The organism is Arcicella aurantiaca (assembly GCF_003148625.1).
In the GTDB taxonomy this organism is placed as follows: domain Bacteria; phylum Bacteroidota; class Bacteroidia; order Cytophagales; family Spirosomataceae; genus Arcicella; species Arcicella aurantiaca.
This window is the reverse complement of sequence record NZ_QGGO01000003.1, coordinates 1-57671: the sequence shown is the minus strand read 5'-3', so window position 1 is coordinate 57671 and position 57671 is coordinate 1. Positions and strand designations below refer to the sequence as shown.

The 57671-nt window shown below is 34.5% G+C and carries 58 protein-coding genes and 1 pseudogene (1 of these 59 running past the window's edge); 37 read left to right on the top strand and 22 right to left on the bottom strand.

The window, feature by feature from the left end; translation table 11 throughout:
• The 4 genes from LV89_RS03500 to LV89_RS03485 all read right to left on the bottom strand — a co-directional run.
• Window positions 1–741, bottom strand: the beginning of a protein-coding gene (locus tag LV89_RS03500; RefSeq protein WP_158279501.1) for an OmpA family protein. The gene continues 1167 nt to the left of window position 1, outside the view; the window shows 741 of its 1908 coding nt (coding positions 1–741); the start codon lies at window positions 739–741; its stop codon lies beyond the left edge, outside the window.
• Window positions 742–837: 96 nt separating this feature from the next.
• Window positions 838–1641, bottom strand: coding sequence for a hypothetical protein (locus LV89_RS03495; protein ID WP_109741483.1), 804 nt, complete (start codon window positions 1639–1641; stop codon window positions 838–840).
• Between the two features lie 38 nt (window positions 1642–1679).
• A complete protein-coding gene (locus tag LV89_RS03490) occupies window positions 1680–4085 on the bottom strand; it encodes a tetratricopeptide repeat protein (RefSeq protein WP_109741482.1) in 2406 nt (801 codons plus the stop codon).
• Between the two features lie 31 nt (window positions 4086–4116).
• Window positions 4117–4746, bottom strand: a complete 630-nt coding sequence (locus LV89_RS03485; RefSeq protein ID WP_229201465.1) for a 7-carboxy-7-deazaguanine synthase QueE — start codon at window positions 4744–4746, stop codon at window positions 4117–4119.
• A 407-nt stretch (window positions 4747–5153) separates the two neighbouring features.
• Here LV89_RS03485 and LV89_RS03480 point away from each other — a divergent pair, with 407 nt between their 5' ends.
• The 6 genes from LV89_RS03480 to LV89_RS03455 all read left to right on the top strand — a co-directional run bounded on the left by LV89_RS03480 (window position 5154) and on the right by LV89_RS03455 (window position 11044).
• Window positions 5154–5519: a PadR family transcriptional regulator gene (locus LV89_RS03480; RefSeq protein ID WP_109741481.1), complete on the top strand. Its 366-nt coding sequence runs from the start codon at window positions 5154–5156 to the stop codon at window positions 5517–5519.
• Window positions 5520–5600: 81 nt separating this feature from the next.
• A complete protein-coding gene (locus LV89_RS03475) occupies window positions 5601–8033 on the top strand; it encodes a PspC domain-containing protein (protein WP_109741480.1) in 2433 nt (810 codons plus the stop codon).
• 165 nt (window positions 8034–8198) lie between these two features.
• Entirely contained in the window at window positions 8199–8903 is a 705-nt protein-coding gene (locus LV89_RS03470) for a head GIN domain-containing protein (RefSeq protein WP_158279500.1), read from the top strand.
• A 250-nt stretch (window positions 8904–9153) separates the two neighbouring features.
• Window positions 9154–10116, top strand: a complete 963-nt coding sequence (locus LV89_RS03465) for a YpdA family putative bacillithiol disulfide reductase (protein WP_109741478.1) — start codon at window positions 9154–9156, stop codon at window positions 10114–10116.
• Between the two features lie 17 nt (window positions 10117–10133).
• The gene (locus tag LV89_RS03460; RefSeq protein WP_109741477.1) at window positions 10134–10736 is read left to right on the top strand and encodes a PDDEXK family nuclease; all 603 of its coding nucleotides are present in this window, start codon (window positions 10134–10136) and stop codon (window positions 10734–10736) included.
• Between the two features lie 11 nt (window positions 10737–10747).
• Complete coding sequence (locus LV89_RS03455) at window positions 10748–11044, top strand: YtxH domain-containing protein (RefSeq protein WP_109741476.1); 297 nt, start codon at window positions 10748–10750, stop codon at window positions 11042–11044.
• A 51-nt stretch (window positions 11045–11095) separates the two neighbouring features.
• Here LV89_RS03455 and LV89_RS25475 read toward each other — a convergent pair whose 3' ends face one another.
• The gene (locus tag LV89_RS25475; RefSeq protein WP_170117749.1) at window positions 11096–11248 is read right to left on the bottom strand and encodes a hypothetical protein; all 153 of its coding nucleotides are present in this window, start codon (window positions 11246–11248) and stop codon (window positions 11096–11098) included.
• A 197-nt stretch (window positions 11249–11445) separates the two neighbouring features.
• On the opposite strand from LV89_RS25475, the gene LV89_RS03450 reads away from it, so the two are divergent.
• Window positions 11446–12015 (top strand): hypothetical protein, encoded by a 570-nt coding sequence (locus LV89_RS03450; protein ID WP_109741475.1) that lies wholly within the window; start codon window positions 11446–11448, stop codon window positions 12013–12015.
• A 78-nt stretch (window positions 12016–12093) separates the two neighbouring features.
• On the top strand, window positions 12094–13044 hold the full coding sequence (locus LV89_RS03445; RefSeq protein WP_146199067.1) for a GNAT family N-acetyltransferase: 951 nt from the start codon (window positions 12094–12096) through the stop codon (window positions 13042–13044).
• A gap of 151 nt (window positions 13045–13195) precedes the next feature.
• Here the strand turns inward: LV89_RS03445 and LV89_RS03440 are convergent, their stop codons facing one another.
• Window positions 13196–13888 (bottom strand): hypothetical protein, encoded by a 693-nt coding sequence (locus LV89_RS03440; protein WP_109741473.1) that lies wholly within the window; start codon window positions 13886–13888, stop codon window positions 13196–13198.
• Between the two features lie 289 nt (window positions 13889–14177).
• On the opposite strand from LV89_RS03440, the gene LV89_RS03435 reads away from it, so the two are divergent.
• Window positions 14178–15152: an N-acetylornithine carbamoyltransferase gene (locus LV89_RS03435; protein WP_109741472.1), complete on the top strand. Its 975-nt coding sequence runs from the start codon at window positions 14178–14180 to the stop codon at window positions 15150–15152.
• 86 nt (window positions 15153–15238) lie between these two features.
• The gene (argB, locus tag LV89_RS03430; protein ID WP_109741471.1) at window positions 15239–16018 is read left to right on the top strand and encodes an acetylglutamate kinase; all 780 of its coding nucleotides are present in this window, start codon (window positions 15239–15241) and stop codon (window positions 16016–16018) included.
• 98 nt (window positions 16019–16116) lie between these two features.
• On the opposite strand, the gene LV89_RS03425 is transcribed toward argB, so the two are convergent.
• Both LV89_RS03425 and LV89_RS03420 read right to left on the bottom strand, forming a co-directional pair.
• On the bottom strand, window positions 16117–16440 hold the full coding sequence (locus tag LV89_RS03425) for a type II toxin-antitoxin system RelE/ParE family toxin (RefSeq protein WP_109741470.1): 324 nt from the start codon (window positions 16438–16440) through the stop codon (window positions 16117–16119).
• Window positions 16441–16443: 3 nt separating this feature from the next.
• Window positions 16444–16647, bottom strand: coding sequence for a hypothetical protein (locus LV89_RS03420; RefSeq protein WP_146199066.1), 204 nt, complete (start codon window positions 16645–16647; stop codon window positions 16444–16446).
• An 80-nt stretch (window positions 16648–16727) separates the two neighbouring features.
• On the opposite strand from LV89_RS03420, the gene LV89_RS03415 reads away from it, so the two are divergent.
• The 6 genes from LV89_RS03415 (at window position 16728) to LV89_RS03390 (ending at window position 23381) form a co-directional block, all read left to right on the top strand.
• Window positions 16728–17660 (top strand): ADP-ribosylglycohydrolase family protein, encoded by a 933-nt coding sequence (locus LV89_RS03415; protein ID WP_109741468.1) that lies wholly within the window; start codon window positions 16728–16730, stop codon window positions 17658–17660.
• Window positions 17661–17710: 50 nt separating this feature from the next.
• The gene (locus tag LV89_RS03410) at window positions 17711–18790 is read left to right on the top strand and encodes a M20 family metallo-hydrolase (protein ID WP_109741467.1); all 1080 of its coding nucleotides are present in this window, start codon (window positions 17711–17713) and stop codon (window positions 18788–18790) included.
• A gap of 99 nt (window positions 18791–18889) precedes the next feature.
• On the top strand, window positions 18890–19609 hold the full coding sequence (locus LV89_RS03405; RefSeq protein WP_109741466.1) for a DUF3800 domain-containing protein: 720 nt from the start codon (window positions 18890–18892) through the stop codon (window positions 19607–19609).
• A 182-nt stretch (window positions 19610–19791) separates the two neighbouring features.
• Window positions 19792–21129 carry an argininosuccinate lyase gene (gene argH / locus LV89_RS03400; RefSeq protein ID WP_109741465.1) on the top strand — a complete coding sequence of 446 codons (1338 nt, stop codon included), beginning with the start codon at window positions 19792–19794 and terminating at the stop codon, window positions 21127–21129.
• A gap of 20 nt (window positions 21130–21149) precedes the next feature.
• A complete protein-coding gene (locus LV89_RS03395; RefSeq protein WP_109741464.1) occupies window positions 21150–22268 on the top strand; it encodes a glycosyltransferase family 4 protein in 1119 nt (372 codons plus the stop codon).
• 102 nt (window positions 22269–22370) lie between these two features.
• Window positions 22371–23381, top strand: a complete 1011-nt coding sequence (locus tag LV89_RS03390) for a glycosyltransferase family 2 protein (protein ID WP_109741463.1) — start codon at window positions 22371–22373, stop codon at window positions 23379–23381.
• 75 nt (window positions 23382–23456) lie between these two features.
• On the opposite strand, the gene LV89_RS03385 is transcribed toward LV89_RS03390, so the two are convergent.
• The 4 genes from LV89_RS03385 to LV89_RS03370 form a co-directional block, all read right to left on the bottom strand.
• Window positions 23457–25730, bottom strand: a complete 2274-nt coding sequence (locus tag LV89_RS03385; protein WP_109741462.1) for an NADP-dependent malic enzyme — start codon at window positions 25728–25730, stop codon at window positions 23457–23459.
• Window positions 25731–25969: 239 nt separating this feature from the next.
• Entirely contained in the window at window positions 25970–27055 is a 1086-nt protein-coding gene (locus LV89_RS03380; RefSeq protein ID WP_109741461.1) for an alpha/beta hydrolase family protein, read from the bottom strand.
• Between the two features lie 72 nt (window positions 27056–27127).
• Window positions 27128–27994: an aldose 1-epimerase family protein gene (locus LV89_RS03375; RefSeq protein ID WP_109741460.1), complete on the bottom strand. Its 867-nt coding sequence runs from the start codon at window positions 27992–27994 to the stop codon at window positions 27128–27130.
• A gap of 216 nt (window positions 27995–28210) precedes the next feature.
• The gene (locus LV89_RS03370; RefSeq protein WP_109741459.1) at window positions 28211–30412 is read right to left on the bottom strand and encodes a TonB-dependent receptor; all 2202 of its coding nucleotides are present in this window, start codon (window positions 30410–30412) and stop codon (window positions 28211–28213) included.
• Window positions 30413–30686: 274 nt separating this feature from the next.
• On the opposite strand from LV89_RS03370, the gene LV89_RS03365 reads away from it, so the two are divergent.
• On the top strand, window positions 30687–31238 hold the full coding sequence (locus LV89_RS03365) for a hypothetical protein (RefSeq protein ID WP_146199065.1): 552 nt from the start codon (window positions 30687–30689) through the stop codon (window positions 31236–31238).
• A gap of 136 nt (window positions 31239–31374) precedes the next feature.
• Here the strand turns inward: LV89_RS03365 and xerD are convergent, their stop codons facing one another.
• The gene (xerD, locus tag LV89_RS03360) at window positions 31375–32286 is read right to left on the bottom strand and encodes a site-specific tyrosine recombinase XerD (RefSeq protein WP_109741457.1); all 912 of its coding nucleotides are present in this window, start codon (window positions 32284–32286) and stop codon (window positions 31375–31377) included.
• A gap of 190 nt (window positions 32287–32476) precedes the next feature.
• On the opposite strand from xerD, the gene aroQ reads away from it, so the two are divergent.
• The 8 genes from aroQ (at window position 32477) to frr (ending at window position 37931) form a co-directional block, all read left to right on the top strand.
• Window positions 32477–32902: a type II 3-dehydroquinate dehydratase gene (aroQ, locus tag LV89_RS03355; RefSeq protein ID WP_109741456.1), complete on the top strand. Its 426-nt coding sequence runs from the start codon at window positions 32477–32479 to the stop codon at window positions 32900–32902.
• A 117-nt stretch (window positions 32903–33019) separates the two neighbouring features.
• Window positions 33020–34081 (top strand): aminotransferase class V-fold PLP-dependent enzyme, encoded by a 1062-nt coding sequence (locus tag LV89_RS03350; RefSeq protein ID WP_109741455.1) that lies wholly within the window; start codon window positions 33020–33022, stop codon window positions 34079–34081.
• A 42-nt stretch (window positions 34082–34123) separates the two neighbouring features.
• Window positions 34124–34702: a MarC family protein gene (locus LV89_RS03345; RefSeq protein WP_109741454.1), complete on the top strand. Its 579-nt coding sequence runs from the start codon at window positions 34124–34126 to the stop codon at window positions 34700–34702.
• Window positions 34703–34779: 77 nt separating this feature from the next.
• Window positions 34780–35085 carry a hypothetical protein gene (locus tag LV89_RS03340; RefSeq protein WP_109741453.1) on the top strand — a complete coding sequence of 102 codons (306 nt, stop codon included), beginning with the start codon at window positions 34780–34782 and terminating at the stop codon, window positions 35083–35085.
• 220 nt (window positions 35086–35305) lie between these two features.
• Complete coding sequence (locus LV89_RS03335; protein WP_146199064.1) at window positions 35306–35683, top strand: hypothetical protein; 378 nt, start codon at window positions 35306–35308, stop codon at window positions 35681–35683.
• 45 nt (window positions 35684–35728) lie between these two features.
• Window positions 35729–36367 (top strand): ribonuclease H1 domain-containing protein, encoded by a 639-nt coding sequence (locus LV89_RS03330; RefSeq protein ID WP_109741451.1) that lies wholly within the window; start codon window positions 35729–35731, stop codon window positions 36365–36367.
• Window positions 36368–36505: 138 nt separating this feature from the next.
• Window positions 36506–37216 carry a UMP kinase gene (pyrH, locus tag LV89_RS03325; RefSeq protein ID WP_109741450.1) on the top strand — a complete coding sequence of 237 codons (711 nt, stop codon included), beginning with the start codon at window positions 36506–36508 and terminating at the stop codon, window positions 37214–37216.
• 154 nt (window positions 37217–37370) lie between these two features.
• Entirely contained in the window at window positions 37371–37931 is a 561-nt protein-coding gene (frr, locus tag LV89_RS03320) for a ribosome recycling factor (RefSeq protein ID WP_109741449.1), read from the top strand.
• A 95-nt stretch (window positions 37932–38026) separates the two neighbouring features.
• Here frr and LV89_RS03315 read toward each other — a convergent pair whose 3' ends face one another.
• From LV89_RS03315 to LV89_RS03305, 3 genes are all read right to left on the bottom strand, one after another.
• Entirely contained in the window at window positions 38027–38926 is a 900-nt protein-coding gene (locus LV89_RS03315; protein ID WP_158279499.1) for an IS3 family transposase, read from the bottom strand.
• A gap of 26 nt (window positions 38927–38952) precedes the next feature.
• Window positions 38953–39324: a transposase gene (locus tag LV89_RS03310; RefSeq protein ID WP_109741447.1), complete on the bottom strand. Its 372-nt coding sequence runs from the start codon at window positions 39322–39324 to the stop codon at window positions 38953–38955.
• A gap of 216 nt (window positions 39325–39540) precedes the next feature.
• Window positions 39541–40473, bottom strand: a complete 933-nt coding sequence (locus tag LV89_RS03305) for a patatin-like phospholipase family protein (RefSeq protein WP_109741446.1) — start codon at window positions 40471–40473, stop codon at window positions 39541–39543.
• Window positions 40474–40831: 358 nt separating this feature from the next.
• Here LV89_RS03305 and LV89_RS03300 point away from each other — a divergent pair, with 358 nt between their 5' ends.
• The gene (locus LV89_RS03300; protein WP_109741445.1) at window positions 40832–41806 is read left to right on the top strand and encodes a polyprenyl synthetase family protein; all 975 of its coding nucleotides are present in this window, start codon (window positions 40832–40834) and stop codon (window positions 41804–41806) included.
• A gap of 340 nt (window positions 41807–42146) precedes the next feature.
• On the opposite strand, the gene LV89_RS03295 is transcribed toward LV89_RS03300, so the two are convergent.
• Complete coding sequence (locus tag LV89_RS03295) at window positions 42147–42641, bottom strand: GNAT family N-acetyltransferase (RefSeq protein ID WP_109741444.1); 495 nt, start codon at window positions 42639–42641, stop codon at window positions 42147–42149.
• Window positions 42601–42801 (bottom strand): type II toxin-antitoxin system TacA family antitoxin, encoded by a 201-nt coding sequence (locus LV89_RS03290; RefSeq protein WP_229201464.1) that lies wholly within the window; start codon window positions 42799–42801, stop codon window positions 42601–42603. The genes LV89_RS03295 and LV89_RS03290 overlap by 41 nt, the downstream gene beginning before the upstream one ends.
• Before the next feature lie 58 nt (window positions 42802–42859).
• Here LV89_RS03290 and LV89_RS25995 point away from each other — a divergent pair, with 58 nt between their 5' ends.
• The 10 genes from LV89_RS25995 to LV89_RS03235 all read left to right on the top strand — a co-directional run bounded on the left by LV89_RS25995 (window position 42860) and on the right by LV89_RS03235 (window position 49629).
• Complete coding sequence (locus tag LV89_RS25995; RefSeq protein ID WP_310588758.1) at window positions 42860–44008, top strand: DNA polymerase III subunit gamma/tau; 1149 nt, start codon at window positions 42860–42862, stop codon at window positions 44006–44008.
• Window positions 43924–44751: a DUF8439 domain-containing protein gene (locus tag LV89_RS25990; protein ID WP_158279498.1), complete on the top strand. Its 828-nt coding sequence runs from the start codon at window positions 43924–43926 to the stop codon at window positions 44749–44751. The genes LV89_RS25995 and LV89_RS25990 overlap by 85 nt, the downstream gene beginning before the upstream one ends.
• Before the next feature lie 328 nt (window positions 44752–45079).
• On the top strand, window positions 45080–46000 hold the full coding sequence (locus LV89_RS03270; protein ID WP_109741441.1) for a sugar phosphate isomerase/epimerase family protein: 921 nt from the start codon (window positions 45080–45082) through the stop codon (window positions 45998–46000).
• A gap of 57 nt (window positions 46001–46057) precedes the next feature.
• Window positions 46058–46285 carry a DUF8507 family protein gene (locus tag LV89_RS03265; protein ID WP_109741440.1) on the top strand — a complete coding sequence of 76 codons (228 nt, stop codon included), beginning with the start codon at window positions 46058–46060 and terminating at the stop codon, window positions 46283–46285.
• Window positions 46285–46698: a putative toxin-antitoxin system toxin component, PIN family gene (locus LV89_RS03260; protein WP_109741439.1), complete on the top strand. Its 414-nt coding sequence runs from the start codon at window positions 46285–46287 to the stop codon at window positions 46696–46698. Before LV89_RS03265 ends, LV89_RS03260 begins: the two co-directional genes overlap by 1 nt.
• A 9-nt stretch (window positions 46699–46707) precedes the next feature.
• Window positions 46708–47142 carry a tRNA (adenosine(37)-N6)-threonylcarbamoyltransferase complex ATPase subunit type 1 TsaE gene (tsaE, locus tag LV89_RS03255; protein ID WP_109741438.1) on the top strand — a complete coding sequence of 145 codons (435 nt, stop codon included), beginning with the start codon at window positions 46708–46710 and terminating at the stop codon, window positions 47140–47142.
• 33 nt (window positions 47143–47175) lie between these two features.
• Window positions 47176–47418, top strand: coding sequence for a hypothetical protein (locus tag LV89_RS03250; protein WP_109741437.1), 243 nt, complete (start codon window positions 47176–47178; stop codon window positions 47416–47418).
• Window positions 47409–47741, top strand: coding sequence for a type II toxin-antitoxin system RelE/ParE family toxin (locus tag LV89_RS25935; protein WP_109741436.1), 333 nt, complete (start codon window positions 47409–47411; stop codon window positions 47739–47741). The genes LV89_RS03250 and LV89_RS25935 overlap by 10 nt, the downstream gene beginning before the upstream one ends.
• A 35-nt stretch (window positions 47742–47776) precedes the next feature.
• Window positions 47777–48997 carry an alanine dehydrogenase gene (locus tag LV89_RS03240; RefSeq protein WP_109741435.1) on the top strand — a complete coding sequence of 407 codons (1221 nt, stop codon included), beginning with the start codon at window positions 47777–47779 and terminating at the stop codon, window positions 48995–48997.
• 230 nt (window positions 48998–49227) lie between these two features.
• The gene (locus LV89_RS03235) at window positions 49228–49629 is read left to right on the top strand and encodes a hypothetical protein (protein ID WP_109741434.1); all 402 of its coding nucleotides are present in this window, start codon (window positions 49228–49230) and stop codon (window positions 49627–49629) included.
• Between the two features lie 78 nt (window positions 49630–49707).
• Here LV89_RS03235 and LV89_RS03230 read toward each other — a convergent pair whose 3' ends face one another.
• The 4 genes from LV89_RS03230 to porU2 form a co-directional block, all read right to left on the bottom strand.
• Window positions 49708–51210 carry a glycosyltransferase family protein gene (locus LV89_RS03230; protein ID WP_109741433.1) on the bottom strand — a complete coding sequence of 501 codons (1503 nt, stop codon included), beginning with the start codon at window positions 51208–51210 and terminating at the stop codon, window positions 49708–49710.
• 36 nt (window positions 51211–51246) lie between these two features.
• A complete protein-coding gene (locus tag LV89_RS03225) occupies window positions 51247–52443 on the bottom strand; it encodes a sensor histidine kinase (protein WP_109741432.1) in 1197 nt (398 codons plus the stop codon).
• A gap of 140 nt (window positions 52444–52583) precedes the next feature.
• Complete coding sequence (locus tag LV89_RS03220; RefSeq protein ID WP_109741431.1) at window positions 52584–53435, bottom strand: type IX secretion system membrane protein PorP/SprF; 852 nt, start codon at window positions 53433–53435, stop codon at window positions 52584–52586.
• 84 nt (window positions 53436–53519) lie between these two features.
• A complete protein-coding gene (gene porU2 / locus LV89_RS03215; protein ID WP_211321139.1) occupies window positions 53520–57389 on the bottom strand; it encodes a putative type IX secretion system sortase PorU2 in 3870 nt (1289 codons plus the stop codon).
• 27 nt (window positions 57390–57416) lie between these two features.
• Between porU2 and LV89_RS25520 the strand changes: the two are divergent.
• A pseudogene (locus LV89_RS25520) lies at window positions 57417–57671 on the top strand (hypothetical protein); the annotation flags it as partial.

Here is a 57671-nt window from a genome sequence, read left to right as displayed (position 1 = left end):
ACGACCTCCGCAAGAAGTAAAAACCAATGTGCGACCATCCGCAGAAATTGTAGCAGTTCCTTCGTTTTGTGGCGTATTAATTTTATCAGAAATTGAGATTGGAGCTGACCAAACAGAATCTTTTCTAGTAGAAACATACAGATTCTCCTCACTATCTTGATTTCCCGTAAAAATGAGCGTTTCACGGTCGGCAGTAAGGGCAGGAAAATATTGAGATTGAAATCTATTGACCGTTTTGGGTAATTCTAAAGGATTGATAACTAAAGGTTTATTTTTCATTTCTAAAGCAAAGAGACAATTTTCCAATTGCTTTGTAACTCGCTTGGTAGGATACCCAGAACTCGTTTTCATTCTTTCCATGTACCTTCTCAAATAAGGTAATGCTCTTTCATAATCGCCTTTTTTTACATACAAATTAGCTACGTTTTGAATAGCGTTCATCGTAATGCTTGAACCATCATTAGAATTAATTGATTTCTCATAATTCAAAATCGCATTCCCAAATTGACGATTTTGTTCATATAATTTCCCTAATTGAAAATACGGTTCAGCAAATAATTTATCTCGTTCAATGGCTTCCTCAAATTCTGAAAAAGCCATTTCAATATTGCGGTTTTGAAGTGCATTCATACCTTTTTCATAGGCATCAATGGCTTTTTTATTATTGGACGAAAGAGGAACTTGAGAATAAATTTTGGGCAATAAAAAGGCTAAAAAGAATAGGCTAAAAATGATTTTCATAGTTCTTTTGGAATTGTCTTTGAACTTTGAATTAACGAGATTTTTTGGTTTGTATTGTTTTAAATCTACATACAAACTATTCATTCTTAATTCTCTTTAATTATTTGTTAATTCCAGTCTTATGTCATTGATTGATGCAGTATTTCCATAAATACTTCCTTTATACTTGCCAATAAATGCTTCAATTTTAATATTATTTTCCAATCTTAATTTTTCGGGTAACAATAAAATGAATTTGCCATTTACGTCTGTCTTTACATTAGACTCTCCTGCTTCGATAGTAATACCTTCAAGAATATGATTTCTTCTATCTGCAAACCAAATCTTTCCTTTCAGACAGCAACGAGAACTTTCAGGTTCAATAATTAATGTAGCTTTCTCCTCCCTAAGCTTTATAGTATCTTTTTTAGTACCATTATCAAACTGCCAATCCCCATCAGAAGGTAATTGAATATATGCTTCTCCATCTTTATACTTTGCAGCAATACTTGGAATTGATATTCCTCCTTTCGAATCAATATCGTATGGATTATTAGCAGTTCCATACCTAAAATTAATTTTACTATTTTTTAAAGGTGAATCTCCATCTTTATTTTCTAAGAAGATGCTATAATTGAAAGATGAGGAATCATTTTTATTATAGAACCAAAACCACAGTCCACTTGAAAAAATGACCATAAAAGCCGCTAATCCATGCGTTGCATATATTTTGCCATCATTGTAAATTATTTTACCTGAAATTGTTGTTGCTAATATCCCTGATGATAATGAAAGAATAGCAATTGTAATAAAATATTGGAGAGAATTGGATATATTTTCTCTTAAAAAATATGTCAACCAGATAAGTAATCCTATTCCTATTATTGCACTAATTATGAATTTAGATGAAATTTTTGGCATACTGTTTAACAAGATTAGGGTATTTGAAAATGGGTTTATTATTTCTCTAACATTTTACGGATTTTACTAACCTCCTTATGAGTAATACCCTTTCTTTCAAATATTAGCAAATCCCTTAAAATTAATCTTTTTTCAGTTTGAATATCAATTTTAGAAAAAATTGCTTTAGATTCTTCAAACTTACCTTGAAATAATAAAGCAAATGCTAAGTTTGAATTTATTGACGTATCTTGATTATTAGCAAAAGAACTTTCTCTTGCAGATTGTTCAGCACTTTTAAAATCCTTTGCTAATAATTGATACCAAGACAAATTATTAAGATTTAAAGATAATATTTTTGGTTCTTTAAAAGGCTTAATTTTAAAGAAATGAACAATTTCTTTCTGTAATAAAACTCTACGAGTAGCGGTAGAGTCATCTTTTATAATCTCAGGAAATGTTTTTATAATTTCATAAGAACGTTGCCAATAATCATTTTGAGTAGTTGAATTCGGATTAGTTAATGCTATTTTTTCATAAGTATTAACCATCATAATTAATAAATCTATCAACTTACTATATTCTGTAGAATCCCTGAAACAAAAAACTTGGTATAGGTGTATAAATTGAGTTTTTATTTCTAAATATTTAATAGAATCTTTTTTTTCTAAAAAATCAAAATCGTTTAAACTTTGTTCAAATACATTGTGCAATTGTTCTTTATTTTGAATATTTAGGTAAAATTGACTCAAATTATCGAGTAATATATGATGTTTTTTAGCATAAGGTATAGGATTAGATAAGAACAATTTTCTACTAATATTTAATGCTTGATTATAGTTGATTTCAGCTTTATTATTTTGCTTAATTTTTTCGTTACAAATTCCTAAATTCAAATAGATTTCAATAAGGTCTTTTTCATAACCGCTTGGATTCTTTTTCGCTAACTCAGTTTTTATTTTCAAAGATTTTTCAAGATAGATTATTGATGAATCACATTTTTCAAGATTTGCATATAATGAACCCAAATTATTTAAAACTAAAGCCTTAATATCTGTATTAAACGTAGAAGGCTTTTCTTTTTCTAAATAGTCGCATATTTCTAAGGCATATTGAAGTTTTTCTCTTGCAACCTTATTCCCTCGACCAATCATAATGCTACCTAAATGGTTTGAACTTCTCGCAACATCCAGCAAATACCTGTATCTATTCTTTCGGTCAACAATTAAAAGACTTTCATATAAAGCAAATGCTTCTTGAAAATATTTTTGTGCTTTTTCATCTTCTTCTTCATTGAGATATACAATTCCAATGCTACTCAGTGTATTAGCAACACTTGGAAGATATTCTGGATTATAAAAAGCAAAACATTTTCTAATTGCTAATGAAGCCTCGAAGCAAATTAGTGCACTATCTTTGTCATCAGCATGGATATAATAATTACCCAAATTATGTAATAGCGTAGCCTTAAAGGAACTGTCAGGATTTACAGCTAATCCTCTAATATATAAAGGTTTCGACTTCTCAAATTCATTTTGATTATTCCAAAAATTACCAAAATTAATTAGAACATCAATATTATTAGAATCAGCTTCGTATGCTTTTTTATACCAGAATTCTGTACCTTTGAAATCATATATAAGTTCCGATAAGTCTGCTTTAAATAAACATTTTTGGATGTAAATACTCTTCTTTTTAAAAGCATCTCTTTTTAGTAATTCAGCTAATTTTTCTTCTTGCAAATATTCAAGTCTATCTTTTTCAAGATTTTCATTACTAAGAACTTTCAGAGATTGTTCAAATTCACCCTTTATAAAAAGACTATAAGCATTTTTAAGGACGTCGTCATCTACATTTGGTGGAATACTTGATAATAAACTTGCTATTTTTTGAGCTGTTTCAAGTTGATTTTCACGTTGAATATGAATTTTAGTAATTATATCGTTTAATGAATCAATTTTGAAAATAAGAGCATCTTTTTCTTTTTTATGACTATCATTTAACGTTTGTATTTTCTTTAAATAATCATTAACAACATTGGTTATATTTTCTATTTGTCCAGATTGTTTAGCATCAATTGTAAAGGATGCTTGTCGCTGATAATATTTAGATGCAAATAGATCTCTCACTTTATCCTTTGAAAGAATTATTTCCAAAAATGCGGTTCTATCTTTTTTTAATGTGTAAGAAGTAGTTTCAAGGCTATTAACAACGGAGTATCCATTAATAATGGTAGTAATTTTTATAACATCACCAGTAACCTTATTATGAGACTTTCTAAGATTTGGAAACACTACAAATCCATCATTATCTGAGGATACACTTCCAATTCCATCTATACGAATACTTACATCTTTTAAACCTTTTCCATCTTTATAGTTTTCACATACACGTATTCTAAACTCTTCCTGTCCCCAAGAAAAATGAGTAGTAAACACGATAAAAAATAGCAAAAATTGCTTCATAAAATTTGATTAATATTCAAAAATAGATGTTCTATGGAATATCCATAAACTTATGCACCTGTAACGAAATTCTCCACTTCGGATTGTTCTTGATGTACTCAATTATTTCGGGTAACATCGTTTCCATCCTACTCCATTCAGGTTGTAGATACAGCATACAATTTGAAGAAATTACGTCCGCAAAACTTTCTGCCCATTCAAAATCTGATTGATTGTAGATAATTACTTTCAATTCGTTGGCTCTTGGGTATATTTCTGGATTGGGCTTTTTGAATTTCTTCGGTGAAAAACAAATCCAATCCCAATCACCTGTCACTTGCTCGCATACGCCAGAGGTTTCAATATTGGTTTCAAAACCTGCTTGATGTAAAGCAGTTGTCAATTCTTCTAAATTGTGCATGAGTGGTTCGCCGCCCGTCACCACTGCCAAACGTCCTTGGTGTTGAGAAGCCTCCTCCACAATTTGTTCGAGACTTAATTTTGGATGGGCGTTTATATCCCATGATTCCTTTACGTCGCACCAATGGCAACCAACATCACAACCGCCCAAACGGATAAAATAGGCGGCACGTCCTTGATGAAAACCTTCTCCTTGAAGTGTATAAAAAGCCTCCATGACTGGCAAGGCTTGCGTTGTTGATTGTATATTTTCAGTTACCATTTTCTCCTTTTTGAAATTATATTGACTTATACAACATAATTTTTATTCTCAGAATATTATTAGACCACCGCAAAATTAACATATTCAAGTTTGAAATCTTGTTTTGGAAGAAAAACAAAATATTCATCAACCTTTAATCCTGCAATTTCTACCATTTATCCATAAAAGATAATTTATTCTTATAGTACCTTGCTTTACATAGTACCTTATTATATCTTTGTAATAATAATTTAAGAAAAAAAGGTTAGTTAAATAATAAGCGAAGAGCGATTTGCGAAAAGCGAGTAAAGCAATCTAATTAATTATCAGTGTTTTAAATGAAAAAATTGAATCTTTTAAATACATTTTTGAGGTTTTAAGTTAATGCTTATTCACCGTCAACCGTTCACCATTTACCGTTAATTAATATGGATTTAGAAAACGCCAAAGTGCAAATGCGAAAAGGAATTCTTGAATTCTGCATTCTGCACATTATTTCAAGAGGTGAAGTGTATGCCTCTGATATGCTTGAAGAACTCACTTCGGCAAAAATTATGGTTGTGGAAGGCACATTATATCCGCTACTTACCCGCCTAAAAAACTCAGGACTTTTAGATTATAAATGGGTTGAGTCGGCATCTGGACCTCCTCGAAAATACTATGTTTTGACAGACACTGGTAGAGTCTTTCTGACACAATTTGAGGAAACATGGACAGACCTCCAAGCCTCTGTTGCTCAAATAATCCAAGATTCATTTCATCATCATCATCAACAAGACCAAGGTCAAGCGTAAAATTTTCAATCCACAATGTTCAATGCTCAGTGTTCAAATAATTCAATGAACATTTGAAATTGAGAATTTAAAAATACTCCAATGAAAAAGACAATATCAATCAATATCGCAGGCATCGTTTTTTATATCGAAGATGACGGATTCGATAAATTGAATGCCTATCTGAAAGCCATTCAGAAATATTTTTCCTCTTACGAAGGCTCAAAAGAAATCGTTGAGGACATTGAAGCACGCATTGCCGAAAAGTTTTGGGACAAACAAAAATCTGAGGACAAACAAGCTATTTCTTTGGAAGATGTAGAAGGTTTAATTGCCTCAATGGGTTCAGTTTCTGACTTTGCCGCCATCGAAGAAGATGAAGATTTGGCAATGGCAGGCGAAACGAAACAAGAAAATCCGAGCAACGCTTCAGAATCAACAACTACTGAAGAACCTCATAATCAACAACATAAACAGACTTTTGATTATAAACATTACTCCGCTCCTAAAAAATTATACCGTGATACTCGACGTAAAATTTTAGGTGGTGTTTGTGCAGGTTTAGCTTATAATTTGGGCTTCGACCCACTTTGGGTTCGTTTGGCATTTTTATTCTTGTTTTTAGGAATTGGACCAATCACAGCGGGGGTTTTATCAGGAATTTCGTTCGTTTTATACATTGCTTGCTGGATTGCGTTTCCTGCCAATGCGATGTTGGAAGAAGACGACCGTATTCGTAAATTTTACCGTAATCCCGACGGAAAAGTATTGGGCGGTGTTGTCAGCGGAATTGCCTCATACACAGGTTGGGATTTGGGAATGCTACGTTTTGTATCAGTTTTAAGTATCTTTATTTTCGGCTCTGGAATTGTTATCTATTTGATTTTGTGGGCAATAGCTCCAGAAGCAAAAACATTGACGGACAAAATGCAAATGTCTGGCGAACCGATTACACTTGAAAATATCGAGTCGAACATCAAGAAAACATTTAATGTTGAAAACAAACCAGAAGATTCTGTAACGAAACTTTTATTATTGCCTTTCAGAATTATCTCGCAGGTTTTCAAAGCTTTAGGACCTTTTGCAGAGTTTTTGATTTCGGCAGGAAAAGTTTTCATTGGTGGTATGATGACCTTTGTGGGGGTAGTTTTCATTGTAGCTTTATTCTTCGCTCTTTTTGTGGGAATGACGGCTTTAGAAAATGCCAATATCTATTTTGGCGACCACGTTCCAGTAGGTTTAATTGGTCGTGATGCTTCTCCATTAATGCTAATTGGTGCATTTTTAGCCTCAGCAGTTCCTGCATTTGTGGTTGCTTGGGCGGGTTTATCACTGTTGATTCGCAAAAATCTATTTACGCCAACTGTTTGGCAAAGTGCTTTAGGTGTTTTCATCGTCGGACTTCTCACAACTATGTACACAGGCGTACGTTACGCTCGTAATTTTGCTAAAACCGCATCAATTGAAAGAATTACCAACTATACAATTGACCCTAAAACCCCATTATTTGAGCTTAACTATACAGGATTGGGACAAGATTGGGAGCCTTCAACGGAAATAATTGGCTACGATGGCACAAATATCAGAGTTGAGCAGGTCTTTAGAGCTGATGGCCCAGACAAACAAGAAGCTGAAAAAAATGCTTTGGCGGTTAGCTATAATATTGTTCAAAAAGATTCCATCTTGAAATTTGATGACCGCTTAGAATTTAAAGACAATGCTCGTTTCCGTGACCAACACATCAGAATGAAGGTTTATATTCCTTACGAAAAACCATTTTCTATGACTCGTGGATTTGCAGAATTTATCGACAATTCCATTGAAAGAGAATATTGGGAAGATGCCGAAGGTGATAAATTTAAAGGTTCACTTTGGAAATTCACTAAAGAGGGTGATTTGGTTTGTATCAATAGAATTATTAAGGTTGAAGACGAAAACAATGATAATACTTACCGTGAGGACGATTTTACAACAGGAACGCCTATCAGAACACTTGATGTAAAAGGTTTTGAATACGTAAAAACGAACGGACAAAATGGTTCATGCAATATCATTATTCGTCAGGGCGGAGAATTTAAAGTGGAAGTTGGCGGTGTTGAAAACCTCGACCAACTTAAATATTCTGTTGCCAATAATACCTTAAATATTGAACAAAAAGACAATAGAGTTTTGGAAGTTCATATCACAATGCCAACTTTAAAAGGCATCACCATGAAAGGCGGAAATGGAGAAAGTTCAATTCATAATTTCTCAACTGACAATTTCACGGTTGATTTATCTGATAATAATTCGTTAAATATTAGCGGAAATGCACAATCATTAACGGCAAAATTAGCCTCAAATGCAAAATTACAAGCCTTTGATTTTGAAGCACTTTCGGTAAAAGTAGAAGCAAAAGACAATACCTCCGCAGAAATAAACGTGAAAGAAAAAATGGAAGCAAAAACATTTTCTCACGCACAAATTCGCTATCGTGGCGAACCTTCTGTAAGTCGTTCGGTACAACAAGAAGGCGGCTCGGTTGAGAAGGAATAAGGTCTGAACTATGATTTATTTGATTAAAAGATGGTGGGATTTTCATTCAGTAAGATAATCCTAAAATCGCTAAATCAAATAAATCATAGTTCAAACAATTTTCCAACCTAATGCAACCTTAATCTCTAAACTTGCATCTGATAAATAAACTAAAACAATATGAAAATGAAACTCAACCTCCGAAATTTATTTGCTCTTGTAACTTTATTATTCGTTACAAATTTATTAGTTGCTCAAAACAGAAAAGATTATTCGTTAAAAGGGTTCGACAAATTAGATATGTCAAACGCATTTCAGATTGATGTAACACAGGGTTCAAGTTATAAAGTAGCAGTAGATGCTGAGCGTGCAGAAGACCTTGAAGACTTAGAAGTTAAAATTAGTGGTGGAACACTCATCGCAAAATACCGCAGTAGCACAGGCTGGGGTTGGAACAAAAATCGTAAAAGAGTTACTTTCACCATTGTTATGCCAACGCTTAAAATGGTAGATTTTTCGGGTGCTACAAAATCTAAAATCTCAGGATTTAATGATTTAGAAGAAGTTTCTTTAAAATTCTCAGGAGCTTCTAACTCAGAAATTAACATTAAAGCTGATAAAGTAAATTTAGATTGCTCGGGAGCGTCGTCAATCAAAATGAACGGCAATACTTCAAAAATGAATTATGATGTGTCAGGAGCAAGTAATGTAAACTGTTACAATTTTGTTGCTCGTGACATTGATGCTGACCTTTCGGGAGCAAGTTCTGTAAAAGTAAATGCGTCAAAAACATTGACCGTTGAAGCCAGCGGTGCATCTTCTCTTCGTTATCGTGGGCAACCCTCTGTAAAATCAGATGTTTCTGGAGCGAGTTCGGTAAAAAGTGAGTAATTGTCTGAACTTAGATTTATTTGATTAGAGGATTTTAGGGTTATTCAGATATCATAAGTTTCTACAATCCAGGTTTAAACAAAGTAAAATCTTAAAATCTCTTAATCAAGCAAATCCAAGTTCAAATAGAAAAATCCCATCAGAAATGAACCTGATGGGATTTTTTTTGCGTTTCTTTGTTAGTAGAACAGCTTCCCAAGCTGTTGATAAATCCTAAAAGACAGTTTAGAAAACTGTCCTACCTCAAAAAATGTACGACTTAATTATCATCGGTGGTGGTCCAATTGGCTTGGCGTGTGGACTTGAAGCTCAAACAGCAGGACTTAATTATTTGATTTTAGAAAAAGGATGCTTGGTCAATTCGCTGTATAATTATCCAGCAAACATGACTTTTTTCAGTACGTCAGACCGTCTTGAAATTGGCGACGTTCCCTTTGTATCGAATAACGCAAAACCCACTCGTTCAGAAGCTTTAGAATATTATCGTCGAGTGGCTTTGCACCGTAAATTAAACATGAAGTTGTTTGAAGAAGTAGATAATATTTCGCCCAAATCAGACGGCATTTACACCATTCATACCAAAAAAGCATCCTACGAAACCAAAAATATCGTAATTGCCACAGGTTTTTATGACATTCCGTACTTAATGAATGTTGAAGGCGAAAACCTTCCAAAAGTAACCCATTATTATGAAGAACCGCATTTTTATGCTTTGCAAAAAGTGGTAGTTGTGGGAGCGAATAATTCAGCCGTAGATGCCGCTCTTGAAACGTGGAGAAAAGGTGCTGAAGTTACGATGATTATTCGTGATGCGGGGATTGGAAACAGAGTAAAATATTGGGCAAAACCAGATATTGAAAATCGTATTTTAGAAGGTTCAATTAAAGCATATTATCATTCAGAAGTAGCAGAAATCCGTGAAAATGAAATAGATATAAAAACACCAGAAGGAATTGTTACGATAGAAAATGATTACGTAATTGCCATGACAGGTTATCAGCCAAACCTCAATTTTTTACGTAAAATAGGCATCACTCTATCAGCCGATGAAATTATGAAACCGACTTACGATGATGAAACGCAAGAGACTAATTTACCTAACATTTTCCTTGCGGGTGTAATATGTGGAGGGATGAATACGCACTCATTATTTATTGAAAATTCAAGAATCCATGCCGTGAAAATCATTGAAAAAATCGTAAATTCACAATAAAATTTACACGCAATATTATGACAAGTACCGCACAAAGAAAAGTTCCTCGGAAAGTACCTGCCTATCTCATCAAAGAGATATTGAACGGTATTCCTATCTATTATAAAGGCTATAAAGCAGTTTTACGGAAAGAAAAAACATTAGAAAGTATTATGGGTGCAAGTGGATTACAGGTTTTTATTTTACGCTATTTTTCATACTTATTAATTCGCCAATTAGATGAAAATCAGTATTTTGTATTTACTGGAGAGGGTGGAATGCACCTTGATGTAAACAATAACCTTTCGGGAGATGTGATGATTTATGAGCAAAACAAATTGCCTATTTCTAAGATTGACACTCATTATTTAGATGTTCCTCCCAAAATAGACATTGAAATTGATGTCAGTATTGATACCACTGATTTTACGGAACAAACCTATATTTATCAAAAAACTGACCGTTTATTATCTTGGGGAGTTGAGAAAGTTATTTGGGTTTTATCGGCTTCAAAAAAGGTTATTGTGGCAGAACAAGGCAAAGATTGGCTATTAATAGATTGGTCGAAAGACATTGAAATTATAGATGGAATTAAGTTTAATATTTCACAATATTTAGAAAAATCAGGAGTTAATTTTTAAACCATAAAACCATGTCAGTAAACGCAAAACACATTGCAACATTTCTTTTGGGTGCAGCCGCAGGCGTTGCCCTCAACAAATATTTACAAACAGAAGAAGGCGAAAAAACGCTTGCTGATTTGAAAGATAAAGCGTCTCAATTGAAAACTGAAGCAGAAGGTGCTATTGATAAAGCACCAGAATATTTTGAGAAATTAAAAACGGAAGGTGCCGCAGCTTTAAAAGAGCAATTCCCTGATATTGAGAAGTTTTTACAGGATTTAATGGGAGGAATAAAACCTACAACGGGTGCTGAAGAAGTGAAGTAGTGGTAAGGTTTTAGGTTTAAGATAGCTTTTCCACTTCTTAAACCTAAAACCTTATTTATCACAACTAATTACACCTTTTGCAATTAGATATGGCAAAACAATATAAAGTGTTACGCCTTTTATCAAGAAAAAGAAAAAACCAGCCCAACCAAGTCGCTTGAGCCATGCTATAATTTTATTTTGAGGAGGTTGTTGAGTTTCCAAATCTTTGCTTTTATTTTTTCTAACACAAATTATTAGAATAAGGTTTACCTTTTGATAAATCTATTTTAGCATTTTATACTACAAAAGTACAACTGCTAAGTAAGAAATTATATCTTGCCTTCTGAAAACTTTACCTATTGTCCCTACTCTATAAATATCCTCAATTAAAGTTTTCTTACATCTTAAACTCTCATACCATGTTTAAAAAACAAATCTTCGTGGCTTTATGCCTTTTCGTCACTCCTATTATTTCTAATGGTCAAGCTAAAGAATCCCCTCAAAAAGATGAAAACACATATCTTGAGAAAGGGACTTGGTTATTAGGTGGCAATCTTTCTTATATCAATGTTTCAACCAAATACGCAAGTCAATCGTATTCAAATGGACTCTTTTTAGGTTCAATTTCGGCTGCAAATATGGTTACTCCCAATATTGCGATTGGTGGTAAAATAACTTATGTAAACTCATCAAATACAGGAGCTGCAATTCTTGGACCAATGGCTCGCTATTATTTCAATAATAACAAACCTGCTATGCCTTTTTTATTGGGAGAAGTTACAGTTAATACCAATGGAGGAAGTGCTGGTTATAATTTAGGTGCTGGATTAGCTAATTTTCTAAGCAAAAATGTTAGTATTGACATGATAGCAACCTATGGAAATAGCTATTCATTAGGAGGTATTCCGTATGGAGCAACCTCCAATTTAATGGGTCCTTCAATTGGAGTATTTGCACTACAAGCAGGACTCCAAATATACATTCCTTAGAAAATAAAACATTTAGAAAGGGACAATAAAAGGATTTCAAACTAATTTTGGAATCCTTTTATTTTTATGAATCAACTCATGAAATATCAATTAATTATCTCCGAAAATGCTCATCCTGTTCCTGATAATTCTTTTAATTTTCAGGAATATTTCTTTAATGAGATTCAACATTTAGAACATCAAGGCGGAGATACTTTATTTACTTTTTATTGGCAAAATATTAATTCTCAAACGATTGAGGCACGGTTTAGCGTAATTATCAACAATAAAATTGCCTACTCTCCTCTCAGAGCAACTTTTGGAGGAATAGAATTTAGTGAATCTCTTTCTGAAATTTCTTTACATCAATTCTTAGAACAAGTTGTATCTTTTCTTATTTCAAAAAATATTTCTGAAATCCATATCAATTCATATCCTGAAAAATATTTATCGGTACAACAAAAATATATTCTTGAAAACTGCCTTCAGAAATTACATTTCCAAATAAAATATACAGAACATAATTACGAAATTGATATTGCCGAAAAATCTTTTTTAGATACTATTGTTTCTCCAAGAGCCAAGCAATTACTTAAAAAATCAATAAGAAATGGTTTAATCTTCAACAAAGAACTAAATCCTGATTTCTTAACAATTCATGCTTTCATTGCTAATTCTCGATTACGAAAAAACCGTCCGATGACGATGACTTTGGAACAATTGACAGAACACTTCCATAAATTCCCTGATAATTTCCAAATATTCTCAGTTTATGATATTGATGTATTAATAGCCATTGGCGTTACCATTAAAATTAATTCAGACATTATATATACTTTTTACTTAGCTGACCATGAAGACTATTTAAAAATAAGTCCAACAATATCCTTATTGTCAAGTATTTACAAATACGCACAAAAGGAAAGTTATAAAATTTTAGATTTAGGGATTGCCACAGATAAGGGAATTTTAAATGAAGGTTTAGCAAGATTTAAAAGAAGTTTAGGCGGACAATTATCTGAAAAGAAAACATATTTCAGAAAAATTTAAGTTTTTTTTCTATTTGGTGTGACTTTTTGCAAAAGTTATCGTTCTATAACTAAGAAATACATTTTGTGTTCTTATCAGAATACTTAATTATATTTTGGTGTGTTAGTGATATTTTTAGGCGAGCCTTTGTGAGGTTCGCCTAATTTTTTGTTTAGAATTTGAACCCTATACCAACATTACCAGTATATTGCCCAACTTCCAAGTTGAGAGAAACCTTCTTCGTAACATAATATTTTGTTCCAACGTATGGACTAAAAATCATCTGTCCCACATTGTACCCTTGTTGAGTAACAGTCCCCTTATTAATTAGCTTTGCATCGGTAGGTAAAATTCCGTAAAATGGTGGAATGGTAGAAGGAGAACCTTTATACTGTTCAACTGTATTTGAATACTCGTCAACAAATGTTTTTTGATAACCAATCATCGCACCTGCGTACAAATCCCATTTACGAGTAGCATAATGTAAACCAAAGCGAAGTCCCGCAGTAATTGTTTGTTTCCTTTGGTCGCCTACATTTTTATAAATTGTATAGAGACTATCCGTATTATTATAACTTGGATAACTGCTTCCGTAAGGATTTTTTACTTGTGAATAGCTAAAAAAACCACCCAAACTTACAATTCCACGTGTACCGGGAAGTCCATAATCAAATGATATAGAAGGGGTAACTTGAGAATAACCCAAAGAACCCATTCCTCCTCCAACTCCCACCGAAAGAGTTTTATCCCCTTCTTTAAAAGCTTTTTGCTCGTCCTGAGCCAAAATTGAAACATAATTGGTGCAAACAATTGCCATAGTTAAATACGCCAAGCGTATGATAAAAGGTTTACGTAGATTTTGCATGATTTTATTAAAAGAGTTTAGTGAAAAAATATTCTTCCACTCTATTACGCAATCATGTACTTTATTATTCTAACACCATTTTCAATTTTAACACCTCTTAACAGTTTTAACAAAATAATGCAATATTTTAACATTTGGATTAACTTTGTGGGAAATAAGTCATAAGACGTTAAGACATAAGGCGTAAGTATAGAACAATGGGTTTTGAATAGTCCATTTTTAACTTATCTACAAAATACTTATGACTTACAAACTTACGACCCACGACTAACAGACTTAATAAATTTCCATGCAACACTTTCTATCTGTCAAAGATGCTATTGATGTTCAGGCTTTAGTAAAAGAGGCCTTATTATATAAAAAAACTCCTTATGCTGATAAGCACATCGGGAAAAACCGAACCATGGGGTTATTATTTTTCAACTCCAGTCTTCGTACACGTTTGAGTACACAAAGAGCTGCTCAAAATTTAGGACTTGAACTTATTGTCATGAACGTTGGGCAAGACGGTTGGGGCTTGGAATTTGAAGATGGTGCTATTATGGACGGCAACAAAGCTGAACATATCAGAGAAGCGGCTCCAGTTGTTGGACAATATTGTGACATCGTGGGTATTCGTAGTTTTCCCGGACTTCTTGACCGTGAAGAAGACTATTCTGAAAATGTATTAAATCAATTTGTAAAACATACAGGTCGCCCGATTGTCAGTTTAGAATCGGCAACTCGTCACCCATTACAATCTTTAACGGATTTAATCACCATTGAAGAATTGAAAACCAAACCACGTCCGAAAGTAGTTCTTTCGTGGGCTCCACACGTAAAAGCACTTCCACAAGCCGTTCCAAATTCATTTGCTGAATGGATGAACGCTGCCGACGTTGACTTTGTCATTACACACCCAGAAGGTTATGAACTCGCACCAGAATTTGCAGGGAACGCCAAAGTAACGCATAATCAAGAGGAAGCATTTAAAGATGCAGATTTTATTTATGCCAAAAACTGGTCGTCATACAATGAATATGGTAAAATTTTGAGTCAAGACCCATCTTGGAAGATTACGACAGAAAAAATGGCATTGACCGATAATGCCAAATTTATGCACTGTTTGCCAGTTCGTAGAAACGTAGTGGTTGATGATGCCGTTTTAGACTCGCCAAATTCGGTTGTAATTCAACAAGCAGGAAACCGTGTTTGGGCAGCCCAAGTGGTTTTGAAGCAGATTTTATTAAAAATAATCAGAGAAGAAAGCCCTTATTTATTTTAGGTTTTAGGGATTAGGTTTTAGGGGTTAGCAAAGTGAGTATTTAGCTTTTGTCCCTAATCCCCAACCCCTAAACCCTAACCCCTAATATGAAATTAACTATTATAAAAATTGGCGGAAACGTTGTTGATAATCCAACTCTTAGAGAGAATTTCCTTAACGATTTTGCACAAATACCTTCTCCGAAAATTTTGGTTCATGGTGGAGGAAAAATTGCCACGCAAGTTGCCGTAAAATTAGACGTTGAAACCGTCATGGTGGAAGGCAGAAGAATCACCGATAAAGCCATGTTGGACGTGGTTACGATGGTTTATGGCGGTTTGGTAAATAAAACCTTAGTGGCTCAATTACAAAGTAGAGGCGTAAATACCATCGGTTTAACGGGTGCGGATGCAGGCGTAATTTTATCTAAAAAACGTCCTGTCAAAGAAATTGACTACGGTTTTGTAGGCGATATTGAAAAAGTAAATAACGCTTTCATTGACAGTCTTTTAAAGCAAAATCTTGTACCTATTTTTGCTCCTTTGACCTTCGATAAAGAAGGAAATATGCTCAATACCAATGCCGACACCCAAGCCCAAGCCATAGCCGTAGCGATGGCAAAAGATTATGAGGTAAATTTGGTTTATTGTTTCGAGAAAAAAGGTGTTTTGACTGATGTGGACGATGATAATTCGGTAATCCCAGAACTACAAAAACCTTATTACGAGCAATTAAAAACAGACGGAGCTATTCATACAGGCATGATTCCGAAATTGGATAATGCTTTTAAAGCCATTTCAGAAGGGGTTTCGCAAGTAACCATTTGCCATGCGGCGGAGGTGAGATTAGCAGTAAATGAGGGGACGGCTGGGACTAAGATTGTTTAGTTATATCCCCTTGCCGTTGTCTGTGTCTTCACAGACAACTACTTTGGTCGTCTGTGAAGACACAGACGACGGCATCAAGGGTACGGCTGGGACGAAGATTATCTGATTATCTTTTTAACAAGTTTCACCAAAGACTCTTTTTTGAAGGAACTATCCTCCGATTTGTCGTACATCGTAAGTAGGTAAACATCACTTGATTCAGGTTCTTGATAAACAATGTAAGTAATGACTCTGAATCCGCCACTTTTACCGCTGCCTTTGCTTTCAACTGATAAACGAATTTTGTAAAGTCCTGAACCAAGAGAAGTACCTAAATGAGCATCTTCTTCCAATTGTTCTGCTAATTCCTCTATTTCATCTAAAATTGAAGGAAATTTCTTAGCAAAACGTTTTAATTTTGATTCAAAAGCATCTGAGTAGATACATTATTCATTACGAAGACTGGCAATTAAATCTTTAACGTTTCTTTTAGGTTTCAATCCTTTCTTCATTTGCTGAACATCGATAAGACTATTTTCTATTTCAGATAACAAAGGACTTTCTTCTTTAATAATCATAGAAAAGACCTTACTCTTTACTGAAACGGGCAAAGATTTATAGATTTCAAAATATGCTCTCGCTGTTGTCATAATCGTGTTGTTTAATTCCACAAATCTAAGCATTTTATTTATTTTTGTAGAAATATTACCCAAAAATAACCAACCCACAAATGCACACCAAAGGACTCCTTTTTGGCATAGCAATCGGCGACGCATTGGGCGTACCCGTTGAGTTTATGAGTCGTAAACACTTACAGGCAAATCCCGTAACGTGTATGCGTGCGTATGGTACGCATCATCAGCCCGCAGGTACGTGGTCAGACGATACGGCGATGTCGATGCTTTTGGTTGAACAATTGATTGAAGGTTACGATGTACAAAAATTAGCCAATCGTTTTTGCCATTGGTATCAATATAATCAGTGGACTCCACACGGAGAAATTTTTGATATGGGCGTTGCTACTCGTAATGCTATGGACAAACTTGCCAAAGGTGTACCTGCCTCATCATCAGGCGAATGCGACGATTATTCCAACGGAAATGGCTCTTTAATGCGTATTTTACCCTTAGCTGTTTACCTTCAAAATAAACCAATCGACGAACGTTTTAGAATTGTGAAAGAAGTTTCTTCGGTTACACACTCACATATTCGTTCAATTATTGGGTGTTTTTTTGCCGTAGAATTTGTCATTAACCTCTTGAAAAACAAGGACAAATGTGATGCTTACGCCGAAACACAGAACATCGTTCGTGATTATTTACATTTAATTAATATTAAAACTTCTGAAATAGAATTATATAACCGAATTTTGTTCGACGATATTTCAAGAATTCCACAAGAAGACATTTATTCTTCGGGTTACATTCTCCACACGCTTGAAGCCAGTTTATGGGCTTTCTTGACAACGGATAATTTTAAAGATGCCGTTTTGAAAGCAGTAAATTTAGGCGATGATGCCGATACAATTGGGTCTGTAACAGGAGGTTTGGCTGGACTATTTTACGGTTTCGAGCAAATTCCTGAAGAATGGGTAAATACTTTGGTAAAAAAAGAAGATATAGATGAATTAGGTGATAGGTTTCAGGAATTAGGTTTTAGGTAAAATCTCAGTAAACTAACCCCTAAAACCTAACACCCAACCCCTACGAAAAAATGACATTACAACAACAACTCACGCAGGACGCAATTGTTCTTTTAAAGCAACTCATTGCTACACAGTCTTTTAGTCGTGAAGAAAATCTTACAGGCGATATTCTCGAAGAGTTTTTTAGAGAGAGAAATATGCCTTTCCGTAGAAAAATCAATAATATTTGGGCAAAGAATAAACACTTCAATCACGAACTCCCAACTGTTTTATTAAACTCACATCACGATACTGTAAAACCCAATCCTTCTTGGACATTAAATCCGTTTGAACCATTGGTAAAAGATGGAATACTTTATGGTTTGGGCAGCAACGATGCAGGCGGTTGTTTGGTGAGTTTATTGGCAACTTTCTGTTATTTCTATCATCGTTCAGACCTGACTTTCAATGTTCTTTTCGTGGCATCAGCAGAAGAGGAGATTTCGGGAAAAAATGGATTAGAATTGCTTTTGAAAGAAAATGATTTGCCCGAAATCTCGTTTGCCATCGTGGGCGAACCAACTGAAATGCACTTAGCCATTGCCGAAAAAGGTTTGATGGTGGTTGATTGTACTGCTCATGGCGTAGCTGGACACGCCGCACGTGAAGAAGGAGATAATGCCATTTATAAAGCTATCAGAGATATTAATTGGATTCAGAATTATGAATTCCCGAAGGTTTCGCCAGTTTTAGGCAAAATGAAAATGTCGGTGACCATTATCAATGCGGGAAAACAACATAACGTTGTACCCGATACGTGTACTTTCACGATTGACTGCCGAGTGACAGAGCAATATACTTTGGAAGAAACTTTGGCAACTATTCAACAAAATATTGAATCAGACGCTCATGCCCGTTCTATACGTTTAAAACCTTCATCAATTCCGTTGGAGCATCCCATTGTTCAAGCAGGTTTGGCGATGGGTAGAAAAACGTATGGCTCACCAACCACGTCAGACCAAGCCGTTTTAGATTGTCAATCACTTAAAATGGGACCTGGGCATTCAGAACGTTCTCATACTGCCGATGAATTTATTTATCTTTCTGAAATTGAAGAAGGAATTGATTTGTACATCAAAATGTTGGGTAAAGTAATAATTGCTTCATAAACTCATGGTATTCGATAAAACATTTTAAACCACTTTTTAGTGGTTTTTTTTATATGTCTTCCTATATGGGTATCTTTGTAAAAATAACCATAAGACTACATGACAAATACACCTACAAAGTATATTTTTATAGATGAAAGTGGAGACCCCACTTTCTATGGTTCTGGGAAAAGATTATTGGTTGGTACGGTAGGCTTTCAACCATATCTGATTATTGGAATGATTGAGACACCCAATAGAAAAAAACTACGCAAAAAAGTTGTAGAGTTTATGGATTCTATCAAATCTGATGTTCTTTATAACACTATTCCGTCAATAAATACAAAAAAGGCTTGGTATGTTCATGCACGTGTAGATCATCCCGAAATCAGAATTAAATTCATTGAATTATTAAGACAATTACCTGATTATAAAGCACATATAGTCATTGCTCGAAAAGATTTATCTATATTCAATCGCAAACATAATAACAATCCTTCCGAATTTTATTTTGATGTGTTACATCATTTGTTAGAAAATAAATTAATTGATTGCAATACACATTATAGACTCTTTTTATCACAAAGAGGTAATAATTCGATGAATAGATTTAGTGAAGCAGTAGCAAAAGCCTTAAAAGCTGATGCAATTAAATCTGGTGAAAATCAAGAAATCAACTATTCATTAGAGATTGTTCCAAGTGAAGATATGCCTGAATTAAGTGTTATTGATTATTTGATGTGGGCTATACAGAGAAAACTTTTGAAAGGCGAAGAGAGATATTTTGAGGCACTTAAAGAAAAATATGGGACAATTTTAGAGTTATACGGAGAGCAATAAAAAAAGCTAAAAAATCCCGTCGCCCTCGTACCAATACTGGTATCACCCATCACGTGATGAGATATAGAAGCGATAAACTCTTTAGCTGATACAAAAATAATACATTATAATGTAAAAACAACACATTATAATGTAAAAAACAAAACATTTTAATATAAAAACAAAACATTTTAATATCAATCGTGAGCAAACTCTGGCAAAAAGATAACGTTTCGGTAAACGAAAAAATTGAAAAATTCACCGTCGGGCGTGACCCCGAATTTGACCTTTTACTTGCACAATTTGACGTATTGGGTTCTTTGGCTCATACCCAAATGTTAGAAAGCATTGGTCTTTTAGAGTCTTCTGAGTTGGTTGAAATTCAACAAGAACTCAAAAATATTTATGCCACAATTCAAGCAGGAGAATTTGAAATTGAAGCAGGAATTGAAGACGTTCACTCACAAGTAGAACTACTTTTGACTCGAAAATTAGGCGAAGCAGGCAAAAAAATCCACTCAGGGCGTTCACGTAATGACCAAGTTTTGGTGGACTTAAAACTTTTCACACGCTCTCGTTTACAAGAAGTGGCAGAAGCAACCAATCGTCTATTTGAATTATTGATTTCTTTAAGTGATAAGTTCAAAGACGTGCTTTTGCCGGGTTATACACACCTGCAAATTGCAATGCCATCAAGTTTTGGTTTGTGGTTTGGAGCGTATGCCGAAGGACTTGTGGACGATATGGAGATGCTTCAAACGGCTTATAAAATTGCCAATAAAAATCCATTGGGTTCGGGTGCGGGTTATGGTTCTTCTTTTCCATTGAACCGTACAATGACTACGCAATTGCTTGGTTTTCAAGAACTTCATTATAATGTTGTTTATGCACAAATGTCTCGTGGAAAAACTGAATTGTTTGCAACAACTGCCATTGCACAGGTTGCTTCGACGCTTTCACGTTTGGCAATGGACATTTGTTTGTACAATTCTCAAAACTTTGGTTTCATCAAATTACCCGATGAAATGACGACAGGAAGTTCTATTATGCCTCACAAAAAAAATCCAGATGTGGCAGAATTATTGAGAGGTAAAACGAATAGAATGAAAGGCTTACCCAATGAAATTCAATTAGTTATGGGAAATCTTCCGTCGGGTTATCATCGTGAAATGCAGATTTTGAAGGAAGTGCTTATGCCCGCTTTCGATGAAATTTTAAACTGCTTAGACATGACTTATTTCATGCTTTCAAATATTCAAGTGAAAGATGGAATTTTGGACGACCCAAAATATGATTTATTATTTTCAGTAGAAAGAGTCAATGAATTGGTTTTACAAGGTGTTCCATTCCGTGAAGCCTATAAAATAATTGGACATGAAATCAACGGAGGTACATATTCGCCAAACAGAAATCTAAATCATAATCACGAAGGAAGTATTGGTAATTTATGCAATGACCAAATTACTGTTATGATGAAAGAAGTGGTTGGTAGATTTGGTTTTGACAAAGTAGAAACAGCCATTTCAGACTTGTTAAAGTAATTTAACTGTTCTAAAATTTAATGAAAAAAATACTATTTTTCACTCCTTTTGGGGGTAGAACAGGCTCTGAAATGTTGATATGGAACATTTTTAAGCATCTAAATACTGATAAATTTCAAGTAGCAGTTTATAGTGATAAGGTTGGTAGTCTGAAAAATGACTTACCTTCTCACATTCCCTATTACACTTCGCCATTTAATTGTTCAGGCATTTCGCTATTAACAAAGAAATTATTAACGAAATTTGGGTATTCGGTTTATGAAAAAAACCTTATCAAGATTCACGAAGAACTAAAACCCGATTATTGGTACTTAAATACCAATCTTTCGGGACATTTTGTAGAACTTGCAGAAAAATTAGGGGTAAAAATTATTTCTCATATTTCTGAAATGCCCTATTTACTCTATGAATCTTTAGCTGAAAAGGATATAAAACCTATGCTTAAAGCTGAAATGACTTTGTGTTCATCAGAAGCAGGCAGACATTCTCTTGAAATATTAGAGGCAAACAACATCAAAATTCTATACCCACTCGTTGACTTACAAAGTATCCGCCCTTCCGAGTCGAACAAAAAAATCATTAAATCGAAACTAAATATTCCGTCAGATGCTTATATATGGGCAATGTCGGGAAGTTTAATATATCGAAAAGGTATCGACTATCTTCCACAAATTGTTCGTTTAATGCGTGAAAAAGACAAAAAATGCTATTTTATCTGGATGGGTGGTAAAACGGGTAGTGCCTCAGAATATTATTTCAGGAAAGAATTAGCATATTATCAATGTGATAATGTGCTTCTAACAGGAGCGTTGAGTGAGGAGTATTATGATTACTTCGATTTGGCAAATGCTTTTTTATTACCATCTCACGAAGAAACCTTTGGCATGGTAAATGTAGAAGCTGCTTATTTGGGAAAACCAATCATTACTTTCAACTCTGGAGGTGTAATTGATATTATGCGTGAAGGAATGGGTAAGATTGTTGAAAGTTGGAATGTAGAAGATTTAGTAAATTCGATGATTGATTTAATGGAAGGACGAATTGAAATTAATAAAGAAACGATGAGACAAAGAGCATTAGACTTTGACTCTTCAAAAATGTATCTTGAATGGGAAAAATTGATGGATACTTTGCCATAAATATGGACGAGTATCAAATTCATGTTAACCTAAAATTTTCATTCTCAAATAAATTTCACTCGTGCTTAGAATCATTCGATAACCACTAAAAATGATAACATCATGATACCAATTTCAACCATTTCGATTGCCTTGTGTACTCACAATGGTGGTAAATTTATTAGAGAACAATTACGAAGTATTCAAGACCAAACGCTAAAACCCAACGAAATAATTATTTGTGACGACGACTCTTCAGATGATACAGTTGCAATAATTAAACAATTTGCAGAGATATTACCCATTACATTTTATCAGAATAGTCCTGCTCTTGGTACAGTCAAAAACTTTGAATATGCCATTAGTAAATGTAATTCTGATTTCATTTTCCTTTCTGACCAAGACGATTTTTGGCTTCCAAACAAAATTGAGAAGTTAGCAAATTACTTAGAGACACACGCAAACCATGACGTTGTTTTTTCAAATGCCGCTCTTGTTGATGAAAATTTACAACCACTGAATTTAACGATGTGGGAAAAAATTCATTTTAAGGAAGAAGAAATTGAACTCTGGCAAAAAGGAAAAGCTTTAGATGTTCTTTTAATTAGTAACAGAGTAACAGGCTGTACGGTTGCTATGAGAAAATCGTTCGCAAAAAAAGCGATTCCTTTTCCGACACATATTCACCCAAATTTCATTCATGATGGTTGGATTGCTTTATTGGCATCTTTGACCAATCAAATTGGTTTTATCAACGAATCTTTGGTTTTGTATCGCCAACATGATAATCAACAGGTAGGAATTGTTGAAAGAGAACGGGAAAAAATTCATGTTTCATCAAGAATATCTCGTCCACGACAAGAAAAATTAAAGCCATTTCTCGAAAAGGAGTCTTTATACACAAATCTTCTTAATCACATCCACAACAATTATCCAGAGCTAAAAAGTAGGACTAAAGCTTTGCAAATCATTGTAGAGCATTATCAAGTTAGAGGAAATTTAGAAGAAAATAGATGGAAGCGAATATTTCCTATTTTAAGAAATTTTTATAGAGGAAATTATCATCGTTACCAACATTTAGGTTCAGATTGGTACGGGGTTTATTTAGCTTTATTAGGAGATTTGTTTGAATAGTTAAATAGGTATGAGGTCGTAGGTATGAGGTATAAAATTATACTCCCATATCTACGACCTCATACCTACGACCTCTTATTTTCCTTGTGCTTCTACAACGGCAATTGCCACCATGTTCACAATTTCACGAACTGACGAACCCAACTGTAAAACGTGTACAGGTTTGCGTAATCCTAATAAGATTGGTCCAATATATTCAATATCAGAAGTTTCTTTCAATAAGTTGTAAGCAATATTTGCTGCCGAAAGATTTGGAAAAATAAGGGTATTTGCTCCTTCTTCTGCCAATTTCGAGAATGGATAATTTTCTTTAATCAACTCATTATCAAAGGCTAAGTGAGCTTGCATTTCACCTTCCACAATCATTTCTGGGTGTTTTTTCTGTAAAATTGCGGTTGCTTCACGCATTTTTACGGCATCGTCACCATTGGCAGTTCCAAAGTTAGAATAAGTCAATAGAGCAATTCTTGGTTTTAAGTTGAATTGTTCCACTGCTTTAGCCGTCAATTCTGTAATTTCTACAATATCTTCAACAGTTGGGTCGAAATTGATAGTTGTATCTGAGAAGAAAATCGGTCCTTTCTTTGTGAGAAGAATGTACATCCCTGACACTTTTTTCACGCCATCTTCACGACCAATAATTTGTAAAGCAGGACGAATAGCATCTGGATAATTACGAGTCAAACCAGAAATCACACAGTCAGCATCGCCCGTTTCTACCATCATTGCGGCAAAATAGCTACGTACCTGCATCTGTTTGTGGGCTTCGTAATGGTTATAGCCTTTACGTTTTCTTTTTTCAAAAAATAAATCTCCGTAATGTTTTAAACGTTCTGCGGTTTCTGGAGAACGAGTATCAATAATTTCAACATCACATAAATCAAGGTTATTAGTTTCAATGATTCCCTTAATTTTTTGAACATCTCCTAATAAAATCGGAATACAAATTCTTTCGTCTTTTGACTGCTGAACGGCTTTTAATACCTTTAAATTTTCAGCATCTGCAAAAACAACACGTTTTGGAGAACGTTTTGCACGATTGACGATATATTTCATCAATTGATTGTCAAGTCCTAAACGCTTGCTTAATTCTAATTCGTAAGCGTCCCAATCGGCAATTGGGCTTTGAGCTAAACCTGACTCCATTGCAGCACGTGCTACCGCAGGAGCAACCGTTGTAATAAGACGTGGGTCAACAGGCTTTGGAATAATATAATTTCTTCCGAAAGTGAGGTTTTTCTCATTATAAGCCAAATTCACAATATCAGGAACAGGCTTTTTGGCTAATTCAGCTAAGGCTTTAGCGGCAGCCATTTTCATATTTTCGTCAATTTCTGTGGCACGAACATCTAACGCACCTCTGAAAATATATGGAAAACCTAAAACGTTATTCACTTGGTTTGGATAATCAGAACGTCCTGTTGCCATGATAATATCTTCACGAGCGGCTACGGCATCTTCATAAGCAATCTCAGGCGTTGGGTTTGCCATGGCAAAAACTACGGCATCTTTTGCCATAGTTTTAATCATATCTTGCGAAACAATATTTCCAACGGATAAACCTAAAAATACATCTGCACCCACCATTGCATCGGCAAGTGAATGAATATCGGTACGGTCGGAAGCAAAAGGTTGAACATATTTGTTTAAATCGGTACGACTTTTTGAGACCAAACCGTCTTTATCAAACATCAAAAGGTTTTCAACTTTAGCACCAAGTCCCAAATACAATTTCATACAAGACAACGCCGCTGCTCCCGCACCCGATACCACAAAACGGCATTCTTCGATTTTCTTATCAACAATTTCCAAAGCGTTCAACAAAGCCGCTCCCGAAATGATAGCAGTACCGTGTTGGTCGTCGTGCATAATGGGAATATTGAGGTCTTTGCGAAGTCTTTCTTCAATTTCAAAACACTCAGGCGATTTGATGTCTTCTAAGTTTACACCGCCAAAAGTTGGCTCTAAAATCTTAACAGTACGAATAACCTCCTCTGGGTCTTCAGTGTTTAATTCAATATCGAAAACGTCAATATCAGCAAAAATTTTGAATAAGACGCCCTTCCCTTCCATTACGGGTTTTGAGGCTTCTGGACCAATATTTCCTAAACCTAAAACGGCTGTTCCGTTAGAAATAACAGCTACTAAATTTCCTTTGGCAGTGTATTTATAAACATTTTCTTTATTAGCGGCAATTTCCAAACATGGCTCTGCCACCCCCGGAGAATACGCTAAAGAAAGGTCACGTTGGGTTTCAGTTTCTTTGGTGGAAATGACGGCAATTTTTCCAGGGCGACCTTTAGAATGATAGTCTAAAGCGTCCTGTTTTCGGATTGGTTTTTGGCTCATGGGGTATTTATTTGCGAGAAGTTTACTAAAGTTGTACCCTGCAAATGTACAACACGATACCGATTAAAATCATATTTTATATCTGTTTTATCTTAATTCTTCGTAATTATTTACGATTTATAGGTCAAAAGCCCTTTTATAGCATATTTGCTCATATTGGCATTTTTACAAGAAAAAATCGCTAAGAATGTACTGAATTAGTTTAAATTATCAAGTAATAGAGCTTTGATAAGTATGCCTTATTTAATCACCTCTAAAATCCATTTCTCGATAATTTCTAAAGTCTCTTTTGTGGGTGTATCAGTTTGATTTCCATACTCAGCAACTCGTCCAGTTTCAGTATATTGAAATAGATGATTAAGGTTTGGCAAACGAACTATTTTGTATTGCTGATTCTTAGCAATTTTCAAACTTTGTTCAATACCTGTTAAGTTTAAATCAGCATCTACTTGTAAATCTTTTGTGCCATTTAATGCCAAAACAGGACATTTTACTTGTTTCCAATTATCAGCAGGATTAGAAATTAGAAAATCTCGAAACCAAACATTATTAATTTGTCCAACCACTTGTTTGGCAAAAACAGAATCATACGGACTCACAGGCAACAGGTTTTTATAATCTTTCTCTCCTACTTCATTTTTAAAACGCCTCATGTGCGAAACCGTTTTGGCAATCATTGCTTTTTTATCTTTTTCCTCTAAAATATCATGAACGGATGGCTCAAAAAATGTATCTAAATATTTACGTATTACATTGGTATCGACTTTGGCAGCTTTATAAATTTCAAAATTTTGCTTCTTCAATAAACTTAATCCATCAACGCCTCCACCAGCTAACGAAACGATAAATGCGACATTCCCAGATTTGACGGCTACTTCGGGAGCAAGACAGCCACCTTCACTATGCCCAATCAATCCGATTTTTTTTGCATCAAATTCGTTTCGATTTTTCAGATATTCAACTCCCGACAAAATATCTTTCACAAAATCCTTTCCTGTGGATTTCGCCATATTGCCTGTTGTTTTTCCGATGCCTCTATCATCTACTCTCAACGACGCAATTCCTTTCTCAGCAAGATATTCAGCAATGACTTTAAAAGGTTTGTGGATTAAAATGCTTTCGTCTCTGTCTTGTTGCCCCGACCCCGTGATAAATAGCACCACAGGGAATTTAGAGCCACTTTTGGGAATAGACAATGTTCCGCCAATTTTCACAGAATCAACGGTATTCCAATAACTGACTTCCTCTTCTGTATAATTTTTATCCTGTGCTTTTGCTTGAAATATCAAACAAAAAGTAGTGAGTGTAAACAATATTTTTTTCATGATTGAATAGGGATTTATGTTGAATATTTCTATTAAAAATGGTAGTTGTAAGCCTACTAATTTTCAAGAATTTCAAACTGTAACACTCCAAGTTCTACCAAATAATTCGTCGGGAATTAAGCAAATAATTCCTTCTTTCTCGGTTAATTCTTGGTTATGATTGGCAGAATCTGCAATGCCACACCAAGGCTCAATGCAAACAAAATTGGCATTTTTAGCAGCCCAAATTCCTAAAAACGGGAATCCTGCAAAATCAAATCTTAGTTGTTGATTTACTTTATCCGATTTTAAAGTAACGGCATCAGAATCTATATTTTTAAAGACGATTGCATCATCATAAAAAAGTTCTTTTGTTAATGGCAACGTGTTGGTATTTACCATAAAATCAAATGGTTTTGTCTGAATCAAACCATCATTGGTAAGTCCCCAACGCTTGAACGTTTCCGTTTTATTAAATGCTAAATAATAGTTTTCATAGTTGGTATTTTCTGCCATTGGAACAGCAAAAGCAGGATGTCCACCCACAGAAAAAAACATTTCACCTTCTCCAATATTTTTGACGGAATAAGTCACAGAAAGTGTATTATTGGTTAAAGTATAAATGAGCCGAAACTCAAATTTGAAAGGAAAAACTTGTAGAGAATTTTCATCGTGAGTAAGTAAAAAAGTTATGCTATCTTCAAAAAATGACTCCACGATAAACTCCTTATCACGAGCAAAACCATGACGGGGCAAAGTATATTCTTTCCCTTCAAAACGATAAACATTATTTTTCAACGAGCCAACAATTGGAAACAAAACAGGCGACGACTTGCCCCAAAAAATAGGGTCGGCATTCCACATATATTCTGTTTGATTTTCATGATTGAAAAGGCTAATTAATTCTGCTCCTTTCGGATTAATTTTTACAGTGAGGATTTGATTTTTGATTGTTTGCATAGGAATTCAATTTACATTTCCTCAAAAGTACAACATTTTAAATACTAAGTAGGGGTTGGGATTTAGGCGTTAGAATTTAGCATCACAATAGGCTTGATTATTAGTAACTTATAAAATTTAAAACAGTGTTATATTTCGACATAATACTTAAACCCTTTCAAGTTTTTGACACTTGAAAGGGTTTTACAATTTGGTAAATTTATTTCTTAAAACCTCCTAATTCTTTCTCATATCTTCTGGCAAAACTTTCTTTTTTGAAATGGTAATGTATGTACCAATCATGATGGTGCGGTAAGCGGCTGGTGTTATTTCAGTGCGAGTTTTTCCGTCGGTTGAGTAACGGTAATTATAGACATTTTTAGTACCGAGTATGTTATCTACGGACAAATAAATGACCATAAAATTTCCTTTAATATTGGTTAAATAATTGAGCCAAACACTGGTATTATGCACGTCTGGAGTACGTTCTGACAAGAATTCCTTTACATTTGGATTGTAATACGGACGTCCACTTGTGTATGAATATGTACCCGAAATAGTCATCATTGGTTTAGCGATAAAATGTTTATAAACCACATTCAAATTATGATTAGAAACAAAGGTTGGCTGAGCTTCTGTCAAGTAATTAGCAAACAATCGTTTAGAGTCACAATAGCTATAATTCACCCATAAATCGCCGTTTTTCACAGTTTTACTATCTCTAAAAAACACATCTACGCCTTGGGCAAAACCATAACCCGCATTGTCTGTTTTGCCATTCGGAAAGCGTTGTGGATTTGCATCAAAATAACCTGCCGTACTTGGGTATTCTCTTACCAAATTTTCGTATTTTTTATAATATCCTTCTACTCTAAATGTACGTTTGTTTTTGATGATTTGGTAGTTCAAAACGGCATGAGCGGCTTGTTCATATTGCAAGTTTTTGTTGTAGAAATAATATCTATAATCGGGGGTTTGATAGAATTTTCCACCTGCCATTGATACCTGCGAATATTGTCCAGTTTTATAAGCTAATGAAAATCTTGGAGCTAAGTTGAAACCCGATGCTAAAGAAGAATATTCACCTCTCACGCCAATTCTACCTGCTAATTTTCGAGTAATATAAAACTCTGATTCTGAAAACAATGCCCCAAAATTATCAGTCAAACGGTTATTATTTTTTTCTTCATTTTGTTGAACAGACAATTCATATTGAGCAGAATGTCCTTCCGTTCCGAACAAAATATTGTTATTTTCACCAAAAGAATGTGTTAAAGTTGCTCGCAATTGAGAACGTTGTTCCGTTTTCCCAAAAGTTGATGTCCCTGCGTTTAAATTATCAAAATTATAAGAATACGACGCCCCTGATTTTAAAACCCAATTGGCATCTTTATCCAATGCCTTTTGATAACTACTTGTCAATAACAGGTTATCATTTTTTATTCCAAATTCGGTCAAAGCATTATTGTTATCGGGGTTTTTAAACAACATTCCCGAAGCACTTTTTCCATAAATAGCATCAAATTTAAGGTTTTCTCCAGATGACGGTTTCAAGCGGTAAGAGGTCGAAATATTCAATTGTTCTGGTATTTTCTTCCACTCAATATTTTGTGGATAAACCGAAAACAAAGGCGTAAGATTACTGTATGCAACTGTTCCGTTAATAGAATGATTATCAGTCAATTGAGTATATCCAGCCGATAATTGAGCTAAATTTGCGTTGATTACATACCCTGATTCTGTCGCTAAATCGGTAGTATTCATTTGTAAAACTGCCGATAACGCTTGTCCGTATTGAGCAGAATATCCACCCGTTGAAAAGGCAGAACCCTTAAATTGAAAGGGAGAAAACCGTGAACGAGCAGCAACATCTGGCGAAGCAGTATTATACGCATTTTGAACCGTAATTCCATCAATCAAAATTTTAGATTCTTGAGCAGAACCACCACGTACAAACATTCCTGTTGATTCTCCATTTCGTTGAGAACCCGGTGTTAAAAGCGTCATAGTTTGCGTAATATCGGCTCCTCCGCCTGCGGTTGTTACAATATCAATCGGTTTTATCAAGGTTGTTTTCTTTTCGTCTGAAGCCTCAAAAGTTCCTGCCGTAACCGTAACTGTATTCAATTCATTGGCAGTTTCTCGCATTTTTAAAGTCAATTCCATTAAACCATTTTTCAAGATAATAGTCTGATTGTAAGCCTCATAACCTATAAAAGAAGATTGAATAATTTGTTCCCCTTTTTCGGTAGTTTTAAATTGAAAATTACCTTCTACATCGGCTGTTGCTCCATCATAAGAGCCTTTTAAAGAGACATTTGCCCCTGGCAAGCCAATTCCTTTTTCATCGACAACCTTTCCTTTTAGGGTTGTTTGTCCGAAAGAGTATGCGGTAATTAAAATAAAAAATAGGACGAGTAAATTTGTAAGCGTTTTCATCTGCGTATGTTGTTTAATTTCTGATTCAAAATAAGGGTAGGAATAAATTTTATGGAATGATTTTCAGATGAACTTCATGATTTGAGGAGTGAATTGATGTTTTTAGTGAGGGAAATTTTCTTTTATCCGTAATTATGATGTTATTTTGTAAACAAGTCTGCCAAACTATCATTCAAATCTGTTACGCCATTATTGTCTAAATAATACAGTTTTGATTTTTCGCTTTTCTTCCTTACTTCATTACCTTGAAGCAGTATTTTTAAAAACTCTATCCGTGAAAAGAGGCTTTTTACTTTCTTTACTATTTTCCATGTATTCTTTGGTACTAAAAGCCCAGAACGAAAAACCTATGTACCTCAGTTTGTCTTATGGAGCTGACCAAAATCTTGAAAAACCAGATAAAATTCTTTCCCAAACACCTACTTTTTTAAGCGTAACTTTTGAGAAACGATTACCCAAAAGTGATTTCTATGGTTTGGGTTTACACGCTTATCGCTTTATAAAGGTTTTTGATAATTATAATCATTTATCGGTTAGAGGATACCAACATTTTGGTTATGCAGACGATGCTTCTGGCGGAAATTTTGACCCATATATTGGTGCTTTTGTGGGTGGCGAAGTATATCAAGGCAGTTTTAATCCAGCCGTTGGTATTTTTATTGGTTTACGCACTATGATTACAAAAACCGCAGGTTTTCACGTTGAATTTCTCTCAACCTCATCTGGATTCAATAGTACAAGTCTCTTACAATTTGGCTTAACAACTTGTTTTATGAAAAGTGAATTTCCGAAATTTAAAAAATGGGGAAGCCGTTGTCCGAAGTGATATTTTTCTATGAGGTAAGTACAGTGACAATTAAAATACGATTCTCCGTTGCGATTACGACTTAAATTTACGAAAAACCTGATTACCAATCAGTTATAAAACATCAAAATGGCAATTGACTCTACTTAACGACAAACTATCTTTTTCTGCTTCTCGGATGAAAATCTACGATGGTTTGTTGCAAATATTCTCTATCCAAGTGCGTATAAATTTCGGTCGTTGTGATAGATTCATGACCTAACATTTCTTGGACGGCTCTTAAATCTGCTCCACCTTCAATCAAATGCGTAGCAAAAGAATGTCTAAATGTATGCGGACTAATATTTTTTTGCACGCCTGCTTTAGCTGCTAAATCCTTGATAATCAAGAAAATCATCACTCGGGTTAATTTATTTCCCCTTCTATTCAAAAAAACATGATTTTCTGCTTCTGGTTTTATGCTTTGTTGATTACGGATATTTTCTAAATAGATTTTGGTATAATGCAACGCATCTCGCCCGATAGGAACGAGCCGAACTTTATCGCCTTTTCCGATGATTCTAAGAAAGCCAATATCAAAAAAACACTCCGTCAATTTCATTTCTACTAATTCAGAAACCCGCAAACCCGAACTATAAAGCACCTCCAAAATTGCCCGATTACGTGTGCCTTCATTAGTGGATAGGTCTATTAAATCTAACATTCTTTCAATTTCTGGGAAACTCAAAGTAGCGGGTAATTTCCTTCCAATTTTGGGAGAAACAATCAACGCCATTGGGTCATTTTTGATAATATCTTCCAACAATAAATACTTGAAAAATGCTTTCAAGCCCGACAACATTCTGGCTTGGGAGGTAGCTTCCAGACCCAATTCTCCGATATAATAAAAGAAATTAAAAATGTGTTTATCCGTCACTGTTTCGGGTTGAATATCCAATTCTCCTGCAATTTCAAGGTATTCCCAAAGTTTCTGAACGTCACGTAAATATGCCTCTATCGAATTTTCTGAAAGAGAACGTTCTAAAGTGAGATAGCTTTTGAAATTTTTTAAATAGCTTTGCCAATTCATTGGGGATTCGGTTTAGGATTTAGGAATTTAGGATTAAAGAATTTAGGATTGGATTAGATATAAGCAAAGATAATTTATAAATGCTTTTTTAGACAGGAAAAAATCGTTTTGCATTTATCTACCCAATCAAAGGTTATTTAATTCATAATAACCTAATACCTACAATCTAATACCTACTACCTAAACAACAATGTCAAAGAAAAAAATAATCATCATTAATGGGCCTAATTTGAATTTATTAGGCAAACGTGAACCCGAAATTTACGGACACCAAACATTTGACCAATATTTTGAAGTATTGAAAGACAAGTATTCAGATTTAGTAGATTTAGAATACTTCCAGTCGAACCACGAAGGATTTTTGATTGATAAAATCCACGAAATTGGTTTCTCTTACGATGGAATTGTGATGAATGCAGGAGCATTTACGCATACTTCTATTGCCATTGCCGATGCTATTTCGGGTGTAAAAACCCCTGTGATTGAAGTGCATATTTCTAATGTATATGCTCGTGAAGAATTCCGTCATAAGAGTTACATTAGCAAAAAAGCAATGGGCATTATCATCGGTTTTGGTCTTCGTGGCTACGATTTTGCCATTCAAGCGTTTTTATAATAGGTGGTTGGGGAATTAATTATCATAATTACGAATGATTTGATTTACGATTAAAGTCGCAATCGTAAATCAAGTCATTCGTAAATCGTCAATTCTCCAACCCCTAACCCCTAAAATATGACAACTTTCTATCCCGGTCCATCCAAAGTTTATCCACAAGTAGCTCAATATCTGCAAGATGCCTTTGCAGAGGGAATTCTGAGTGTCAATCATCGAAGCCCCGAATGTATGGAAATTACTCGTGGAGCAATTGAAGGATTGCATCAAAAACTCCATATTCCAGATGACTATTTTATCTACTTTGTTTCATCGGCAACGGAGTCATGGGAGATTATTGCACAATCTTTGACAATGCAAGAAAGTTTGCATATTTACAATGGAGCATTCGGTGAAAAATGGGCAGATTATGCCGAAAAGCTCGTACCAAAAGTTGAAAGAGTAACTTTTAATATTGAAGAACTACCTGATTTAAAGCAGATTAAATCGGGGGGAGATGTTGTTTGTATCACGCAGAATGAAACCTCAAACGGAACACAAATTAAAGATTTAATACCATTTAGAGATGTTTTTCCAGAAGCTATCATTGCAGTCGATGCGACGTCATCTTTAGGCGGAATTGCATTAGATTGGCAACAAGGCGATGTTTGGTTTGCCTCAATTCAGAAGTGTTTGGGCTTGCCAGCAGGTATGGCAATTATGGTATGCTCTCCCAAAGCAATTCAGCGAGCCGAGCAAATCAACGACCGAAAATATTATAATAGTTTGTTATTTATTCATGATAATTTTCAGAAATTTCAAACACACTACACCCCAAATGTTCTGAATATTTATCTTTTAAATAAGATAATGGCAGACATTAATGATATTACAATACTTTCTGAAAAAATAAAATTGCAAGCTCATCATTGGTATAATTTCTTTGATAAAAATGCAGCAGTACAGACTAAAGTCTGTGCTACCAAACCTCTAATCCAAAACCCAGAAGTACGTTCAGATACAGTCATTACGATTGAAGGAAATGAAAGTCAAATCAAAGATATAAAAAACATCACCAAAGCAAATGGAATTACTATCGGAAATGGATATGGTTCTTGGAAAAACACAACTTTCAGAATTGCCAATTTTCCTGCTATTGAAGAGAATGAAATCGTAGCTTTGGAAGAATTACTTACAAAATAGTACCACGAGAATCTTTCCCGTAGTACAATAAACTAAAACACTATGGATTTCAACTTCAACTTCAAAGAAATCATTTCGGTTTCGCTTATCCTGTTTTCAGTAATTGACATTTTAGGGTCGATTCCCGTAGTGATTGATTTACGTAAAAAAACAGGAGACATTCACGCCGAGCAAGCCACTTTGGTTTCAGGCGGAATTATGATTGCTTTTTTATATGTAGGAAAATCTATTTTGAGCCTCTTCGGCGTTGATATAAATTCTTTTGCTATTGCGGGGGCATTAATCATTTTCTTGATTGGTTTGGAAATGACTTTAGGCAGAAATATCTTCAAGTCAGAGGATGCCGCAGCCAGCAAAGCCGCTTCAATTGTGCCATTGGCTTTTCCTGTTATTGCAGGAGCAGGCACAATGACGACCATTTTATCATTGAAATCTCAATTTGAAGAAGTCAATATTTTAGTCGGAATTTTATTGAATTTGGTATTTATTTATCTTGTGTTGAAGGCTTCACAATGGATTGAAGACCGACTTGGACAGGTTGGTGCGAACGTACTTCGTAAAGTTTTTGGCGTAATTCTGTTAGCCATTTCAATTAAGATATTGAAAACAAGATTAGGGTAATTTAATTGTATAATGAGTTTTACAAAAAAGCACTCATTCTATGAACAAATAAATTTAAACTAAAACTACAATCAATTATGAACGAAGAATTATTAGACCAAGAAGAACATTTAAACCCATTAGATGGATTAAAAAATACATTCAAAAACTTTGAATGGGGTATTTCTCTAAGTGTTGGGGGGTATCTATTCCTTATTTTTTTGGGGATAAGTTATAATTTTTTCTACTTTTCAATTTTCAGAATTAACATTTTCCTCTTTTCTGAGATTAATGACTTCTTGATGGCACCTTTGGCGAATCCTTTGGTTATTCTATTAGCAATACTTAGCATAGGTATGTTAATTACGCTATATTATCTTAACGTGAACTTTTCAAGAAAATGACATTAAATAACCCTGAAAATAGCCTTAAATCGCTTAAATCAGAGTTTTCAGAACATTCGTTTACCAAAGGAATATGACTTTTGATAAATTTAGTACTCTAATTCGCCTTTTAGTGTTTCATGAAAAAAAATGAATGAGATTAACTGTCTAATTATCAGCAGATTAAATGTTTTTAATTTCTCTGATTTTGAAAAGTTCACGTTATCTTAGTTTTCTTTGGATGAAAAAGCATTTTAAAAGCTATCAAATTGCTTATAGAATTATGATGTTGGGTAGAAAAGCTGATAGAAAGAAAATAAGTAAATACATGAAATCACCTTTGTATATATCGTTTTCCATTTTAATTTATTTACTTCTGGCAGCTGAATTATATGGATTTTATCGGGCAAATAAAACGCTACATGATAAGAATATATACCATTATAAATTATCTATCGACAAGGATTTAGTTGAAAATTTGGATAGTTTAGTGTATGTAGGCGATAATTCTGCTCATTATTTTCTATTCGATACCATTCGTAAAGAGGCTACAATTATTCCCAAAGACCAAGTTAAATTTGTGAGAATCGTAAAAAATAAAAAAGGAAGATTACTTTAAAATAATTAGAGACGACCTCACTAAAATATCTAAAATCAAATAACATTGGCAAAAAAATCAAAATTTTATACCGTCTGGAAAGGACGAACAACGGGTGTTTTTGATACTTGGGCAGAAGCCGAAGAACAAATAAAAGGCTTCGAGAAAGCTCAGTACAAATCATTTGATACTTTAAAAGAAGCCGAAGATGCTTTTAAAGGAAATTATTGGCAGTCGGTACAAAAAGGACAAACAGGCGGAACAGGGACGCAAACAAAATCTGCAACTTTAGTTGGGAAACCCAATCCCGAAAGTATTTCGGTAGATGCTGCCTGTGCGGGAAATCCCGGAAAATTAGAGTATCAAGGCGTAGAAACGGGGACAAAAAGAGTGCTTTTTTCAATGGGCCCTTTTCCGCAAGGAACAGTAAATATTGGCGAATTTTTAGCCATCGTTCACGGCTTAGCATTCTTGAAAAAACACAATTCTGACTTGCCTATTTATTCCGATTCAAAAACGGCAATTTCTTGGGTAAAAAACAAAAAAGTCAAGACCAATTTAGAGAGAAATAAAAAGAACGAAGAGCTTTTTCAGCTTTTAGACCGTGGCGAGCAATGGCTAAAAGACAATACATATTCCAATAAAATATTGAAATGGGAAACAGAATTTTGGGGAGAAAACCCTGCTGATTATGGACGAAAGTAGTGGAGAGTCTTCATTAAACTGTGTTAAGTTAAATTTTCAGTTTTGGGGAGAGTTTTTACATTTCCCCATTTCCACTCCCTCCTCTTTTCTCCTTTCAATCCTTTTTCCTATCTTTGCCTCCGCAAAAAACCTTACATCATGGACAAACCCAAATACAAACGTATTCTTCTTAAATTATCAGGTGAAGCCCTTAGTTCTGACGGCGAAGTTATTGACCCTTCTATCTTGGAGCAATACGCTCAAGAAATCAGGAAAGTAAAAGATTTAGGCGTAGAAATCGCAATTGTGATTGGTGGAGGCAATATTTTTCGTGGTGCTGCCGCTGCTAAAGTTGGTATCGACCGTGTGCAAGGCGACTATATGGGAATGCTTGCCACTGTTATCAATGGCATGGCGATTCAAGCTGCTCTTGAAAAAAACGGGATGTTCACTCGCTTATTGACCGCAATTAAAATGGATGCCGTTTGCGAACCGTTTATTCGTCGCAGAGCAATGAGACATTTAGAAAAAGGTCGTATCGTAATTTTCGGAGCGGGAACAGGAAATCCCTACTTCACAACTGATTCAACGGCTGCTCTTCGTGCCGTTGAAATTGAAGCAGAAGTTGTTTTGAAAGGAACAAGAGTTGACGGTGTTTATACTGCCGACCCTGAAAAAGACCCAACTGCTACCAAATATGACACACTTTCTTTTGCAGAGGCAATTGCTAAAGGTCTGAAAATTATGGACACAACAGCATTTACTTTATGCCAAGAAAATGAAGTTCCTATCATCGTATTTGATATGAACAAACCAAGCAACCTTCTAAATTTAGCACAAGGCGAATCAGTAGGAACGCTTATCAGTTAATAAATAGGTATTAGGATTTAGGTGTTTGGCATTGAGATAGACCTTTATTGCTACTATTCAAGCAATTATAATATCAAGTTTCAATATTAAATCTTAACGCCTAAAGCCCTACTTATTTTAATTAATCACTCATTCATAAATCACTCATTGAAAAATGGAGGAAATAGAATTTTATATTGACGCTGCCAAAGAAACAATGGACGGAGCGTTGAAACACTTAGCCATCGAATTATCAAAAATTCGTGCAGGAAAAGCAACACCTTCAATGCTTGATGGTATTCAGGTTGATTATTATGGAATGATGACTCCATTAACTGGAGCTGCTTCTATTAACACTCCTGATGCTCGTACAATTGTTGTAAAGCCATTCGAGAAAAAAATGATTGCAGAATGTGAAAAAGCAATTCGTAATTCAAATATTGGACTTACGCCAATGAATGATGGCGAAAATATTCGTTTGAATATTCCTCCACTGACAGAAGAACGCCGTAGAGAGTTGGTAAAGCGTGTAAAAGGAGAAATCGAAACTGCCAAAATTAATGTTAGAAACGTTCGTCAGGACGCTAATAATAACATCAAGAAATTAAAAAATGATGGCGTTTCTGAAGATGCCATTAAAGGTGGTGAAGAACGTGTACAAAAGTTAACAGATAGCTACATTGTGAAAGTTGAAGCTACTTTTGCTGATAAAGAAAAAGATATTATGTCGGTTTAGTTATCAGTTATCAGTTATCAGTTATCAGTTATCAGTTATCAGTTATCAGTTTGTCCCGTCCTGAAATAGGTTGACTTTTTTGTTTACTTGTAAACTTAGAAAAGTACAAGTTGTTGTCCAAATTTCTGTTTATTAATTGTCCTTTCATCAACGTAAATATTCATTTTTACTCTTTGCTTTTTTGGTACATTTTGTAAATAATTTTCAAACTCATGGGGACTCATTTTGTTGAGATTATCATGTGGTCTATCTTGATTATAAAGTTCAATATCTTTGGCAAGATGCCTTTTCAAATCTGCCAAACTATTGATAGAACGATGCCTGAGATACTCATTTTTGATAATGCCATTTAAACGTTCACTGTGCGTATTTTCATAGACCACATTACACATACTGATTCTTATTTTTCGACTTTCCAGTAACTCTACATAGTCTTTGTAAACGTATTGAGTACCTTTGTCTGAATGATGAATCAGGTTTTCAAATGTTTTCTTTTTACGCATTTTTAGTGCCATTGTAAGGGCTTCCATATTAGCGGATGCTTCCAAAGTAGAAGCCCCACAATAGCCTACAATTTTACGAGAATATACATCCATAATCAAAGTAATATAATAGAAACGATTATTGACCCAAAAGTAAGTAATGTCACTAACCCAAAGTTGGTCAATATCATCTAATTCTATCCCTACTAAAAGATTCTGATAACGGTTACTTTTCGTTGAAAACGTTGTTCTTTGATAGTTTTTAGGTCTGGGAATACTCAATCCAGTTTCTACTCCTATGGCAATAAATTTATCCCTACCAAAGGGTTTGTATTTGAGCTTATGATAGAGTTTTTTGAGTCCCATCACGGGATGATTTATTCTCAAAATAACTACTTCCTGTAAAATCTTTTCAATATCACAGGATTGTTTAATGTGTTGTATTTGATGTTGATGATGAGCTTGCTTACTCAGACCAAGTATCTGATAAAGTTCTCTTAATCGGATTGACAACACATTGCGATTAATCCTAAAATAGTCTAAGGTGGGATAGAAAAACTTTTTTTTATATCCATCTTTAATTCCTTGGAAGCAATTTCAAGGAGTTTTTCTAAAAAATCAATGGACATTTGTTTTTGCCCTACGATACGCTCTAATTCAGCATTACGTGCTAAGAGTTCTTTGGTCTTTTGAGCTTCTGATTCCATTTCGACAACCACTCGGGTGGCTTGTTGATAGTGAACTGAGTATTTCTTACGCCAGCGACACACGCTTACGGATGAAACCTCATATAATCTCACAATATCGGAAATACTCAGCACTTTGGCATCAAGTTCTTTTACTTTTTGCCGTTTGAATTCTTCGCTAAAATGGCGAATAAATTTTTGACCTGTGTTCTTGGTTTTGTCCATCTTTTGATACGTTTTAGGTTCAAAATTTGGTCAACTTAGGTCAGGACGGGACAGTTATCAGTTATCAGTTATCAGTTATCAGTTATCAGTTATCAGTAAAAAAGCCAGTTTTGGAATTGTTAGTTCCTTAACTGGCTTTTTTAATACTTTTTTATTTTCGGTTACTGTTAACTGTTAACTGATAACTGTTTACTGATAACTGATAACTGATAACTGTTATTTCATTTCCTCCCTCCCTTGCTGATAACCCAAGAAAATTAATCGTTGAATATCTTCTTTATCAAAATCTTGAATATCGATATTTAAAGTTTTATGAGGACGAATGATTTTTAGATTAATTCTTTTCTGCCCTTTTAATATTCCAAATTCTCCTTCCGAGCCATCCGTTGGTAAACATTCATTTCTGAATTCCGCCCAATCCAAATCTGCATTAAGACATTCATTTACGGCAATATCCATCACACGGTCAACTAATGCCAAGAGGTTTCCATACGGAAAATATCCACCGTCAATATTTCTGGTATGGCAAGCAATACAAATAATTTCAGTAGCTCCGTCTAAAATTGCTTTTTTAATTGGAGCAACATCACGCATACCGCCATCCAGAAAAGCCATTTTTCGTAATCCTCCAATATTAACAACAGGCATCAAAATCGGAATAGCCGACGATGCCATCACATAGTCTAAAAAATGCTCGTAGGTAGGGTCAGCATAAACAATACTCCCATTAATAATATCCACCGCTCCCACTTTCAACTGTATCGGGCTGGCATTGAGGTTTCTTAGATGAATATTGTTATGAAGAATTTCTCGTAAGGGCGTAGTATCCAATAATCCCTCAAAATTTCTACGAATTGCACTCATTCCTAAATCATAAGTTCCTCTTCTGAGGGCAAGGCTATCAGGTGTATTGATATTGTTAATCCAAAAATCACAAAGGTCAATCGAACTTTGGGCATAATCCACACTTCCATTATTATTCATAAACTGTGAACCAAAATCATTAACCAAGTAAGAAGCATTCATACTCCCTGCTGATATTCCATAGATAGCGTCTGGACGAAAACCTGATTCAAAAACTGCTCTAACAACACCCGCCTGATATGCTCCCTTGACAGAACCTCCTGCCAAAACTAAAATTTTACTCATTTGTTTATTTGTGGTTTACCTAAATAATAGAACAAAATAAAGAACCATTTTGACATTTCATAAATCATTGATAATTAGAATAATGGAAGTGCTAAATCCTAATCCCTAAATCCCAACCCCTACTTAATTGCAATTGATTGTTTTATGATGTATAAACTTACAGACTTTTCCATCAAATATCGAACTAAAAAAATAAAAATAAGTTAATAAAGATATAGTAGATACAAGTTTTTACAGAAAAGTGTAATTTGCGAAGAGTTATCAATTCTTGAATGTAAATAAGTATTATTTTGATGTATTTACTCCAATAGTTGATAATTTATGGATGCAGCGGTGAATCGCTCATAATTAAGAAATAATGAGTTTATCAATTAAAGAAATACAAGCTCCTATTGCCGAAGAAATGAGAGCTTTTGAAGGGAAGTTTCGGCAGTCGATGAAAACCAAAGTAATGTTGTTGGATACGATTATGAACTATATCGTCCAACGAAAAGGAAAGCAAATCAGACCAATGTTTGTATTCTTGACGGCGGGGCTTTGTGGTGAAATTACTGAAAAAACGTATCGTGGGGCGGCTCTTATAGAACTTCTACATACTGCTACACTTGTACACGACGACGTAGTGGATGACTCCAATTATCGTCGTGGATTCTTTTCGGTTAATGCTCTCTGGAAAAATAAAATTGCTGTTTTAGTTGGCGATTATTTATTATCAAAATCTCTTTTGCTTTCTGTTAATAATAACGACTTTGAGTTATTAAAAATTGGTTCTAATGCCATTCAAGAAATGGCAGAAGGAGAATTAATGCAAATGGAAAAAGCTCGTAAATTAGACATCACTGAAGAAGTATATTTTGAAATTATCCGCAGAAAAACCGCTACCCTCATTGCTGCTTGTTGTGCCATGGGCGTAAGTTCAGTTGGAGCAGACGACGAAACGGTTGAGAAAGCAAGATTGTTCGGCGAAAAAGTGGGTGTAGCTTTCCAAATTAAAGATGATTTATTTGACTATGGCGATGCCGAAATTGGCAAACCTTTAGGAATTGACATTAAGGAAAAGAAAATGACCTTACCACTGATTTATGCCCTAAATCAGGCGGATTGGTTCACAAAACGTCGAGTAATTAATACGATTAAGAACGAATCGGAAAATCCTAAAAAAGTAGCTGAGGTAATTGATTTTGTAAAAAAATCTGGAGGAATTGAATATGCTACAAAAGTGATGCAGAATATCGTAACCGAAGCACAAAATATCCTTAATACTTTTCCTGATACTGTATTTAGACAATCTTTAGCTGGCTTGGTTCAATTTACAATTGAAAGAAGTAAATAGTTTTTAGGAGAATTGATTAGTTCAGTTGTCCCCTACCAAGAATATTGAAAGGGAGATCAGAATTTCAGGGAAAAAATCCAGTGGATTATGGGAGGAAGTGGTGGGAGTTTAAAGTCTAATATAAAAAGGGATAGCCATATATGATGACTATCCCTTTTTATATTAGACTTCCTTCGAAAGTGTTTTATGATTGAAAAATGGTATATTTTCGAGTGAAAATAGCGGAAATTTTGAAAGCATAGCAGAGAAATGGGGGGATGCCCAATCTTGAAAAATTTTCGCTATTTGTAGCCGAAAAGATGTTGTTTTACGACTTAAAACACTTTCGCAGGAAGTCTATTTATAATTGTTCGATAGTTTTCATTGACAAAAACATTTTGTCAGATGTTGGTAATTCTATAAAACCGTAAGATTTATAAAAGCTAATTGCTTTATTATCTATTGGGTCAACAACTACTGCTAAGATATCGAGTTGATTTGATACATCTAAGCATTTTTTAAGTGCATCAAAGAGTAATATTTCTCCAAATCCATTTCCTTGAATACTTTTATCAATTGCAATTCTTCCTAAAAGTATTACTGGTAAATCTGAATAACTCGGAGGTAGTTTTTTTATTAATTCATCAGGAAGATCTTGTCTTCTAATTGAATTGGCAGATAATATAAAATACCCTTTAACAATGTTTTGTTCATCAACTAAAACCGTACAGGATGACAATTTACGTTTTATATCTTGGTTAGCTTGTCTTTTAAGGTAATTGTCAAGCAAGTCATAACCACAACTAAATTTTTCTTTAATGTGGAGACTTTCTAATTTCTGTACTTTTAGTATCATTAGCTTCAATAAATTTTAAATGATTTAATTGAGCTCGTTTAAGTTTTTCATTAGGTGCTGGTGGATTTAATAATGCTTCCACAAATACTCTTTTATCCTCTAATGATTTAAGTATAAGATTATTTTCGAGAATAATTTCATTTGCTTCCTTATTTTCCAAACATACTATTCAACCAACTTACATCTAAAACTCATAAACTTTTGTTTTATATTTGTGTATGGAAAATTTTGTAGTTTCAGCCCGTAAATATCGCCCGCAATTATTTGACTCAGTGGTGGGTCAATCGCATATAACCACAACGCTTCAAAATGCTATTCGCACCAATCACTTAGCCCAAGCCTTTTTGTTTTGTGGTCCTCGTGGAGTTGGTAAAACAACCTGTGCGAGAATTTTAGCCAAAACCATTAACTGTCAGAACCTTACGCAAGAAGCTGAAGCCTGTGGAGAATGTGAATCGTGTAAATCTTTTCAGAATAACGCCTCATTTAATATCCATGAATTAGATGCGGCTTCTAATAACTCGGTTGATGATATTAGAAACCTAATCGACCAAGTGCGTTATCCTCCTCAGTCAGGAAAATATAAAATTTATATCATTGATGAGGTTCACATGCTTTCAACGAGTGCCTTCAATGCCTTTTTGAAGACCTTGGAAGAACCGCCTTCGTATGCCATTTTTATTTTGGCAACTACTGAAAAGCATAAAATTCTCCCAACGATTTTATCTCGTTGTCAAATTTTTGATTTCAATAGAATTCAGATTTCAGACATGACGCACCATTTGGCAAATATCGCTGCCAAAGAAGGTATCACTGCGGAATTGGAAGCTCTTGAACTCATTGCTCAAAAAGCAGATGGAGGTTTGCGTGATGCCCTTTCAATGTTTGATTTGAACGTTACCTTTTCGCAAGATAATGTTTTGAAATACGCCGAAGTCCTTGATAATCTTCATATTTTGGATTATGATTATTATTTCAAAATGACGGAAGCCTTACTGAAATCAAATGTGTCAGATACGTTTTTGTTGTTTGATGAAATCTTGAAAAAAGGTTTTGACGGACATCAATTTATCGTTGGGTTATTAGAGCATTTTAGAAATCTTTTAGTTTGTAAAGACCCCGTTACGGTTCGTTTAATGCAGGTTTCGGAGTCTGTTCAGAAGAAATATTTAGACCAATCAGCGTCTGCTCCATATTCGTTTTTGGCATCTGCATTAAGTATTGGTTCTTCGTGTGATTTGAATTATAAGGCAGCCAAAAATCAAAAACTACACGTAGAGATTTGTCTGTTGAAAATGGCAAATATTGCCCATGTATTAAATTTAGCGACATTACCCGCCACGGAGGGCGATGGCGTGGGAAAGTAGTTGACAGGGAGCAGGTAGCAGTAAACAGTAATCAGTTAGCAGTAAACAGTAATCAGTTAGCAGTTAGCAGTAACCAATCCCCAGTAACCAATAACCAATTACCAGTAACCAATAACCAATTACCAGTAACCAATTACCAATTACCAGTAACCAATTACCAATTACCAGTAACCAATAACCAATCCCCAGTAACCAATAACCAATTACCAGTAACCAATAACCAATCCCCAGTAACCAATAACCAATTACCAGTAACAATTCCTCCAATTGCCAATATTGGGAAATTGAGAAGTACCTCAACCATTGGGAAACCGTTGGCTCAACAAGAGGTTGCTCAGGAGGTAGTTCGTGTACAAGAGCCGGTCATTCAGCAAGACAAAGTGTTTTCTTTTGATGAATTACAAACCGCTTGGAATAGATTTACGAGTGATTTGCAAATGGAAAACCGAATGACAGAATATGTAATTTTCAATCGAAAGTTTACATTAAAAGGAACTGTTATTCATTTGGAAGTAGATAATGAAATTCAATTAGAGAAAGTTTCTGGAACGTTGAGAAATGAAATGATTACCTATTTACGGAAATCGCTTCAAAACTCAAAAGTACAATTAGAAACTACTGTAATGGAACAAGAAAACCAAAGTTTGATTTATACTCAAGCAGATAAATTCAGATTTTTAGCAGAGAAAAATCCAGCATTGATTGAGTTGAAAAATGTGTTGGGATTAGATTATGATTATTGATAAATCTACTTAACTGATTGAGGATTGAAAAAAAGGAAACTATGAATTATCCTTGGTCATTTTAACTCTCGTCTTAAAAAATTTTGTAGCCCCGAAATTTATTGCGGGGAAAGTAATAATGGAAAATTTAAAGGTTTATTTACACAAACCGTTCCTATGGAACTCAATGGGTTGTTTAGTCATTTTCACCCCGAAATGAATTTTGGAGCTACAAGATGAGTCAAGCCTACGGCTTTTTCAAGAGTGACAAAGTAGAAGTGAGCTATTAGTTTTTACTGATTTACCTATTCTCTTTTTCGCAAATCGCTTACTACAAACAAACTAAAAAATGTTACAACTCGGAATTGTAAGTGCTATTTTAGCCGACCGTACTTTTGAACAAGTTATTGACTTTGTTTCAGAGAAAAATTTTAAATGTGTTGAAATTATGTGCTGGCCTGCCAATAATGCAGACGCCCGCAGATACGCAGGTATAAGCCACATAAATGTTGAAGCCTTAGACGATACGCAAGTGGCATATATCAAAAAATATACTGCTGATAGAAATATAACCATCTCTGGATTAGGATATTACCCAAATCCACTTGACCCAGATACAGACAAGGCAAATGTCTATATCGACCATATAAAAAAGATTATCAAAGGTGCTTCAAAATTGGGTATTCCTGTGGTAAACACTTTTGTAGGGCGTGACCCGCAGAAAAATGTTGCTTATAATTTAGATAAATTTAAAGAAGTTTGGACGGATATTGTGAAATTGGCGGAGGAAGAAAACGTGAAAATCGGTATTGAAAACTGCCCGATGTTTTTTACCAATGACGAATGGCCGGGTGGAAAAAACTTAGCCACAACGCCCGCCATTTGGGATAAAATGTTTGAAATGATTCCGTCGGCAACGTTGGGCTTAAATTATGACCCATCGCATCTACTGTGGCAGATGATGGATTACACTCGCCCGATTTATGATTATCGTGAACGTTTGCATCATATCCACTTAAAAGATGCCAAAGTATATCTCGACAAACTGAATCGAGTGGGAATTATGGCGAACCCATTGGAATATCATTCACCTAAATTACCGGGACTTGGGGATATTCAGTGGGGAAAATTCTTTGCTGCTTTGACAGACGTTCGATATCGAGGTCCAGTTGTTATTGAAGTAGAAGACAAAGCCTACGAAGGTTCGCCAGAAGATGTAGAATCCGCTATTTTGACGGCAAGAAATTACTTGAATCAGTTTTTGGGGTAGTTTCTTAACTTGATTTTTTACTTGAAAAAAGCTAAGTTTGTTTAAAATAAAGGCAATATGACAAAGATACAAGCACCCCTTACTGAACCTCAGTTGGAACTTCTCCAGATGTTTGCTCGTCCTGTTGATGTAGCAGATTGGCAAAATATTAAGGTAATAATAACCCAATATTTTGCGGATAAGGCTATCGAAGAAGCCAATAAAGTGTGGGATAATGAAGGTTGGGATAATGCTAAAATTCAAGAATTATTAAGCAGTCATTTGCGTACACCTTATAAAAAATAATGAGAATAGTTTTAGATACTAATATTTTATTGGTTTCGGTTTCCGACCGTTCTCCTTATCATCTCATTTTTAAATCTTTTATCGAAGAGCGTTATGAAATTTGTGTAACTACTGAAATATTAGATGAATATGCAGAAATCCTTTCAAAATATTCCAGTCAATTCTTAGCGACTAATACACTTGAAGTAATTGAAAATGCTGCTAATTCAGTATTAATCACTCGTTATTTCGCTTTTGAACTTATTAAAAATGACCCCGACGACAATAAGTTTGTAGATTGTGCTATTGCAAGTAATGCCGATTTTATTGTAACGAATGACGAGCATTTTAATGTTTTAAAAGAAATACCTTTTCCACAAGTTAATGTTATTCCGATAGATGATTTTATGGAAATTCTAAAAGAATCTATTTAACAAACCACAATGAACACAAAATCAATACAATACAATTCGCTATCAGAAATAAAAACCGTTGCCAAATCTATTATTGATTTTGGACAAAAAACACCTGTTTGGATTTTTGAAGGACAAATGGGAGCTGGCAAAACAACTATGATTAAAGCTATCTGTGAAGTTTTAATTGTGACAAGTCATGTCCAAAGTCCAACGTTTTCTTTAGTGAATGAATACGTTACCAAACGTGGCGAAAATATCTATCACTTTGATTTTTATCGAATCAAAAACGAAGATGAAGCGATGGATATTGGCGTGGAGGATTATTTGTATTCGGGCGAAAGATGTTTCATCGAATGGCCTTCAAAAATTGCCAATCTATTACCAACCAAATACATGAAAATTGAAATTCAAGTGGAAGAAGATGGTGGAAGAATTGTAAATTTGGAAAAAGTAGGGGTTTAACGTATTTTTATGCAATAAATAAACTGAGAACTTATGACAACAATAGCTTTAGAAACGAACTCACGACAGCATTTGGAAATGATTTTGTCATTAGCCCAAAAACTCAAAATTAAAAGCAAAATCTTTGAAGATGATTTGGTGACTCCTTATGAAAAAAATATTAATGGAGAGAGTTTTACCTTGAAACAGTTGTCGGAACATCTTGAAGCAATTGCGGATAAAAATGATACCATGAGTTACGATGAATTTAAAAAGAAATTGCAACAATGGAAATAGGGATTGAGCCTGAATACAAGATTGAAATTAGTACACAGTTTTATGATAGTCTTGATGAAATTCTACGATATTTATTAGAAGTCTCACTCAAAACTCACGAAAATTTTAAAAGAGATATTATTAGTTGTATTGATAAATTATATGTTCATCCTCTCACTTACCCTATTTTGCGAACAGTCAATACAAAAAGAAACTATCGGCATATTAATTTCAAAAAAAGCTACCACTTGATTTATTACATAGACAATAATACTATTTTTCTATGTGATATTCAACACGTTAAACGCAATCCTAAGACTTTGAAGTCTTTAGATGAAATCTAATTATCCCTAAAAAGATAAAACTCTAAAATCAAATTATGCCTCACCCTTCAGGTTTTAAAGAAGTGCTTGCTCAGTCGGGATTGATGCCACAAGAAGCATTGGTTTGGACAAAACAAAATGCCAAAAGCTTATTTATTGGTCTTCCTCGTGAGGTTTCCATGCAGGAACACCGTATCTCATTAACGCCCGATGCCGTTGGTCTTTTAGTGCGTAATGGACATCAAGTGTTGATTGAAACAGGTGCAGGACAAGCTGCAAAATTTACTGATACGCAGTATTCGGATGCAGGAGCTACAATTGCTTATTCTGCTGAAGAAGTTTTTCATGCCGATGTTATTTTGAAAGTTCAACCTCTGACAGATGCTGAAATAGAATATCTGAAAAATGGCTCTACGGTTATTTCTTCGCTGAATCTTCCAAGAATGACGAAGGAATATTTTGAGAAATTGAACCGTAAAAAAATCACAGGGCTTTGCTATGAATATATTGAAGACAATGGCGGAGGAATGCCCATTATCAGAGCCATGTCTGAAATTGCAGGAAGTACCGTTATGCTGATTGCTGCAGAATGTTTGAGCAGTGTCAATAATGGAATGGGTGTGATTTTAGGTGGAATTACGGGTGTACCACCAACAAAAGTGGTGATTTTGGGAGCAGGAACGGTGTCGGAATATACCGCCAGAATTGCCATTGGTTTAGGAGCAGATTTAAAGGTTTTTGATAAAGATATTTTCAAACTTCAACGCCTAAAATATTCTGTCGGACAAAATATTTATACTTGTATTATCGACTCAAATACACTTACACAGGCAATTATTGAGGCTGACGTTGTGATTGGTGCATTAAGAGCCGAAGACGGTTTTACGCCGTGTATTGTTACCGAAGAAATGGTGTCGTTAATGAAGCCAGACTCTGTTATTATTGATGTTTGCATCGACCAAGGCGGTTGTTTTGAGTCCTCAGAAATGACTACGCATGACAATCCAATTTTTCGGAAGCATGACGTTATTCATTATTGTGTACCTAATATTCCATCACGAGTAGCCCACACTGCCAGTCAGGCGTTGAGTAATATTTTTACATCGTTTTTGTTGAAAACAGGTAAAACAGGCGGAATCGAAGAAGCTATCTTTGCGAACAAATCTTTTATGAAAGGTGTTTACTCTTACAAAGGAAGTGTTACCAATGCCATTATCGCCAAGAAATTTGGCATGAATTATAAAGATTTAAGTTTACTAAGTGCCGCAAGATTTTAGGATTTAGGTATTAAATTTCGGAACTATAAATGGTTTGTCATAAGACAAACGATAGACCACAGATGAAACAGATTGTACTGATTTTCACTGATTTTTCTGACTGTGCTTCTCAGACTGTGCGTCCCAGTGTAAATCTGTAAAATCCGTTCAATCTGTGGTCTAAATTTGTCTGCGACAAATAGTTGATAGTTCCGTTAAATTTTAATTACTAAATCCTAACCCCTAAAATTATGTTAGAAGATTATCAAGCCATATCCAATGCTCCCAATTCACCAGATTTGAATGGTAAATATTTGGGCATTATTTCAACTGACTTTGCCTTAGTGGCTGAGTTTTTAAAGGAAGCATCTTATCAAATCAGAACGAGAGGTTTTTCTAAATATCCTGTTTTTGCTGTTTCGCAAACTCCTGTTGCTGTTGGTCAGCGATTAATCGGAATTGGTGAAATGAATGAAAATCAATGGAATTATCATGCTTCAATGATGGAGGAGTTTGTGCAAAGAGAAATTATTGCAGAGGAGAATGTTGAAGTTTTTAAGTCGAGTTATAAAGACCCAGACGAATTTTGTTGTCTTTTTGTGTTGGATAAAGATTTCGCCAGTTTTATTTATATTCCTTTTCCTGAGGATTGATATTTTAGGTGTTAGTTTTTGGGTTTTAGGTGTTAGAAAATCCCTAAACCCTAAAAACTAACACCTAAAACCTGACTCCTAATTCCTAATCTTATAAAGATAAAACGTCTCATTATGATTATGCGACGGATTGAGTAAATAAGCAATATTATCGACCAAACTTGGCTCAATATCTACTTCATGTTCCATCGTTGGGAACACCGCTTTCATCTCTGCTACACGTTTTTCTAAGTCAGAATTTCCAACTAAAATAATATAATTTGGTTTAGTTTTTGCCCCTAATTTCAACTGATTAGGCAAATCCGCCATTTTTTCGTGGGTATCTACTGTATAATAATCGTAACGTTTTTGTAGGTAAAAAGGAGCTTCAGGTTGAGAAAATTCATAATTCTGCAAGACAAAGTTTTTCAAATCGCCTTTCTCTCGAAGGTAATTCATACTTTCAACTCTTGACCGTTTTGTGTAAGTGACCGACAGAACACAAAGCAAAATGGTATTCAAAACTACACCCCAAATTACGGCAAATTTGGTAAACCCTTGAAGCCATTTTTTCTCCCTAAATTGTTCGTATAAATCTCTAAAACCGATTGTTCCTAAAATGATAAAATAAGGCAAAAAAGGCATAATAAAACGTTCTTGCTTATTGGCATAATAGGAATGAAAAGCAAAAAAGAACAATGAAGCCCAAAAGAATACTGCTCGATAACCGCCTTGTGTAGCCGTTTTGAAATATCCTGCCAATAATAAAAGGAATGGAAATGCTAAAAATAAACCCGCAACTGTACCAATATAACGATGCCAAGGTCCATTTGGGTACATTGAAATATTGGTAGAATTACTATTATATTCGATATATGCTTGAATGGATGCAAATGGATTTCCCCAATAAAAATAATCTAAAACTCCTTGTGTGAGCATGAAAAACACACTCATCAAAATTCCAAAAATGACAGCTTTTTTCCAATTCTGCTTGCTCAAAAGCCAATTGAGACCAATTACAAAAGGAATAAAAACAATCTGATAGCGAAACACAAAAGCAATGGTAAACCACCACGCCGACCATAAAATATGTTTTGTAGTTACGTTTTTTTCAAGAGCATAATAACAACCAATCAAAAGCGGAGGAACGCAGGCAAGTTCACGTAAATTACGAACAGATAAGAACGGAAAAACCCAGAAAATAGCTAATAAAAGTCCTACAATTTTGGCGTCATTTACACGATTGCTCAGGCGTTCCGTGATTTTGTAACCGTAATAAATGGTTAATAATGAGAACAATCCGTGTACTAAACGCCCCACAAACATTTTAACTTCTGGATTGTACATTCCCATGAATTCGCATAAACCAAATATCACATAATGAACGCCGGGATAAACTAAACTGAAGAGATAAATAGTACCTTTTGGAAAATTCGGAAATGGCGTTTCTAAGCCATCTAATAGGTTTTGAGTGATTTCGATTACTTCAAAATGGTCGTCTGTAAAGGCGTATCCTTTAGAAAAAATAATGGCTAATAATCTAAAAAACAATCCGAGTAATAAGATTTTTTTAAGATTGAGTGTTTCTAAATATTTGGTCATTTGATTATTTGATATGGTCGTACAAAGTTACGGTTTTTATTCAGTCTCACCACTTCCCAACAAAATCCTGAATGTTGTTCCTTTGTTCACTTCTGAATGTTTGACAAATAATTTACCTGCGTGATAGTTTTCAATAATACGTTTGGCAAGTGTTAAGCCTAAGCCCCAACCCCGTTTTTTGGTGCTAAATCCGGGATTAAATACCTTACTTAAATTCTTTTTGGCAATGCCTTTGCCTGTGTCGGTAATATCAATGGCAATTTGGTTATTTTTCAATTCTTTTAGTACAACCGTTAAAGCTCCAACACCTTCCATTGCATCAACGGCATTTTTACAGATATTTTCAATCACCCATTCAAATAAATAACGATTTAGTTTAATAGTTGTATGGCTTTGCAGCTGATTATCAAGGGTAAAGGATACTTTTGTTGAGATTCTTTTCTGTAAATAAGACATAAATGTTTCGATGGTTTCTACCACATTTTCGTCTTTCAAGACAGGAACTGAACCGATATTTGAGAAACGAGTGGTAATAACGTCCAATCGTTGAACATCTTTTTCAATTTCTTTGACAATTTCAGGGTCAAAACTTGGGTCGGTTTTGAAATATTCTACCCAAGCCGTCAGTGAAGACAATGGCGTTCCTAATTGGTGAGCAGTTTCTTTTGCCAAACCTACCCAAACACGGTTCTGCTCCGAACGCCTCGAAGCATCAAAAAATAAATAGGCTGCAAAACCGAATATTAAGACAATAAGTAGTTGAAAAAGAGGGTAGTATCTTAAAATATTGAGCAGTTGAGAATTCCCATAATAAATATATTCTTTATGAAAATCCATGTCCAACTCAATAGGAACGTTATCATCTCTCATAATTTCATCTAATTTTTCTTTCAAGAATTCTTGTTTTTCTTTAGATGAAAGCTCTTTCGGGATTTCAATATTGTTAGATTCAAGATAACCCGTTCCGTTTTTCAAAATCACAGGAATGGTATTATTCTCATTGGCTTGCTTAAATTTATCAAAGAAAAAATTTACGTCTTGGTTGGGGTCGCTTGTCATGGTGTATTTAAACGACTCTGCGTACAACTCAATTTGCTGTTTTTCACGTTCTTCCAATTTGCTCACCAATTTATCAGTAATGTACAAAGAGGCGGCTCCCACAAGTACACAAAAGACCAAAAAAGCAATTTTCCACCAAGTGTTGCGACTGTAAATATCAACGGTTAAAATCATAGAGTATTCATTGTTGTGACTACCAATTGATAAAAAATTGAGTAATCATAAATTGTATTTTATTGATTAACGTAAAATACCGAATTTCTTATGACTGAAAAAAATAAATTATTGGGTTGTTTTATTTTTTTTGAGATGTCTTAAAAATATCTTCGTTTAATTTCTCTGTTATAAATCTTTAAATCGTATTTCGCATGAATTTGGATGACCTCATAAGGTGTTTTAGGAGTAAAGTACAAACCCAATTTAAGATTATCTTTAAATGAGTAGTCAACGGCAAAAGTTGAAAATAGAGAGCCTTGCGAAATTCTATTTGCCCAAATTCCAATCCCTAAATTCTTCAAATATAACGTTGTGCCTAAATCAAGAAAGGTTGATTGTTGGTTGCTTTGTCCATAATATATTTGATAAGGACGATATAAAACTGCTGAAATCTTTAGGTGTGAATTTTTCCCTAAATCATCTGAAACAAAATTCCCATGAATATTAAAAGGACTTGAATCTTCATGAAAATAAGGAATTGAAATGCCGATTTCTCCTCTTTTTCCATAGAAATTAGATCCAATTCCCATTCGCAATGTTTTATTGATTTTACTATTTGGAGTGTAGTCGCCATTCGTTTTATTGTAAATATCCATTCCTTGTACACCAAGTGCCAAATAGTTATCACCTTTTATTTTTATTCGGTAAGCAATACTTCCCACAAAATATTTTTGTTCATCAAAGGAATTTTGCCTTTCATCACTGGCGTACACATTAGCTTGTAAGCCAAGTGCAAGTTTACCGTTTTTGGTTACAGGAGCATCAGCAGTAAATAAAAAGGTATTTTGATAGCCTTTTACGAGTCCATAATTTGTACTAATTCTTAGATTGTCAGAACTCCCTGTTGAGGCAGGATTAAGAGCCATTGGTGTAAAAATGTAGTTTTGTGCTAAGGTTTCATAACCGAATAGAACAAAAATAATGAGTGCGAAGAGTAGATGATTTTTCATGTAAAGTGTTGAAATAGAGGACAATTTGAATGTATGCTTTTATCTGAAACGTTGAAAAACGTCATTTATTTTAACTTATCTGACTTATCTCAAAATCACTATTTTTCCGCTATTTGGGTTTATATCATTTACGTTTAATCGATAAATATACGTTCCTGATGGAAGATTTTTTCCTGTTGAATCAGTCCCGTCCCAAATAAATTCATTGATGCCAATATGTAAAGGTTGGCTTACCAAATTGAGTGTTTTTATAAATCTGCCTTGTTCATCGTAAATTTCTATACGGTAATGAGTCGGGATTTCTGAACCTGTTAATGTGAATGAAAATTTAGTGAAAAACTCAAACGGATTTGGATAAACCAACCAAGATTTCAACTCGTTTTTCTGAATAATTCTAAATGAAATTTGATAAGGCTGATTGCCCGATAAATTCCCTGCTAAATCTCGTCCTTGCACTTGTAATGTTAGCGTGTCTTCTTTTAAATTTTGTGGTAAATAATTGATAATGAATTTGTTAATTGAAAGGTTTGCCTTCCAAGAAATATCCGAATTACTAAAATAAATTCGTTTGAAAGAACAAGTATTACACGATTTTAAAGACATTTCTAAACCCGTTGTATCCGTTCTAATGCTGAATAAATTTTCGTCTTTTAGGTTAATTTGAATCAATGGTTTTGCCGAAACTATTTCATTATTCTGAATCTGCCGACCGTCGAAAGTTACGCTCAGAATTGGGTTGATTTTATCAGGAATTACCTTGAAATGATAGTCGATTGAATTGTTATTATACAATTGTTCGGGTTGCATTTGTGGATTAAAAACTAAACTCAAAGTATTATCCCCAATAAGCCCTTCCGTTTGAATTGGAACGCTAACCTTCATAGAATCCAAAGCGTTTAATGCTCTGATTTTGAATAGTTTACTTTGTGTTTTTCCTAATGAACGATTTGATAAAATTTGTCTTATCGTAATAGAATCTTTAAAAGATTTGTCTGAAATATTCTTAAACCAAACATCGGTTACAAAATTTTCATATTCTTGTTTATCGCTAATTTTTGAAGATTTCTGAACGTCAATAATTCCTTCGGGAACGCCTTTGTAAGTCACCATCCAAGATTTTAATTGTGGAGATTTTCCAAACTCTTCATTTGTTTTTAGGGTAAGTTTTAATTTTAGAAATGGGAATTTATTAGCATCTATTTGATTGATTTTTAGAGAATTATATGAAATATTTTTCTGCAAAATGGTTTCTTTTCCTTGAAAATTTACTCCCACGATGTCATACAAAAAGGTTTGATTTTTATCTTTTTGAATTTGTAGCGAAATATCTCCCCATTCTGATGCAGGTCCAATAAGTGGCGACGTAATTGTGCCTTCATTAAATTGGTCTTTGATTTCGTAATTATTCAAAGTCAAGATTTCTCCCGACGGATTTTTGTCAAAATCTGGGAATAATCCTAATAAAGCTTTTTTTGCTCCTTTCCGACCAATCACTAAAAATGGTGAACCGTTAGCCTTACTAAGTCGCTGAATTTTAGCAGAATCAACGCCTATTTCTTGTAATTTTTGGAGGTTTTCAAACGCAAAATTATCGTAATATAAATAGCCTGAGTTCCAAAGCATGACGTAATTTCCTGTGTCGGTGGCGTTTAGATAATCACTTAAATCTGTTGATTTTGCATCGGTAGAAAGATAATTTACGGAGTATGGCGAATTGCCACAAACCAAAGATGAAATGACTGAATATGGTTTTAAAGTATGGTTGAATGCAACGGCGTTGAGGTTGTTCCACGGATAGCAAACGCCATTACCTATCAATTGTTTGTCGTTAATAATCAAATAATTAGCTAAATGTGGGCGAAAAAATCCACTATTTCCACCATAAATTTTAGCAGAAATTTTTAATGATGACGATGGAAATTTCCAACCTGATTCTTCTAATAAAATTTGATTGTCCGTTGTGGTATTTATCAACTGTGGAATACTACTTTGTGCAAAACCTTCTAAACCATTTTTGATATAAATAAATGAACTTTCTGTCCAAGTATTTTCGTTGGTAAACTTAGTGCGAACATAATACACTACGCTATCTTTTTCTAATAAATCGGCTTTCCAATAAAGTAAAGAAGTTGCTAATCCTGTAAATTTTTTCTTAAAATTGGAAGTAAATTTCTTAGAACTATCCAATTCAACAATCACGGATAAATTATTATTGTGTGGAATTTGCAAAATGAAATTCACCTCTTTTTGATTGACAACAGAAAACTCACGAGGCGATAAAACGCTTATGTTGACACTGGGAAAATTGTATTCTAAAATGCCTAAATTATTGCTTTTATTCGTTTCAATGATTTGATTATCAGGGTCTAATCTTACTTCAAAACGATTGTTACCAATGCCCAAACTCTTATCATTTTTAATATTCAAATAAACTGTATCTTGAAAATTAATAGGATTGATATTGAGTTTTTCAAAACTGTCCATGATACCATTTGTATAAATTCGATTCAGTTTTAAATTAAATTTTGGGGTAGAAATTCGACCTAAATTACTAATCACAATGCCAACTTTCAGCGAGTCTGCCTTGCTATTGAGAGGTGAATTTACATCTACATTCTTCAAGAAAATTGATGCGTTATTTATTTCATAATCAGGGTTTTGTGTTGGGAAAAGTGCCACTGCGGGGTCGCCTTGAAGGGTCATTTGTTGGGCATTGGCTAATTCATAAATGCTGTTAGGGTATTTCTTCAAATAACGATTTACACTTTCACGCATGACCGTTCCAAAAGGTTTATCAGCCAATAGAGAATCCACAAAAAGAGTGTGATAAATTTCGTCAGAATACGTTTTCAAAACTGATGGATAACCCAAATTGGAATGTGCTAAGAATAAAATTGCACCCTTATCGGGCGTGTTTATCCAGTCTGTTCCGAAGGATAAACGAGTGCCAAAAATATCACCTGCATCGCAACCATTCACCAAAACGAAGGGGTATTTCCCTTTATTTTTATAGCCTAAAAGTTCGTTTGAGCAATAACCAATGTCCATATCTGCCTGCCCCGAAGAAGCGTGTCCGAATAATGTAATCATGCCTACGCCTTCGTTTACACGCTCAGTTACGTTGATAAACTCCACAGGATTATCTGTTTTTTTAGCCAATAAATCTACCTTTCCGCCCAAAAATCCTGCTTCATAAATCTGCTTAAAATCGTTCACATATTCTTTAAAAATATTGATTTCATAAGGCGTTCTTCCACCCGACATTTTTAGCGATTTTTTACGCCAAAGTGCATTCATTGGAGAAGATTCATGTTCTTTTACTTTCTTTAAATAATCTAAAACGGTTTGTGGATTATTAGTTGCTAAACGCCCAATTCCAAGACTCATAAAATTAGATTCTGTACCATTTAATCCCATCACAAAAGGTACATCAGCACTTGGAAAACCAACGTTTGGTACTAAATCAATTTGATAATCTGTTACACTTTTTCTGGCTTTTTGCGGATAGCTTGATGTGCCAATCAAAAAGACAAATTGCGGTTTTGAATTACGCATCATATAATTCAAAAAACGTTTGATTGCCAGTGGATTTTTGTCGCCATAAGTAAATAAATCATACAATAAATCAATCTCTACACTCAACGTATCATATTTTCCACCTTGTGCCGAAGCACGATAAGAAGTATATTCTTTTACTGTTTTTGATAATGATTTGTGATTGACTATCAGATAATTGACTTTTGTATTTGTGATGTCTCTGAAATTAGCAAATTCAATAGAAATGACCTTTTTGAACTGATTAGTGGCTAAAATTTGAGTACCCGAAACGATACCTTCAACGCTATTTTCTTTTTGAAGATAATCAATCTTTTGAATATTATTTTTGTCTGAAATATCTGAGTATATGTCAAAACTTTGAAAAGAGCCAAGCAATTTGTAATATGGGTTTACCAAGACACATAAAACAGATTGCACTGGCTCATGGAGGATAAAAATACAACCATTGATTTACAATTACAAAACTATTTACCGTGGCATAAAGCCCGTTTAAAGTTTCTTAATTTATTTATTGTTTCTCTAATTCGTAACAGAAACATTAGTTACAGTAAAAATGCGGTAACCCTTAACAACCGAGAAACGTGTACAAATCTTCGCAGGATTCAGCGTTTTTTTACTGAATTTTCCATTGATTTTGACATAATTGCTCAGTTATTGTTAGCTTTAATTCCTATTAAA

Excerpts from the sequence above, each read along its gene's own strand:
- LV89_RS03495 (WP_109741483.1), bottom strand. The coding sequence starts at position 1,641 with ATGCCAAAAATTTCATCTAAATTCATAATTAGTGCAATAATAGGAATA.
- LV89_RS03490 (WP_109741482.1), bottom strand. The coding sequence starts at position 4,085 with ATGAAGCAATTTTTGCTATTTTTTATCGTGTTTACTACTCATTTTTCT.
- LV89_RS03485 (WP_229201465.1), bottom strand. The coding sequence starts at position 4,746 with ATGGTAACTGAAAATATACAATCAACAACGCAAGCCTTGCCAGTCATG.
- LV89_RS03480 (WP_109741481.1), top strand. The coding sequence starts at position 5,154 with ATGGATTTAGAAAACGCCAAAGTGCAAATGCGAAAAGGAATTCTTGAA.
- LV89_RS03475 (WP_109741480.1), top strand. The coding sequence starts at position 5,601 with ATGAAAAAGACAATATCAATCAATATCGCAGGCATCGTTTTTTATATC.
- LV89_RS03470 (WP_158279500.1), top strand. The coding sequence starts at position 8,199 with ATGAAACTCAACCTCCGAAATTTATTTGCTCTTGTAACTTTATTATTC.
- LV89_RS03465 (WP_109741478.1), top strand. The coding sequence starts at position 9,154 with ATGTACGACTTAATTATCATCGGTGGTGGTCCAATTGGCTTGGCGTGT.
- LV89_RS03460 (WP_109741477.1), top strand. The coding sequence starts at position 10,134 with ATGACAAGTACCGCACAAAGAAAAGTTCCTCGGAAAGTACCTGCCTAT.
- LV89_RS03455 (WP_109741476.1), top strand. The coding sequence starts at position 10,748 with ATGTCAGTAAACGCAAAACACATTGCAACATTTCTTTTGGGTGCAGCC.
- LV89_RS03450 (WP_109741475.1), top strand. The coding sequence starts at position 11,446 with ATGTTTAAAAAACAAATCTTCGTGGCTTTATGCCTTTTCGTCACTCCT.
- LV89_RS03445 (WP_146199067.1), top strand. The coding sequence starts at position 12,094 with ATGAAATATCAATTAATTATCTCCGAAAATGCTCATCCTGTTCCTGAT.
- LV89_RS03440 (WP_109741473.1), bottom strand. The coding sequence starts at position 13,888 with ATGCAAAATCTACGTAAACCTTTTATCATACGCTTGGCGTATTTAACT.
- LV89_RS03435 (WP_109741472.1), top strand. The coding sequence starts at position 14,178 with ATGCAACACTTTCTATCTGTCAAAGATGCTATTGATGTTCAGGCTTTA.
- argB (WP_109741471.1), top strand. The coding sequence starts at position 15,239 with ATGAAATTAACTATTATAAAAATTGGCGGAAACGTTGTTGATAATCCA.
- LV89_RS03420 (WP_146199066.1), bottom strand. The coding sequence starts at position 16,647 with ATGACAACAGCGAGAGCATATTTTGAAATCTATAAATCTTTGCCCGTT.
- LV89_RS03415 (WP_109741468.1), top strand. The coding sequence starts at position 16,728 with ATGCACACCAAAGGACTCCTTTTTGGCATAGCAATCGGCGACGCATTG.
- LV89_RS03410 (WP_109741467.1), top strand. The coding sequence starts at position 17,711 with ATGACATTACAACAACAACTCACGCAGGACGCAATTGTTCTTTTAAAG.
- LV89_RS03405 (WP_109741466.1), top strand. The coding sequence starts at position 18,890 with ATGACAAATACACCTACAAAGTATATTTTTATAGATGAAAGTGGAGAC.
- LV89_RS03395 (WP_109741464.1), top strand. The coding sequence starts at position 21,150 with ATGAAAAAAATACTATTTTTCACTCCTTTTGGGGGTAGAACAGGCTCT.
- LV89_RS03390 (WP_109741463.1), top strand. The coding sequence starts at position 22,371 with ATGATACCAATTTCAACCATTTCGATTGCCTTGTGTACTCACAATGGT.
- LV89_RS03385 (WP_109741462.1), bottom strand. The coding sequence starts at position 25,730 with ATGAGCCAAAAACCAATCCGAAAACAGGACGCTTTAGACTATCATTCT.
- LV89_RS03380 (WP_109741461.1), bottom strand. The coding sequence starts at position 27,055 with ATGAAAAAAATATTGTTTACACTCACTACTTTTTGTTTGATATTTCAA.
- LV89_RS03375 (WP_109741460.1), bottom strand. The coding sequence starts at position 27,994 with ATGCAAACAATCAAAAATCAAATCCTCACTGTAAAAATTAATCCGAAA.
- LV89_RS03370 (WP_109741459.1), bottom strand. The coding sequence starts at position 30,412 with ATGAAAACGCTTACAAATTTACTCGTCCTATTTTTTATTTTAATTACC.
- xerD (WP_109741457.1), bottom strand. The coding sequence starts at position 32,286 with ATGAATTGGCAAAGCTATTTAAAAAATTTCAAAAGCTATCTCACTTTA.
- aroQ (WP_109741456.1), top strand. The coding sequence starts at position 32,477 with ATGTCAAAGAAAAAAATAATCATCATTAATGGGCCTAATTTGAATTTA.
- LV89_RS03350 (WP_109741455.1), top strand. The coding sequence starts at position 33,020 with ATGACAACTTTCTATCCCGGTCCATCCAAAGTTTATCCACAAGTAGCT.
- LV89_RS03345 (WP_109741454.1), top strand. The coding sequence starts at position 34,124 with ATGGATTTCAACTTCAACTTCAAAGAAATCATTTCGGTTTCGCTTATC.
- LV89_RS03340 (WP_109741453.1), top strand. The coding sequence starts at position 34,780 with ATGAACGAAGAATTATTAGACCAAGAAGAACATTTAAACCCATTAGAT.
- LV89_RS03335 (WP_146199064.1), top strand. The coding sequence starts at position 35,306 with ATGAAAAAGCATTTTAAAAGCTATCAAATTGCTTATAGAATTATGATG.
- pyrH (WP_109741450.1), top strand. The coding sequence starts at position 36,506 with ATGGACAAACCCAAATACAAACGTATTCTTCTTAAATTATCAGGTGAA.
- frr (WP_109741449.1), top strand. The coding sequence starts at position 37,371 with ATGGAGGAAATAGAATTTTATATTGACGCTGCCAAAGAAACAATGGAC.
- LV89_RS03310 (WP_109741447.1), bottom strand. The coding sequence starts at position 39,324 with ATGGACAAAACCAAGAACACAGGTCAAAAATTTATTCGCCATTTTAGC.
- LV89_RS03305 (WP_109741446.1), bottom strand. The coding sequence starts at position 40,473 with ATGAGTAAAATTTTAGTTTTGGCAGGAGGTTCTGTCAAGGGAGCATAT.
- LV89_RS03300 (WP_109741445.1), top strand. The coding sequence starts at position 40,832 with ATGAGTTTATCAATTAAAGAAATACAAGCTCCTATTGCCGAAGAAATG.
- LV89_RS03295 (WP_109741444.1), bottom strand. The coding sequence starts at position 42,641 with ATGATACTAAAAGTACAGAAATTAGAAAGTCTCCACATTAAAGAAAAA.
- LV89_RS25995 (WP_310588758.1), top strand. The coding sequence starts at position 42,860 with ATGGAAAATTTTGTAGTTTCAGCCCGTAAATATCGCCCGCAATTATTT.
- LV89_RS03270 (WP_109741441.1), top strand. The coding sequence starts at position 45,080 with ATGTTACAACTCGGAATTGTAAGTGCTATTTTAGCCGACCGTACTTTT.
- LV89_RS03265 (WP_109741440.1), top strand. The coding sequence starts at position 46,058 with ATGACAAAGATACAAGCACCCCTTACTGAACCTCAGTTGGAACTTCTC.
- LV89_RS03260 (WP_109741439.1), top strand. The coding sequence starts at position 46,285 with ATGAGAATAGTTTTAGATACTAATATTTTATTGGTTTCGGTTTCCGAC.
- tsaE (WP_109741438.1), top strand. The coding sequence starts at position 46,708 with ATGAACACAAAATCAATACAATACAATTCGCTATCAGAAATAAAAACC.
- LV89_RS03250 (WP_109741437.1), top strand. The coding sequence starts at position 47,176 with ATGACAACAATAGCTTTAGAAACGAACTCACGACAGCATTTGGAAATG.
- LV89_RS25935 (WP_109741436.1), top strand. The coding sequence starts at position 47,409 with ATGGAAATAGGGATTGAGCCTGAATACAAGATTGAAATTAGTACACAG.
- LV89_RS03240 (WP_109741435.1), top strand. The coding sequence starts at position 47,777 with ATGCCTCACCCTTCAGGTTTTAAAGAAGTGCTTGCTCAGTCGGGATTG.
- LV89_RS03235 (WP_109741434.1), top strand. The coding sequence starts at position 49,228 with ATGTTAGAAGATTATCAAGCCATATCCAATGCTCCCAATTCACCAGAT.
- LV89_RS03230 (WP_109741433.1), bottom strand. The coding sequence starts at position 51,210 with ATGACCAAATATTTAGAAACACTCAATCTTAAAAAAATCTTATTACTC.
- LV89_RS03225 (WP_109741432.1), bottom strand. The coding sequence starts at position 52,443 with ATGATTTTAACCGTTGATATTTACAGTCGCAACACTTGGTGGAAAATT.
- LV89_RS03220 (WP_109741431.1), bottom strand. The coding sequence starts at position 53,435 with ATGAAAAATCATCTACTCTTCGCACTCATTATTTTTGTTCTATTCGGT.